Origin of the sequence: Curtobacterium sp. PhB170, assembly GCF_003752345.1 — a bacterium.
Taxonomy (GTDB): domain Bacteria; phylum Actinomycetota; class Actinomycetes; order Actinomycetales; family Microbacteriaceae; genus Curtobacterium.
On sequence record NZ_RJUM01000012.1, the window covers coordinates 265,942 to 323,612 of the forward strand.

At 70.4% G+C, this 57,671-nt stretch carries 47 protein-coding genes and 1 pseudogene (1 of these 48 running past the window's edge); 4 read left to right on the forward strand and 44 right to left on the reverse strand.

From position 1 onward, the window contains the following. Window positions 1–619 precede the first annotated feature (619 nt). From EDF40_RS19665 to EDF40_RS19270, 12 genes and pseudogenes are all read right to left on the reverse strand, one after another. Window positions 620–2,443: pseudogene (locus tag EDF40_RS19665) on the reverse strand (ComEC/Rec2 family competence protein); the annotation flags it as partial. Window positions 2,444–2,446: 3 nt separating this feature from the next. Further along, a complete protein-coding gene (locus EDF40_RS14685) occupies window positions 2,447–3,190 on the reverse strand; it encodes a helix-hairpin-helix domain-containing protein (protein ID WP_260213430.1) in 744 nt (247 codons plus the stop codon). A gap of 188 nt (window positions 3,191–3,378) precedes the next feature. After that, on the reverse strand, window positions 3,379–5,973 hold the full coding sequence (leuS, locus tag EDF40_RS14690) for a leucine--tRNA ligase (protein ID WP_395862669.1): 2,595 nt from the start codon (window positions 5,971–5,973) through the stop codon (window positions 3,379–3,381). Continuing rightward, window positions 5,970–7,658 (reverse strand): thiol reductant ABC exporter subunit CydC, encoded by a 1,689-nt coding sequence (gene cydC / locus EDF40_RS14695; protein WP_123340391.1) that lies wholly within the window; start codon window positions 7,656–7,658, stop codon window positions 5,970–5,972. The genes leuS and cydC overlap by 4 nt, the downstream gene beginning before the upstream one ends. Continuing rightward, window positions 7,655–9,313 (reverse strand): thiol reductant ABC exporter subunit CydD, encoded by a 1,659-nt coding sequence (gene cydD, locus EDF40_RS14700; protein ID WP_123340390.1) that lies wholly within the window; start codon window positions 9,311–9,313, stop codon window positions 7,655–7,657. Before cydD ends, cydC begins: the two co-directional genes overlap by 4 nt. Window positions 9,314–9,323: 10 nt before the next feature. After that, window positions 9,324–10,328, reverse strand: a complete 1,005-nt coding sequence (gene cydB / locus EDF40_RS14705) for a cytochrome d ubiquinol oxidase subunit II (protein WP_123340389.1) — start codon at window positions 10,326–10,328, stop codon at window positions 9,324–9,326. Between the two features lies 1 nt (window position 10,329). Beyond that, window positions 10,330–11,742 carry a cytochrome ubiquinol oxidase subunit I gene (locus EDF40_RS14710; RefSeq protein ID WP_123340388.1) on the reverse strand — a complete coding sequence of 471 codons (1,413 nt, stop codon included), beginning with the start codon at window positions 11,740–11,742 and terminating at the stop codon, window positions 10,330–10,332. 274 nt (window positions 11,743–12,016) lie between these two features. Next, window positions 12,017–12,937 (reverse strand): ABC transporter substrate-binding protein, encoded by a 921-nt coding sequence (locus tag EDF40_RS14715; protein ID WP_123340387.1) that lies wholly within the window; start codon window positions 12,935–12,937, stop codon window positions 12,017–12,019. Next, window positions 12,934–13,662, reverse strand: coding sequence for an ABC transporter permease (locus EDF40_RS14720; protein WP_111085762.1), 729 nt, complete (start codon window positions 13,660–13,662; stop codon window positions 12,934–12,936). Before EDF40_RS14720 ends, EDF40_RS14715 begins: the two co-directional genes overlap by 4 nt. After that, window positions 13,659–14,375, reverse strand: a complete 717-nt coding sequence (locus EDF40_RS14725) for an ABC transporter permease (protein WP_123340386.1) — start codon at window positions 14,373–14,375, stop codon at window positions 13,659–13,661. Before EDF40_RS14725 ends, EDF40_RS14720 begins: the two co-directional genes overlap by 4 nt. Then, on the reverse strand, window positions 14,372–15,295 hold the full coding sequence (locus EDF40_RS14730; RefSeq protein ID WP_123292493.1) for an ABC transporter ATP-binding protein: 924 nt from the start codon (window positions 15,293–15,295) through the stop codon (window positions 14,372–14,374). The genes EDF40_RS14725 and EDF40_RS14730 overlap by 4 nt, the downstream gene beginning before the upstream one ends. Before the next feature lie 215 nt (window positions 15,296–15,510). Continuing rightward, a complete protein-coding gene (locus EDF40_RS19270; RefSeq protein ID WP_248703474.1) occupies window positions 15,511–16,041 on the reverse strand; it encodes a TetR/AcrR family transcriptional regulator in 531 nt (176 codons plus the stop codon). 256 nt (window positions 16,042–16,297) lie between these two features. Between EDF40_RS19270 and EDF40_RS14740 the strand changes: the two genes are divergently transcribed. Beyond that, window positions 16,298–17,362: an App1 family protein gene (locus EDF40_RS14740; protein ID WP_123340385.1), complete on the forward strand. Its 1,065-nt coding sequence runs from the start codon at window positions 16,298–16,300 to the stop codon at window positions 17,360–17,362. 97 nt (window positions 17,363–17,459) lie between these two features. Then, a complete protein-coding gene (locus EDF40_RS14745) occupies window positions 17,460–19,391 on the forward strand; it encodes a glycoside hydrolase family 15 protein (RefSeq protein ID WP_123340384.1) in 1,932 nt (643 codons plus the stop codon). A 186-nt stretch (window positions 19,392–19,577) separates the two neighbouring features. Here EDF40_RS14745 and EDF40_RS14750 read toward each other — a convergent pair whose 3' ends face one another. From EDF40_RS14750 to EDF40_RS14775, 6 genes are all read right to left on the reverse strand, one after another. Beyond that, on the reverse strand, window positions 19,578–20,951 hold the full coding sequence (locus EDF40_RS14750; RefSeq protein ID WP_123340383.1) for a glucose-6-phosphate dehydrogenase: 1,374 nt from the start codon (window positions 20,949–20,951) through the stop codon (window positions 19,578–19,580). A 220-nt stretch (window positions 20,952–21,171) separates the two neighbouring features. Beyond that, window positions 21,172–21,588, reverse strand: a complete 417-nt coding sequence (locus EDF40_RS14755; RefSeq protein WP_111085768.1) for a cytochrome c oxidase subunit 4 — start codon at window positions 21,586–21,588, stop codon at window positions 21,172–21,174. A 4-nt stretch (window positions 21,589–21,592) separates the two neighbouring features. Continuing rightward, window positions 21,593–23,329 (reverse strand): cytochrome c oxidase subunit I, encoded by a 1,737-nt coding sequence (ctaD, locus tag EDF40_RS14760; RefSeq protein ID WP_173168381.1) that lies wholly within the window; start codon window positions 23,327–23,329, stop codon window positions 21,593–21,595. 11 nt (window positions 23,330–23,340) lie between these two features. After that, window positions 23,341–24,243, reverse strand: a complete 903-nt coding sequence (gene coxB / locus EDF40_RS14765) for a cytochrome c oxidase subunit II (protein WP_111085770.1) — start codon at window positions 24,241–24,243, stop codon at window positions 23,341–23,343. A gap of 268 nt (window positions 24,244–24,511) precedes the next feature. Then, window positions 24,512–24,883, reverse strand: coding sequence for an iron-sulfur cluster assembly accessory protein (locus tag EDF40_RS14770; RefSeq protein ID WP_111085771.1), 372 nt, complete (start codon window positions 24,881–24,883; stop codon window positions 24,512–24,514). 58 nt (window positions 24,884–24,941) lie between these two features. Beyond that, a complete protein-coding gene (locus tag EDF40_RS14775) occupies window positions 24,942–26,369 on the reverse strand; it encodes a dipeptidase (protein ID WP_123340382.1) in 1,428 nt (475 codons plus the stop codon). 53 nt (window positions 26,370–26,422) lie between these two features. Here EDF40_RS14775 and EDF40_RS14780 point away from each other — a divergent pair, with 53 nt between their 5' ends. After that, complete coding sequence (locus tag EDF40_RS14780; protein ID WP_260213429.1) at window positions 26,423–26,998, forward strand: DUF3043 domain-containing protein; 576 nt, start codon at window positions 26,423–26,425, stop codon at window positions 26,996–26,998. Window positions 26,999–27,455: 457 nt separating this feature from the next. On the opposite strand, the gene EDF40_RS14790 is transcribed toward EDF40_RS14780, so the two are convergent. The 26 genes from EDF40_RS14790 to EDF40_RS14915 form a co-directional block, all read right to left on the reverse strand. Next, complete coding sequence (locus EDF40_RS14790; RefSeq protein ID WP_123340380.1) at window positions 27,456–28,532, reverse strand: quinone-dependent dihydroorotate dehydrogenase; 1,077 nt, start codon at window positions 28,530–28,532, stop codon at window positions 27,456–27,458. Next, a complete protein-coding gene (nrdR, locus tag EDF40_RS14795; protein ID WP_123340379.1) occupies window positions 28,529–29,017 on the reverse strand; it encodes a transcriptional regulator NrdR in 489 nt (162 codons plus the stop codon). The genes EDF40_RS14790 and nrdR overlap by 4 nt, the downstream gene beginning before the upstream one ends. A 13-nt stretch (window positions 29,018–29,030) precedes the next feature. Further along, on the reverse strand, window positions 29,031–30,338 hold the full coding sequence (gene hisD / locus EDF40_RS14800; RefSeq protein WP_123340378.1) for a histidinol dehydrogenase: 1,308 nt from the start codon (window positions 30,336–30,338) through the stop codon (window positions 29,031–29,033). Window positions 30,339–30,350: 12 nt separating this feature from the next. Next, the gene (locus EDF40_RS14805; protein ID WP_123340377.1) at window positions 30,351–31,226 is read right to left on the reverse strand and encodes a hypothetical protein; all 876 of its coding nucleotides are present in this window, start codon (window positions 31,224–31,226) and stop codon (window positions 30,351–30,353) included. Beyond that, a complete protein-coding gene (locus EDF40_RS14810) occupies window positions 31,223–31,573 on the reverse strand; it encodes a DUF2200 domain-containing protein (RefSeq protein WP_123340542.1) in 351 nt (116 codons plus the stop codon). The genes EDF40_RS14805 and EDF40_RS14810 overlap by 4 nt, the downstream gene beginning before the upstream one ends. Window positions 31,574–31,586: 13 nt before the next feature. Then, window positions 31,587–35,069: a DNA polymerase III subunit alpha gene (gene dnaE / locus EDF40_RS14815; protein ID WP_395862789.1), complete on the reverse strand. Its 3,483-nt coding sequence runs from the start codon at window positions 35,067–35,069 to the stop codon at window positions 31,587–31,589. Between the two features lie 504 nt (window positions 35,070–35,573). After that, on the reverse strand, window positions 35,574–36,503 hold the full coding sequence (locus EDF40_RS14820) for an RluA family pseudouridine synthase (RefSeq protein ID WP_123340375.1): 930 nt from the start codon (window positions 36,501–36,503) through the stop codon (window positions 35,574–35,576). Further along, window positions 36,500–37,210 carry a signal peptidase II gene (gene lspA / locus EDF40_RS14825; protein WP_260213428.1) on the reverse strand — a complete coding sequence of 237 codons (711 nt, stop codon included), beginning with the start codon at window positions 37,208–37,210 and terminating at the stop codon, window positions 36,500–36,502. The genes EDF40_RS14820 and lspA overlap by 4 nt, the downstream gene beginning before the upstream one ends. Before the next feature lie 2 nt (window positions 37,211–37,212). Continuing rightward, entirely contained in the window at window positions 37,213–37,899 is a 687-nt protein-coding gene (locus EDF40_RS14830) for a DivIVA domain-containing protein (protein WP_185003110.1), read from the reverse strand. Between the two features lie 242 nt (window positions 37,900–38,141). After that, window positions 38,142–38,438: a YggT family protein gene (locus EDF40_RS14835; RefSeq protein ID WP_111085780.1), complete on the reverse strand. Its 297-nt coding sequence runs from the start codon at window positions 38,436–38,438 to the stop codon at window positions 38,142–38,144. 71 nt (window positions 38,439–38,509) lie between these two features. Beyond that, entirely contained in the window at window positions 38,510–39,088 is a 579-nt protein-coding gene (locus EDF40_RS14840) for a cell division protein SepF (RefSeq protein WP_123340373.1), read from the reverse strand. Between the two features lie 43 nt (window positions 39,089–39,131). After that, window positions 39,132–39,857 (reverse strand): YggS family pyridoxal phosphate-dependent enzyme, encoded by a 726-nt coding sequence (locus tag EDF40_RS14845; RefSeq protein WP_123340372.1) that lies wholly within the window; start codon window positions 39,855–39,857, stop codon window positions 39,132–39,134. A 7-nt stretch (window positions 39,858–39,864) separates the two neighbouring features. After that, window positions 39,865–41,025: a cell division protein FtsZ gene (gene ftsZ, locus EDF40_RS14850; protein ID WP_111085783.1), complete on the reverse strand. Its 1,161-nt coding sequence runs from the start codon at window positions 41,023–41,025 to the stop codon at window positions 39,865–39,867. A 145-nt stretch (window positions 41,026–41,170) separates the two neighbouring features. Continuing rightward, window positions 41,171–42,532 (reverse strand): FtsQ-type POTRA domain-containing protein, encoded by a 1,362-nt coding sequence (locus EDF40_RS14855; protein WP_123340371.1) that lies wholly within the window; start codon window positions 42,530–42,532, stop codon window positions 41,171–41,173. Then, entirely contained in the window at window positions 42,529–43,932 is a 1,404-nt protein-coding gene (gene murC / locus EDF40_RS14860; protein ID WP_123340370.1) for a UDP-N-acetylmuramate--L-alanine ligase, read from the reverse strand. The genes EDF40_RS14855 and murC overlap by 4 nt, the downstream gene beginning before the upstream one ends. Beyond that, a complete protein-coding gene (gene murG / locus EDF40_RS14865; RefSeq protein ID WP_243650002.1) occupies window positions 43,929–45,068 on the reverse strand; it encodes an undecaprenyldiphospho-muramoylpentapeptide beta-N-acetylglucosaminyltransferase in 1,140 nt (379 codons plus the stop codon). Before murG ends, murC begins: the two co-directional genes overlap by 4 nt. Next, complete coding sequence (gene ftsW / locus EDF40_RS14870; protein ID WP_123340369.1) at window positions 45,065–46,324, reverse strand: putative lipid II flippase FtsW; 1,260 nt, start codon at window positions 46,322–46,324, stop codon at window positions 45,065–45,067. Before ftsW ends, murG begins: the two co-directional genes overlap by 4 nt. After that, window positions 46,293–47,822, reverse strand: coding sequence for a UDP-N-acetylmuramoyl-L-alanine--D-glutamate ligase (gene murD / locus EDF40_RS14875; protein WP_123340368.1), 1,530 nt, complete (start codon window positions 47,820–47,822; stop codon window positions 46,293–46,295). The genes ftsW and murD overlap by 32 nt, the downstream gene beginning before the upstream one ends. Window positions 47,823–47,826: 4 nt before the next feature. Then, window positions 47,827–48,930: a phospho-N-acetylmuramoyl-pentapeptide-transferase gene (mraY, locus tag EDF40_RS14880; RefSeq protein ID WP_111085789.1), complete on the reverse strand. Its 1,104-nt coding sequence runs from the start codon at window positions 48,928–48,930 to the stop codon at window positions 47,827–47,829. Next, window positions 48,927–50,435 (reverse strand): UDP-N-acetylmuramoyl-tripeptide--D-alanyl-D-alanine ligase, encoded by a 1,509-nt coding sequence (murF, locus tag EDF40_RS14885; RefSeq protein WP_123340367.1) that lies wholly within the window; start codon window positions 50,433–50,435, stop codon window positions 48,927–48,929. Before murF ends, mraY begins: the two co-directional genes overlap by 4 nt. Next, window positions 50,432–52,108: a Mur ligase family protein gene (locus EDF40_RS14890; RefSeq protein ID WP_123340366.1), complete on the reverse strand. Its 1,677-nt coding sequence runs from the start codon at window positions 52,106–52,108 to the stop codon at window positions 50,432–50,434. The genes murF and EDF40_RS14890 overlap by 4 nt, the downstream gene beginning before the upstream one ends. Window positions 52,109–52,122: 14 nt before the next feature. Beyond that, window positions 52,123–53,892: a penicillin-binding protein 2 gene (locus EDF40_RS14895; protein ID WP_123340365.1), complete on the reverse strand. Its 1,770-nt coding sequence runs from the start codon at window positions 53,890–53,892 to the stop codon at window positions 52,123–52,125. A gap of 49 nt (window positions 53,893–53,941) precedes the next feature. Then, complete coding sequence (locus EDF40_RS14900) at window positions 53,942–54,649, reverse strand: hypothetical protein (protein ID WP_123340364.1); 708 nt, start codon at window positions 54,647–54,649, stop codon at window positions 53,942–53,944. A gap of 1 nt (window position 54,650) precedes the next feature. Then, window positions 54,651–55,616 carry a 16S rRNA (cytosine(1402)-N(4))-methyltransferase RsmH gene (gene rsmH, locus EDF40_RS14905; protein ID WP_123292832.1) on the reverse strand — a complete coding sequence of 322 codons (966 nt, stop codon included), beginning with the start codon at window positions 55,614–55,616 and terminating at the stop codon, window positions 54,651–54,653. 106 nt (window positions 55,617–55,722) lie between these two features. Beyond that, complete coding sequence (gene mraZ, locus EDF40_RS14910; protein WP_071254530.1) at window positions 55,723–56,154, reverse strand: division/cell wall cluster transcriptional repressor MraZ; 432 nt, start codon at window positions 56,152–56,154, stop codon at window positions 55,723–55,725. A 554-nt stretch (window positions 56,155–56,708) separates the two neighbouring features. After that, window positions 56,709–57,101, reverse strand: coding sequence for a DUF3040 domain-containing protein (locus EDF40_RS14915; protein ID WP_123340363.1), 393 nt, complete (start codon window positions 57,099–57,101; stop codon window positions 56,709–56,711). Between the two features lie 110 nt (window positions 57,102–57,211). Here EDF40_RS14915 and EDF40_RS14920 point away from each other — a divergent pair, with 110 nt between their 5' ends. Further along, window positions 57,212–57,671 carry the start of a polyprenyl synthetase family protein gene (locus EDF40_RS14920; protein ID WP_111085795.1) on the forward strand. The gene runs 659 nt beyond the window's last position, so 460 of the gene's 1,119 nt are visible here — the first part of the coding sequence; it begins with the start codon at window positions 57,212–57,214; its stop codon lies beyond the right edge, outside the window.

Sequence of the window (57,671 nt, forward strand, 5' to 3'; positions counted from 1 at the left end):
GCGGTCCTTCCGGTGGAGCCGACCCGGACGGTGCCGGTGCGACGAGTGCTCCGACGATCCTACGGGCGGCCACCGACGGCGTGTGCTCCGTCCACACCCGCAGGTCGTCGGTGGCCGTCCGACCCACCACGACGGTGCCGAGTTCGTCGGTCCGGTACGCGGCGGTCCCCGACGATGCGAGCATCGACAGCGCCGACCGTGTCGGGTGGCCGTACGTGTTGTCCGCGCCGACGCCGACGAGTCCGACGCGGGCCGCGAGCTGCCGGTACAGCAGGGGGTCCTGGTCGGCCGAACCGTGGTGCGAGACCTTCACGACGTCGACGCGCCCGTCGGGGAGTGCACTGCCGGAGCGGACACGGCGCTGGGCTGTCTCCCCCAGGTCGCCGAGGAACACCCCGGACAGGCAAGTGGGGCAGTCGTCGCCCGGCAGTGGTTCGGTCACGAGCACGATGCTCGCGTCGTTGCCGGCGTCCGGGCTGCCCGCCCGCGGCCACACCACCCGCCAACCGAGCGGCCCGAGCACGCCGGACACCCGGTCGTCGGCCTGCCGGACGTCGACGCCACCGCGCTGCAGGTCCTGCACGACGCGGCTGTCCGACGCACGCCCGACGGGTCCGATGAGCGCCGTGTCGACGATGCCCGCGACCTCGTCGGCCGCCCCGACGTGGTCGCGGTCGAAGTGCGTGAGGACGAGCAGGTCGATCCGGCGGATCCGCAGCAGGTCGAGGCAGGCCCGGAGGCGGTCCGGGTCGTCCCCGGTGTCGATCAGGGCCGTGCTGTCGCCGCCACGGACCAGCACGGCGTCACCCTGTCCGACGTCGCACGCCGCGACCGCCCAGTCATCCGGGACGGTACCGCGCACGACCAACACGGGCACCGCGACGGCGGCGACACCGACCACGACGATGACTCCCGCGACGAGCAGCAGGCGGCTCCGCACCGTCGGAGTGCTCAGCACGGCGACCGCGAGGCACGTGCTGACGACCACGGCGCCGACCACCCCGACGGTCCCACCCGGCCACGGCACCGACGCGTACGGCAGCAGCGCTGCGCCGTGGGCGATGCCACCGACCGCCGACGCGGGGGCCCAGGCGACGGCTGCGAGCACCGCCCCACCCCACGGCCAGACCGGCGCGAGCAGACACGCACCGAGGCCGACGACGGTGACGATCGGTGCCAGGGGCTCGGCCAGCAGGTTCGCCGGCACCGCGTAGGTCGGCAGCGCCGCGGACAGCGGGATCGTCACGGGCCAGCAGGCGACCTGCGCCGCCACCGGCACGGCGATGGCAGCGGCCGCCGGGGTCCACAGCCGTCGGGCGAGGAGCGTGGTGAGCGGTGGCGCGAGCACCACGATGCCGCTCGTGGCGAGCACCGACAGCGCGAACCCGAACGACCGCGCGAACCAGGGGTCGGCCACCAGCATGCCGATCGCGGCCAGGGCGATGAGCGGCACGCCGCGCACGGGGCGGCCGGACAGGTGCACGACCAGCACGACGACCGCCATCACCGTGGCCCGGACGATCGACGGGTCGGGCCGCACGAGCACCATGAACGCGAGCAGGACGGCGACGGCCGACGCTGCCCGGACCCACCGCGGTGCCCCGCAGAGTCGCCCGACCACCACCACCAGGCCGACGATCACCGCGCAGTTCGCCCCGGACACCGCGGTCAGGTGGGTCAGCGCCGAGGTCTCCATCGCCGCCTCGGTCGCTGCGTCGAGGCCGGACCGATCGCCGATCGCCAGGCCGCGCAGGAGCGCAGCCCCGGGCTCCGGCAGGTCCGCCGTCGCACGGACGAAGGCCCGTCGCGCTGTGTCGGTGGCTCCGAGCAGTCCCCCGGGTGGCTCGGTGGCGGGCACCCCCCGGAGGAACAGCACGAACGCGGTCGCGGAACCGGGGACGTCGGCCTCGAGCGTCCCGGAGCCGGTCACCCGCGTTCCCGCGGCCAGCACGCGGTCGTGATCGTCACCCGACGGCACGAGCACACCGTCGCCCGGCGGCACGAGCCGGACCGGTACCCGGAGCGCACGCACCGTGTCGGCACGCTCGAGCGTCGCGAGCACGGATCGGTCATCCGGGCCCAGGTCGCGCGACAGCACTGCGTCGAACGAGACGGTGCCCGCCCCGGAGACGAGGGCCCGGAGCACCTCCGGCGTTCGTCGGGTCTCACCCACGGTGACCGACACCGCGAGCAACGCGGTCAGCGCCGCCGCGACGAGCACCGGGCCGGCACCGGCGGTCACGGTACGGCAGCGACGGCCGGAACGACAACGACCCGCGACGATCGCACTCCCTCCGGCCAGCACGGCCAGCACGGCGGCCACGATCCCGACCACGGGCGCTGCCGCGGGTCCCCCGACGAGCACGGTCGTCACGATCCAGGCGATCGCCACCGGCACCGCCACCCGCAGGTCCGTCGCGCTGGGCCGCAGCTGCACGGGCACGGCTCAGACCCGCACGCGGTCACGCAGCTCAGCGAACCGGACGTCGCCGATGCCGCTGACGTCGAGCAGGTCCTCGACCGCGGTGAACCGGCCGTGTTCGTCGCGCCAGGCGAGGATCCGGCCGGCCAACCCCGGGCCGATGCCGGGCAGGGTCTCGAGCGCAGCCTGATCGGCGCTGTTCAGGTCGACGACGGAGTCGGCGCCGGTTCCCGAGGCACCCGCGGCACCCGTACTGCTGCCCCCGCTGCTGCCCGCCGCGGCCGCACCGCCGTCGACCGGATCGAGCGCCGCCGGCACCTCGTCCTCGCCCATGCGCGGCACGTACAGCCGCTCGCCGTCGGTCAGGACCCGCGCCAGGTTCAGTCGGTCCAGGTCCGCGTCCGCCGTCGCGCCGCCGGCCCGCTCGATCGCGTCGGTGACCCGGCTCGACGGCGGCAGGCGCACCACGCCGTCGCGCTCGACCGCCCCGAGCACGTGCACCACCACACGCGCCGCACCAGAGGCAACCGCTTCCCCACCGGATGCAGGACCAGCGGTCGACGACCCAGCGGTCGGCGCGCCAGCGATGGGCGCACCGGCGGTCGGCGCGCCCACAGTCGGCGCATCACTGACGACGACCCCGCCCGCCCCCGCACCACCGCGCCCCGGCAGCGACCCGACCAGGACCACCACGAGCGCGACCACCACGACGACCCCGGCCAGCACCACCGCGGCCCGCGGCGACAGCACCAGTCGCGACCAGAGCACGCGTCCCGATGCGGGCGCGCCATCCGCTGACCGAGGGTCCGGTGACGAGGGCGACGACATGCCCCGAACGCTACGGAGCCCGGCCGATCGGCCGGGCTCCGGAGTGCTGGTCTGTGCACAGGTGCGTCGGACGCCCACCCTGTGGACGGCCAGACGCCCACCCCGTGAACGGCCGCGCCGCCCGAGGACTACCCCTTGATGGCGATGTTCACGAGCTTCGGCGCCCGCACGATGACCTTCACGATCTCGCGGTCACCGATGTACCGCTGCACGTTCGCCGAGTTGCGCGCGAGTGCCTCGAGCTCGGCGGGATCGATCGACTTCGACACCTCGAACGAGTCGCGGACCTTGCCGTTCACCTGCACGACGGCGGTGAGGGTCTCCTGCACCAGCAGCGTCGGGTCGGCCTTCCGCCAACCGTGCAGCGCGACGGTGGCCTCGTACCCGAGCTGCTCCCACATCTCCTCGCCGGTGTACGGCGCGAACACGGCGAGGCCGAGCGTGACGGTCTCGACGGCTTCGCGCACGGCGGGGTCGGCGGCACCGGGGCCGCTGTCGATCGCCTTGCGGGTCACGTTGACCAGGTCCATGAGCCGCGCGATCACGACGTTGAACTTGAACGACTCCATCAGGCCCGGCGCATCGGCCAGGAACCGGTGCGTCACCTGCCGCAGGGCGCGGTCACCCTCCGCCCAGACGACGTCGGGGGTCGACGTGACGTCGGTCGCCAGGCGGTAGGCGCGGGCCAGGAAGCGTGCCGAGGCGGACGGCGAGACGTCCTCCCAGTTGATGTCGTCCTCGGGCGGGCCGGCGAAACCCATCACCAGGCGGATCGCGTCGACGCCGTTCGCGTCGAGCTCGTCGCCGAGCGAGACACCGCCCTTGGACTTCGACATCTTCGAGCCGCCGGACAGCACCATGCCCTGGTTGAGCAGTGCCGAGAACGGCTCGGTGAAGTCGAGGTAACCGAGGTCGAAGAGCACCTTGGTGACGAAGCGCGCGTACAGCAGGTGCAGGATCGCGTGCTCGATGCCGCCGATGTACTGGTCGACCGGCGCCCACTTGCGAGCGACCGCGGGGTCGAACGCCTGGGAGTCGTCGTTCGCCGCCAGGAAGCGCAGGAAGTACCACGACGAGTCGACGAAGGTGTCCATCGTGTCGGTGTCACGGAGCGCGGGCGTGCCGTCGACGGGGTTCGGGACGTTGACCCAGTCGGTCGCTCCGCCGAGCGGCGAGGTGCCCTTGGGCTTGAGGTCGAGCCCCTCGGTGTCGGGCAGCCGCACCGGCAGCTGGTCGAGCGGCACGGGGTGCTCGCTGCCGTCGGCGCCGTGGATGATCGGGATGGGCGTGCCCCAGAAGCGCTGGCGCGAGATGAGCCAGTCGCGCAGGCGGTAGGTCTTGGCGGCGCGACCGGTCCCGCGCTCCTCGAGCAGGGAGATCGCGGCGGTGATCGCGTGCTGCTTCGACATGCCGTCGAGGGGGCCGGAGTTCATCATCCGACCCTGACCCGTCAGTGCCTCGCCCGTGGTGGCGGGGTTGAGGTCGGGCAGCTCGGTGTCCTCGGTGATCACCGGGATCGCTCCGGTGACCGCGGCGTTGGTGTCGACGACGACCTTCACCGGCAGGTCGAACGCCCGGGCGAAGTCGAGGTCGCGCTGGTCGTGCGCCGGCACGGCCATGACCGCGCCGTGGCCGTAGTCGGCGAGCACGTAGTCGGCGGCCCAGATCGGCAGGCGTTCCCCCGTCAGCGGGTGGATGGCGAAGCGGCCGAGCGGTACACCGGTCTTCGCGCGGTCGGCGTTCTGCCGGTCGATCTCGGAGGTCTTCTGGGTGGCGACCAGGTACGAGTTGAACGCAGCACGGACGTCGTCTGGACCAGACGAGACGAGCGACGCCGCCAGGTCCGAGTCCGGTGCGACGACCAGGAAGGTCACGCCGTGGATCGTGTCGGGGCGCGTCGTGAACACCGTGACGGGCTCGTCACGGCCCTCGATGACGAAGTCGACGTCGGCGCCGACCGACCGGCCGATCCAGTTGCGCTGCTGCGCGATGACCTTGGCGGGCCACCGGCCCTCGAGCTGGTTGAGGTCGTCGAGCAGGCGGTCGGCGTACTCCGTGATCTTGAAGTACCACTGCGTGAGCTTCTTCTTGACGACGACGGCACCGGAACGGTCCGAGGTGCCGTCGGGCAGGACCTGCTCGTTCGCGAGCACGGTTTGGTCCACCGGGTCCCAGTTGACCCAGCTGTCCTTGCGGTACGCCAGGCCCTTCTCGTACATCTTCAGGAACAGCCACTGGTTCCACTTGTAGTACTCGGGGTCCGAGGTGTGGATCTCGGTGCTCCAGTCGAACGACGGCGCGTAGCGCTTGAAGGACGCCTTCTGCTGCGCGATGTTCGCGTAGGTCCAGTCCTTCGGGTCCACCCCGCGCTTGATCGCAGCGTTCTCGGCGGGCAGGCCGAAGGAGTCCCAGCCGATGGGGTGCAGGACGTTGAAGCCCTGCTGGCGCCAGTAGCGCGCCACGAAGTCGCCGAGGGCCCAGTTCTCGGCGTGCCCCATGTGGAGGTCGCCGGACGGGTACGGGAACATCTCGAGGATGTACTTGCGCGGACGCGTGTCGTTCAGGTCGGTGGTGAAGAGCCCGAGCTCTTCCCAGCGGGGCTGCCACTTCTCCTGGATACGACGGAAGTCGTAGGCGTTCGGGTCCTCGGCGTGCTGCTCGGTGGTCACGGACGTCAACGATACAAGCCGGGAGGCCCGTCCAGCGTCCGCCTGTCGGGTCATCCGACGAGCAGGCGGCCGGCGACCATCCGCAGGGTGCGGTCGACCAGGTCCGCCCGGACCGGCACGTGCGACACGATCACGACCGTCCGGCCCGCTGCGCGCGCCGTCGTGACGAGGTCGTGCAGGACGGCGTCGCCGAGGTCCGGGTCGATGTCGGCCGTGGGTTCGTCGAGCACCAGCACCGGGAACGCGTGCAGGAGCGCGCGTGCCAGGGCGAGCCGGTGCGCCTGCCCGCCGGAGACGAGGCCACCGCGCTCCCCCACCGACGCATCGAGCCCGCCGCGACGCCCGACCCACTCGCCGAGACCGACCCTGTCGAGCACGGCGAGCAGCTCGTCGTCGGTCGCGGTCTCGCGGGCGAACAGCAGGTTCTGTCGGACGGACTGGTCGAACACGAACGGGTCCTGCTCGATGAGCCCGATGCGGGCACGGACGGCGTCGGGGTGCATGTCCTTCGCCGAGACCCCGTCGAGCGTGTACGAGCCCTGGTGGTCGACGAACCGGACGAGCGCGTCGACGAGCGTGGACTTCCCCGCGCCGCTCGGCCCTTCGAGCACGACGACCTCGCCGGGGTGCAGGTCGAGCGAGACCCCGTCGACCGCCGGCGTCGTGGCTCCGGGCCACTGCACGGTCAGGTCGCGCACCGCCACGGTGACCGGCCCGGACACCGTCAGTTCGGCCGGGTCGGCGTCCTGCTCGGGTTCGGGCACGATGCCCGCGGGCACCCGTGCCGGGACGACCTGCTCGACCCGCTCGGCGGCGGCGCGCACGCGGCGCAGCGTGAGGACGGCGAGCGGGACGCCACTGACGACCTCGAACAGCGCGAGCGGCACGAACACGGTCAGCGCCCAGAGCGGCCCGTCGAGCGCCCCGGACACCACGGCGGGTGCACCGACGGCCAGGATCCCGATGACCGCGCCGCCGCCGACCAGCCCGACCAGGGCACCGACGAGCGCCTCGACCGTGCCACGGCGGCGCACCGCACGGGTGACGCCGGCGTCGAGACGGGCGATGTGTGCCAGGCGCTCGTCGAGGGCGCCGTAAGCCGCGAACACGTCGAGCGTCCGCACGGTGTCGAGCACGAGGTCCGCGACCCGACCACGGTCCGCCGCGGTCTCACGGTCGGAGCGCTCGGCGATCGACCGCGTCACCACCGACCCGAGCAGCGCCGCGACCGCCAGGCCGAGCAGGAGCACGAGGGCGGCCGGCACCGACACGATCGCCACCGCGACGACGGACAGCACGGCGACGACCCCGGCGGACACCAGCGGCCCGACGACGCGGATGGGCAGGTCCTGCAGCCGGTCGGTGTCGGTGACCAGGCGGGTCATCAGGTCGCCACGGCCGGTGCTGCCGAGCCCCGCCGGTGCGACCGAGGCGAGCCGCCGGTACATCTCGGTGCGCACCACCGCGAGCTGCCGGAAGGACGCGTCGTGCCCGGCGAGCCGGTCGACGTAGCGCAGCGCCGCACGCCCGAGCGCGAACGCCCGCACGCCGACCATCACGAGGGTCAGGTAGAGGATCGGCGGGTGCTCCGCGGCACGGGTGATGAGGTAGCCGCTCGCGGCGAGGAGCGCCACGGCGCAGACCGCACTGAGCGCACCGGCGGCGACCGCCTTCGCCCAACCCGACCCGTGCGGCATCGCGAGCCGCAGGACGGACGCTCCACGGGCCTCCTGGCTCATGCGCGCACCCCCGTCCGGACGGTGACCGACCCACCGGAACCGATGTCGACCCGGACGTCGGCCGCAGCCACGACCGCCGGTCGGTGGCTCGCGACCAAGACGACCGTGCCGTCGGCTGCGAGGCCGCGGATCGCGGCGACGACGTGGGCCTCGGCCTCGGCGTCGAGCGCCGACGTCGGTTCGTCGAGCAGGACCAACGGTGTGCCGACGCGGCGGGCGCGGTACAGCGCCCGCGCGACGGCGACGCGCTGCGCCTGGCCGCCGGACAGTCCGCTGCCGCCGGCGCCGACCGGGAGGCCCGGGTCGACTCCCAGCCCCGCGTCGCGCAACGCGGTCTGGACGTCCACGGCGTCGGGGGTCGCGCTGAGCGCGACGTTCTCGGCGACGGTCCCGCGCACGAGGCGGGGTCGCTGGTCGGCCCAGGTGGTGCGCTCGGCGGTGGTCGTACCGGCGGCGCCCGGGACGACCACGGTGCCGTCGTGCGGCAGGACGCCGCGGAGTGCGGCGATGACGCTCGACTTGCCCGAGCCGCTCGGGCCGGCGAGCACGACGACGGTGCCGGGGTCGGCGTGCAGGTCGAGCGGACCGATCACCACGTCGGGCCGGCGGACGGTCAGACCGTGCACGGCCAACGCCGTCGCAGCCGGCACGGTCGCCGCGGGGTCCGTGTCGTGGTGCGGCGCGGGCTCCGTGTCGTCGTCGAGGACGTCGAGGACCGCTGCCGATGCCTCGACGCCGTCCTGGGCGGCATGGAAGTCCGCACCGACCTGGCGGATGGGGGCGAACGCCTCGGGGGCGAGGACCAGGACGAACATCGCGGCGCCGAGCCCGAGCGAGCCGTCCACCAGCCGGATGCCGATCGACACCGCGACGAGGGCGACGGACAGGCTCGCGGCGAGCTCGAGTGCGAACCCGCTGACGAACGACAGCCGGAGTACCCCGAGCGTGCCGCGACGGTACTCGTCCGTGACCGCGCCGATGCGGCCGACCTGGCGCCGGGCGCGACCGAACACCTTGAGGGTGGCCAGGCCCTCGACCGCCTCGAGGAAGGCGCCGCCGAGCTTGGCGAGGGCGTCGGACTGCTTTCGCTGCAACGACTGGGTCGCGAGTCCGATCAGGATCATGAACACCGGGATCACCGGCAGGGCGAACAGGATGATCAACCCGCTCGTCAGGTCACCGAGGCCGATCGCGACCAGCAGCAGCGGTGTGGCGATCGCGGTGAGTGCGAGCTGCGGCAGGTAGCGACCGAAGTAGGCGTCGAGCGCGTCGAGGCCCGGCCCGAGGGTGGTGGCGAACCCCGCGCTCGACCGGCCCGCCAGCCAGGACGGACCCCGCTCGGCGGCGCGGGCGAGCACCGTGGTGCGCATCTCGCTCTTCACCTTCGCCGCGGCGCGGGCCGCCAGGTCGTCGGTCGCCCAGGCCGCCACGGCACGGAGCACGAACGCGCCGCCCAGCACCGCGAGCGCCTGCCCGAAGGTGCCCGGGACACGGCCGTCCTGGACCGCGTCGATGCCGAGGGTCACGGCGGCGGCGATCCCCCACGCGATCGCGATGGTCGCGACCGTGCGCAGGACGCCGGTGCCGGCGGCCGCGACGATGAAGCCGCGCGCCGTCCGCGACAAGCGCAGGAGTCGCGGGTCGAGCGGCTTCACCGTCGCCTGCCTAGTGCGCGGCCTGGGTGACCTGGGCCCGCGAGACACGCTTGCGGAACACCCAGTACGTCCAGGCCTGGTACGCGAACACGAGGGGCACGAAGATCAGCGCCACCCAGCTCATCACCGTCAGCGTGTACGAGCCGCTCGAGGCGTTGTACACGTTCAGGCTGTTCGCCGGGTCGTTGGTGGCGGGCATGACGTCCGGGAAGATCGCCGTGAACATCGCGAGCACGATCGCGGCGATCGTGACGGCCATGAGCGTGAACGCCCGGCCTTCCTTGCCCCAGGCGTTGCACAGCACGGCCAGGACGAGCGCGAGTGCCGCGACCACCGACAGCACGAGCGAGGCCGGGGTCGCCCGGACGAACGCCATCCAGACCAGGAACGCGGCGCCGACGACGATCGTCAGGATGCCCGCCCGGGTCGCCAGGCGCTTCGCCCGCTCGCGGATCTCGCCCTCGGTCTTCAGCGCCACGAACACGACGCCGTGCGTGAAGAACACCAGCAGCGTCGCCACACCGGTCAGGAGTGCGAACGGGTTGAGCAGGTCGAAGAGCGTGCCCGTGTAGTTGTGCCCCGAGTCCATCGGGATCCCGCGGACGACGTTGCCGAACGCGACGCCCCAGAGGAACGACGGCAGGGCGGACCCGACGATGATCATCAGGTCGAAGCGACGCTTCCACTCGAGGTGCTTGTTCTGGTGCCGGTACTCGAACGAGACACCGCGCAGGATCAGCGCCGCGAGGATGAGGAGCAGCGCCAGGTAGAACCCGGAGAACATCGTGGCGTACCACTCGGGGAACGCCGCGAACAGGCATGCACCGGCGACGATGACCCACGTCTCGTTGAGGTCCCAGACCGGGCCGATCGTGTTGATGAGCACCCGACGGTCGGTGTCGTCCTTGCCCAGGAAGGGCAGGGACATGCCGACACCGAAGTCGAAGCCGTCGAGGACGAAGTAGCCGACGAAGAACACGCCGACGATCGCGAACCAGAGGACAGGCAGATCCATCTCAGTACACCGTCACTTCGTGCTTGACCTCGCCGGTCTCCTCGTCGACCTCTGCCGGAGCGGCAGGGCCCTCTTGCGCGACCTTCTTGATCAGCTTGAACTCGACCACCGCCAGCGAGCCGTAGATCACCGTGAACACGACGAGCGAGATGAGGACCTCGAGCCCGGTCACGTTCGGCGAGACGCCGTCGCTGGTCTTGAGCAACCCGAACACGAGCCACGGCTGGCGACCCATCTCGGTGAAGATCCAGCCGACGATCATCGCGGCCATCGGGAGCGGAACGGTCCAGGTGGCGACGCGCCAGATCCAGCGCTTCGTCGGGAACCGTCCCTTGCGGGTCAGCCAGAGGCCGGCGAGCGACACCATGACCGCACCGATGCCGAGCGCGATCATCCAGCGGAACGACCAGTAGGTGACCCAGATGATCGGCTTGTAGTCGCCGGGCCCGTACACCTGGGTGTACTGCGCCTGCAGGTCGTTGATGCCCTCGACTGTGCCGTTGAAGGTGTGCGTGGACAGGAACGACAGCAGGTAGGGCACCCGGATCGAGAACAGTTCGTGCACGCCGTCGGGGGTGCCGAGCGTGAAGATCGAGAACGAGGCGTCCTTGCCGGTCGCCGTGTTGTAGAGCGCTTCGGCTGCGGCCATCTTCATCGGCTGGGTGTCGACCATGGTCAGACCGAGCTGGTCGCCGGTGAGCACCGTCAGGGCACCCGCAGCCACCATGGTCCACATGCCGAACTTGAGCGCCGGCATCATCGTCTCGAGGTTCTGGTTCCGCGCCAGGTGGTAGGCGGCGACCGAGATGATCACTGCTGCGGCGACCATGAAGCAGGCGAACAACGTGTGCGGGAAGGCGGCGAGGGCGACCTTGTTGCCGAGGACCGCCCAGATGTCGGTGAGCTCCGCGCGCCCCTTGGCCTCGTTCATCGAGAAGCCGACCGGGTGCTGCATGAACGCGTTCGCGGCGATGATGAAGTACGCCGACATGATCGTGCCGGCGCTGACGCACCAGATGCTCGCCAGGTGCAGTCCCTTCGGCAAGCGGTCCCAGCCGAAGATCCAGACGCCGATGAACGCGGCTTCGAAGAAGAAGGCCAGGATCCCCTCGAGCGCGAGGGGGGCGCCGAAGACGTCACCGACGAAGCGCGAGTAGTTCGACCAGTTCATGCCGAACTGGAACTCCTGCACGATGCCCGTCACGACGCCCATCGCGAAGTTGATCAGGAAGATGCGCCCGAAGAACCGGGTCAGCTGCAGGTAGTGCGCGCGACCGGTCCGGTACCAGGCGGTCTGGAACACGGCCACCACGGCAGCCATGCCGATCGTCAGCGGGACGAAGAGGAAGTGGTAGATGGTCGTCAGACCGAACTGCCACCGCGACAGGATGAGCGGGTCGAGGAGGTCGGTCATGCGGCACTTCCCAGTCGGGTCGCCGCGCGCAGTCGGTGCACGTCAGTGTCTTCCTGTGGAACGGATACATCAGATGTCACAGCCGTTGGGACTCTTCAACGGTACCGCGTCACCACCGACTTCGACAACTTGTAGAAATGTTCCGTGCACGAACGTGCAAGGGCGCTGCACGGCACAACCGTGCGGCACCGATGTGCCGATTCCCGCTCTGCGGAACGACGACAGGCGCCGGGCAGTTGCCCGACGCCTGTCGTCTAACGCACGAGGACTGCTGCTACAGCAGGCCCTCGTCGGTCAGGAACTCCTTGGCGATGGTTGACGCCTTCTCCTTGTCCGCCGTGCTCTTGGTGTTGAGCTCGATCAGGGCCTCGGGCGTCAGCTTCTCGTTGACCGAGTCGATCGCGTCCGCGGCCTTGTCGTTCACCTTGTCGGAGACGACGGGGATGACGTTCTGCGGCAGGATCAGGTTCTCCGGGTCCTCGAGCGTGACGAAGTCGTTCGCCTTGATGCTCGGGTCGGCGCTGTAGATGTCGGCGAGCTGGACGGTGCCGTCCTTCAGCGCCTTGACCGTGAGGGCCCCGCCGGAGTCCTCGACCGCCTTGAAGTCGACGTCGACGCCGTAGACCGACTTCAGGCCCTTCGGACCGTACGGACGGGTCTGGAACTCGGAGTTCGCGCCGACGGTGAGCTTCGACGTGACGTCCTTCAGGTCAGCCAGGCTCGTCACGTCGTTGTCCTCGGAGAACTTCTTCGTGACGGTGTAGCTGTCCTGGTCGGTCGCCTCGGCCTCGTCGAGGACCCGGAGGCCCTTCGGCAGCGCCGTCTCGAGGCCGTCGTCGATCTGGTCGGCGGTCTTCGCCGTCGAGTCCTTGTCGAAGTACTGCAGCAGGTTGCCGCTGTACTCGGGCATGACGTCGATCGCGCCCTTCTCGAGCTGCGGGATGTAGACCTCACGCTGCCCGATGTTGAAGTTGCGCTTGACCTCGAAGCCGTTCTTCTCGAGGACCTGGGCGTACAGCTCGGCGATGATCTCGTTCGAGTAGTACTGCTGCGAGCCGACGACGATCGTCTTGGAGTCGGACGACGCGCTGGAGCCGCTGTCGAGCGGGTCGCTCGACGCGCAGCCGGTCAGGGCGGCGGCGACGCCCAGTGCGAGCGCTGCTGCGACGCCCGCACGGATCTTTGCTGTGATCACGATGGATTTCCTTCCGGGATGGGATTGCGGGCTCGCTCGCGCGATCCCTGGCGCTGCCGGGCCGACGGGTCGGCGGTGCCCTTGGGCACCGACGCCCGCTGCAGCACGGCGAACACGATCTCGAACGCGATCGCGAGTGCGATCACGAGGATGGAGGCGCCGAGCATCTCGGCGTAGTCCTGGGTCTTCAGACCGAGGAAGAAGTAGCCGCCGAGGCCGCCGGCACCGACGTACGCGGCGAGCGTCGCCGTGGCCACGACCTGCAGCACGGCTGCGCGGAAGCCGCCGATCAGCAGGGGCAGGCCGAGCGGGACCTCGACCTTCCACAGGATCTGCCAGCCCGTCATGCCCTGGGCCTTGGCGGCGTCGACGGTCACGGGTTCGACCGACTCGATGCCCGAGTACGCACCGGCCAGCACCGAGGGGATGGCGAGCACGACGAGCGCCAGGAGCGGAGCCTGCAGGCCGATGCCGAGCAGGAGTCCGAACAGGGAGAGCACGCCGAGCGTCGGCAGTGCGCGGATCCCGCCGGACACGGCGATCGAGAAGCCCCGTGCGCGGCGCGTGTGGCCGATGGCGTACCCGATCGGCACGGCGATCACCGAGGCGATCACCACGGCGAGCAGCGTGATCCAGATGTGCTCCCAGAGGCGGCCGGGGATCGCGTTGTACCCGGAGTAGTTGGTGGGGTCGAAGACCCAGGCGAAGGCCTGTCCGATGATCACGAGGAGACCTCCGCTGCTTGCAGGACGCGGCGGGCCCGGCGGCGCGACACCGAGGTCGTCCGGGTCCACGGCATGACGATCCGGCCGAGCAGCACCAGGATCCCGTCGAGCAGGAACGCCAGGACGAGGACCATGACGATGCCGGAGATGATCTCCTCGTAGATCCCACGGCCGAGGCCGTCCGTGAACAGCGACCCGAGGCTCTGGATGCCGAGGACGGCGCCGACGGTGGTCAGCGAGATCGTGGACACCGAGACCACCCGCAGCCCGGCGAGCAGCACCGGCCCGGCCAACGGGAGTTCGACGCGGAAGAACCGCTGCGCCGACGAGTACCCCATCGCGGTCGAGGCCGACTTCGTCCCCGAGTCCACCGAGGTGAGCCCGTCGACGGTCGACCGGACCATGAGCGCGAGGCCGTACAGGGTCAGCCCGATCACGACGTTGACCGGGCTCTGCAGCCCGGTGCCGATGATGCCCGGCAGCGCCACGAACAGCGCCAGGGACGGGATCGCGTAGAGCAGACCGGCGAACGTCACGATGCCGCTGCCGACACCCGAGGCGAACCGCGATCCGCCGGGGCGCTGGAGTCGGACGACGAGCCAGCCGATGGGGATGGACAGCAGGAACGCGATGATGATGGGCGGGATGGCGATCGCCAGGTGCGAGACCGTGTCGTCACGGATCGTGTCGAGGTTCGCGAGGACCCACTTCACCGCGTGCCCTCACCCTGCGCCGGAGCACCCGGGGCGTCGAGCGACGCTCCGGCCTGGTTCGATGCCGGGTCGGCCTGCACCGCTGCTGCGGCGTCGACGACGTTGACCGGTCCGGTGAGGACCCCGGCTGCACGCCCGTCGCCGTCCACGACGATGGGGCCCGTGGGGGTGTGCTCGACGCGCAGCGACCGACGCCCGCGGCCGACGCCGATGAAGTTCGCGACGAAGTCGTCCGCCGGCTCGGCCAGGATCTCGGACGGCGTGCCCTGCTGGGCGATCTCGCCGCCCTTCTTCAGGATGACGACCTGGTCGCCGAGCTTGAACGCCTCGTCGATGTCGTGCGTCACGAACACGACGGTCTTGCCGAGTTCACGCTGCAGGCGGATGAGCTCGTCCTGCAGGTCGTTGCGGACCAGCGGGTCGACGGCACCGAAGGGCTCGTCCATGAGCAGGATGTTCGGGTCGACGGCGAGGCCGCGGGCCACACCGACGCGCTGCTGCTGCCCGCCGGACAGCTGGGACGGGTACCGGTCGGCGAACGCCCGGTCGAGTCCCACGGTGTCCATGAGCTCGAGCGCACGCGTGCGGGCGTCGGCCTTCGACACCCCGGTGAGCAGGGGCACGGTCGCGATGTTGTCGACGACCTTGCGGTGCGGCAGCAGACCGGAGTTCTGCATGACGTACCCGATGCTCCGCCGGAGCTTCACGGGGTCGACGCCGGAGACGTCGGATCCGTCGATCTGCACGGAACCCGAGGTGGGGTCGACCATGCGGTTGATCATCCGGAGCAGCGTCGTCTTGCCGCAGCCGCTGGAGCCGACGAAGACGGTGGTGGTCCGGGACGGGATCACGAGGTCGAAGTCGTCGACCGCGGTGGTGCCGTCCGGGTAGGTCTTTCGTACCGAGCGGAACTCGATCATGGGTGCCCTTCTGTTCGGAGGTAGCCCGACTCCGGATGAGAGTACCCGTCGGGTCCGACAGCGGTTCACCCGTTCCGGCACGCGGCGCGTCCCGGACAGGTGCGCACCGCCGTGGACCGGACCGAGCGCACGACGGAACCAGCGCGGACGACGACGCCCGCGCCTCCTGTTCGGAGGCGCGGGCGTCGTCGGTTGGGTGCGGGGTCCCGCGGCGGTCAGCCGGCGGCGACCACCGACTCCATGTGGGCACGGCTCATGGTGCGGTACTCGGCGATGAGCGCCGTGTCGGGGTGCTCGCGGTCGCGGTGCGCCCGCGCCAGCACGGCGTGGCCGGACTCGGCCAGCACCACCCAGGCACGTGCGATGCGCTCGTTGTCGGGCAGCCCGAACCGGTCGCGCATGATCTGCCCGACTGCGGCGCCGAGCGCTCCCATGCGGTCCTCGGCGTCACCGGTGCCGGTGTCCGCGGTGTCGCCGAAGCGGATCGCGCGGAAGCCGGGTTCGGTGCGGTACAGCTCAGCGGTCTCGTCGATCAGCGCGTCGCAGGCCTGCTGCCAGGTCTCCGCGCCGCTCGCGTCGAGCGCCGCGACGAAGCGCGCGGCGAGCCGCTGCGTGCAGCGGATGGCGAGGGCGTCGACCACGGCGATGCGGTCCGGGAAGTAGCGGTAGACGGTGCCGATGGACGCTCCGGCCCGCTCGGCGACCATCGCGGTCGTGAGTCGCTCGAACCCGATCTCGTCGATCACCGCAGCAGCAGCGTCGAGCAGACCCGCGAGGCGCGCCGAACTGCGGGCTTGGACCGGCTCGTTCCTGAGCAGTGATGATCCCCCCGGCAGAGCGTTCGTTACCTCGGTGACGAGCACGTGTTCTCCTCTTGCGCTCCAGCGCGGTTCGTTGGTGTGACGAGGACGATTTTCGCAGAGACCGGCTGGAACATGGCTGCGACTCACCACAGGTGCCGCGGGACGTGGACTTCCGGGTCCTGCATGGGATGATGGGGCGATGCCCGACCCGACGCCCTACGAGCCGTCGTTGGCCGAGCCGCTCCTGCACCGCGCGGCCCGCATCGAGGACGCCGTCCAGGAGTTCCGCGAGCACCGCGCCCGAAGCCGTGGCCTGGTCCCGACCGTCGTCCCCTACACCGGCTACGGCGCTCCCGGATGGGTCCGCATCCTCTGCCGCGTCCTGCTGACCCGCCGTGGCCTCGCCTCAGACGTCTCGTACGCGGGTGTCCGCGGGTGGAAGAGCTTCACGAGCGTCGCGGTCGACCACGCCGAGGTCACCGTCACCGCCGGAGGGGTCTCGCACGTCGTCGAGACCGACCGTGGCGGGGTCGTCGACACCATCGTGCCGATCGACCTCGAGCCGGGATGGCGCACCGTCCGCTTGTCGGCCGGCGGCGGGCGCGACGTCGAGGCCGACGTGTTCGTCGTGCACCCCGACACCCGCTTCGGGCTGCTGTCCGACATCGACGACACCGTCATGGTGACCTCGCTCCCCCGTCCGATGCTGGCGGCGTGGAACTCCTTCGTCCTCACCGAGCACGCCCGCCGCCCCGTGCCGGGCATGTCCGTGCTGTACGAACGCGTGCAGGCACAGCACCCCGGCTCCCCGACGGTGTACCTGTCCACCGGTGCCTGGAACGTCGCGCCGACCCTGCAGCGCTTCCTGACCCGCAACATGTACCCGTCCGGCACGCTCCTGCTCACCGACTGGGGTCCCACGCACGACCGGTTCTTCCGGAGCGGGCAGCTGCACAAGCAGCAGAACCTGCGGCGTCTGGCGAAGGACTTCCCGGACGTGCAGTGGCTGCTCGTCGGCGACGACGGCCAGCACGACGAGTCGCTGTACGGCGAGTTCGCCCGCGAGCACCCGGAGAACGTCGCGGGCGTCGCCATCCGGCAGCTGTCCACGAGCGAGGCGGTCCTGGCCGGCGGACGCTCCCGGGCGCAGGAGCGCTCCCGCGACACCTCGGCGCCGTGGGTCTACGCACCGGACGGTGCCGGGCTCTGGTCCGAACTCGCGCGGGTCGGGCTCGCCGAGGCGGACGCCTCCGACCCGGCCTGAGCGAGGCTTCAGGCACACGGACGGCACGCGGCCGCCAGACGGCCGGCGGCCCGTCCGCGCGGCCACGACGCTCGGCCTCCGGGTGTTCGATCGGGGCATGAGCACCGACACGGACCGGACCGCCGACACCGAGCGAGCACCCGCGCCCCCCGCGACTCCCCCGAACCTGATCGAGGACCACGCCGTCATCGGCGACACCTCGACCGCCGCACTCGTCGGCCGCGACGGCACGATCGACTGGGCGTGCCTGCCGCGCTTCGACAGCGCCGCCACGTTCGCCTCCCTGCTCGGCACCGAGGACCACGGGCACTGGACGCTCCGCCCGAGCGACCCCGCGGCGACGGCGCACCGGAAGTACCACGGCGACACCCTCGTCCTGTCGACGGTGTGGACCACGGCGGACGGTGCCGTCGAGGTGACCGAGTTCATGCCCGTGGGCGCGCACCGGCCGTCCATCGTCCGCCGGGTCCGCGGACTGAGCGGCTCGGTCGCGGTGCAGCAGACCCTGCGGATCCGGTTCGACTACGCCCTCGCGCTGCCGTGGGTGCGCCAGATCGGCGGCGACGAGGACCCGGCACTGCTCGCCACCGCCGGACCCGGGTCGGTCATCGTGCGCGGTCCCCGCTTCCGGGCCTCGGACCACCGGCACACGGCCACCGCGATCATCCACGACGGTGACGTGCTCGACACCGTGCTCACCTGGTACCCCTCGCACCGCGAGCCCCCGGAGCCCGTCGACGTCGACGCCGAACTCCACCGCACCGTGACGTGGTGGACGGACTGGATGGCGACGGCGCGCACCGAGGGTCGCTACGCCGACGCCGCCCGCCGCTCCCTCCTGCTGCTCCGCGCGATGACCCACGGCGAGACCGGCGGCGTGGTGGCCGCCGTGACCACGAGCCTGCCGGAGGACCCGGGCGGGGAACGCAACTGGGACTACCGCTACGTCTGGCTCCGCGACGCCTCCCTCGCCCTCGCCTCGCTCATCGCGCACGGCTACCGCGACGAGGCGGCGCACTGGCGCGGCTGGTTGCTCCGGGCCATCGCGGGCGACCCCGCCGACGTGCAGATCATGTACGGCATCGCCGGGGAGCGCGAACTACCGGAACGGGAGCTCCCGCACCTGCCCGGGTACGCCGGCTCGACGCCCGTCCGGGTCGGCAACGGCGCGTACACGCAGTACCAGGGCGACGTGTTCGGCGAGGTCCTGGCCGCCCTGCACGACGCCCGCGAGCTCGGGGTCGAGGAGAACGCCGACTCGTGGGCCCTGCAGCGCGCCCTGCTCGGCTACGTCGAGGAGCACTGGCAGGAGCCCGACAACGGCATCTGGGAGATGCGCGGCCCGCGACGGCACTTCACGCACTCGCGCGCGATGATCTGGGCCGCGTTCGACCGCGGGGTCGCCGCGGTCGAGGAGTTCGGTCTCGAAGGGCCCGTGGACCGCTGGCGCACGCTGCGCGACCAGGTCCGGGCCGAGATCGAGGAGCACGGCTGGAACGCTGCACGCGGCAGCTACCGGCAGCACTACGACACCGACGAAGTCGACGCGAGCCTGCTCGTCCTGCCGCAGATCGGGTACGTCTCCGCCCACGACGCCCGCATGACCGGCACCGTCGCCGCCATCGAGCAGGACCTGTCCACCGGCGCCGACGGCCTCGTGCTGCGGTACCGGACGTCGTCGGGGTTCGACGGGCTCACCGGCGCGGAGCACCCGTTCCTGGCGTGCTCGTTCTGGCTGGTCGAGCAGTACGCGGCATCGGGCCGGATCGACGACGCCGAGCGCCTCATGGACGTGCTCGTCGGGTACGCCAACGACGTCGGCATGCTCTCCGAGGAGATCGACGTCGCCACCGGACACCACGTCGGCAACACCCCGCAGGTGCTGTCGCACCTGACGCTCGTGTCCGCGTCGGACGCGATCGCGCGGGCGCGGGGCGCGTCGACCGGGCACCGCACGCGGCTGCCCGTGCACGACGGCGGCACCCGCTCGTGGACCGGCGAGGGCGAGCGCGCGGGCACCCCAGCCTGACACCGGCGTACCCGCAGGACGCCTGCACGTCGCCCAGACGCCGCCGGATTCGACGGCGTCTCGGCAACACGACGGCGTCTTGCGATGCCCTGGACGCACGGAACGACGGACGGGAGGCACGGTGCCAGCTGGCACCGTGCCTCCCGTCCGCAGATCCGCCCGTTCAGGGCGCGACGGTCACGTCCGTCAGGACGACGACTCCCAGTCCGCCGGGCCGCGCGAACCGGCGCGGTACTCCTCGAGCGGGACCTCGTCGGCCTTCCAGGCCTTGACGACCGGCTCGACGATCTCCCAGCAGCGCTCGGCCACGTCGCCGCGGATCGAGAGCAGCGGGTCGTCGTGGAAGATGCCGTTCAGGACCTCGCCGTAGGGGGTCAGCTCGCCGTCGCTGAACGACGAGGACAGGGTGACCTGGCCCATCTCGAACGGGTTGCCACCGCCGTTGGCCGACACGGTCAGCTCGATCTCGTCCGGGTTCAGGACGATGCGGAGCGTGTCCGCCTTCGGGCGACCGCTCAGGCCGGAGGGCAGGCGCGTGACCGGCTTGAAGGTGATCAGCACCTCCTTCCGGCTGTTGCCGAGTGCCTTGCCGGACCGCAGCGTGAACGGGACGCCCTTCCAACGGGCCGTGTCGACTTCGACCGAGATCTCGGCGAGCGTCTCGGTGCTCCGCGACTTGTCGACGCCGTCCTCGTCCTGGTACGACGGCAGCTCCTTGCCGTCGATCGTGCCGGCCGTGTAGACGGCGCGGCGCGACGCGATCTTCGGGTCATCGCCCTTGAGCCGCGTCGAACGGAGCACCCGGGCGAGGGACGAGCGGAACTCGACCGCGTCGATGTCCGCCGGGGCGTCCATCGTCACGATGCCGAGGATCTGCAGCAGGTGCGACTGGATCATGTCGACCATCGCGCCGGCCTCGTCGTAGTACTGGGCGCGGTTCTCGAGACCGAGGGTCTCGTCGTAGAAGACGTCGACCTTCTCGATGTTGTCGGCGTTCCAGATCGGCTCGAACAGGCGGTTCGCGAAGCGCAGACCGATGATGTTCAGGACCGTGGTGCGTCCGAGGAAGTGGTCGGTGCGGTGCACACGCTCTTCCGGGACCAACTTCAGCACGGTCTCGTTGAGGGCCTGGGCGCTCGCGACGTCGGTGCCGAACGGCTTCTCGAAGGCGAGGGTGGTGCCGGCGGGGAGCTCGACCTGCTGCAGTGCCTCGCAGATGTCGGAGGCGATCTGCGGGGGCAGGGCGAAGTAGAGGATCGGCTCGGCCTCGGCCGCGTCGAGCAGTGCCGTGAGGTGCTCCGGGTCGGTGGGGTCGCCCTGGATGAACTGGGTCGACGCGAGCGTGGCGTCGACCTCGGGTCCCTTGACGTCCTGCGACGCGAAGGACTTCGTGACGATGTCCTTCCACTGCTCCTCGCTGCGGGCGCTGCGGCCCGTGCCGATGAGCTGGACGGGAACCGCTCGACCGCTCTGCAGGAACGTGCCGAGGCCCGGCAGCAGCAGGCGGGAGGCGAGGTCGCCCGTCGCGCCGAAGATGATGAGGGTGCGCTTGTCGGTCACCTGAGGTGACTCCTTTCGCTGTGGTGGGAGGTCCGCTCCAGTCAAGCCGCGGGCGGGCCCGTTTGTTCCGGATCGGGGGCCGGAGATCGTGGGGCGCTGTGGTGTGCAGCGCCGAGTCGTGCGCTGCGTCGGCAACGCCGGGTCGTGCTGGGCCTGGACGCACTTCGGGCGGCACCGGATGTGGTGCCGCCCGAAGTGTCAGGTGCGTTGCAGCGTCAGGTCAGTGCCCGAAGTTGCCGCGGTAGTACTCGTAGACCCAGCCGACCAGGGTGACCGCCACCAGGGCGAGTCCGATCGGGACGATCCACAGGCCGGCTGCGACACCGAGGAAGCAGACGGCGACCGCTGCGGCCAGCAGGATCGGCCACCACGACCACGGGCTGAAGTGCCCGAGCTCGGCGTCGCCGTCCTCGATGTTGGCGTCGGGGCGGTCCTCGGGCAGCACGCCGCCCTGGGACGCCATGACCTTGCCGAGGTAGAAGGCGATGAACGCGGACATGATGCCGGTCAGGCCGATCGCCACGGTGCCGACCCACTCCGGGTGGCCGTAGTAGAGCAGCGCCCAGATCGTGTACGCGGCGTCCGCGAGGATGAAGAACCCGAAGAGGATCCAGAACAGGTTGGTGTTCGCGCGCATCGGCTTACTTCACCTCGCCCTTCGCGGCGTCGTAGGTCGGGGCATCCGGGGCGTCCTTCGCGGGGCCGACACCGATCGGCACACCTGCCTCGGGGTGGTTCAGGTCGAAGGCCGGGGACTCGGAACGGATCCGCGGGATCGACGTGAAGTTGTGGCGGGGCGGCGGGCAACTGGTGGCCCACTCGAGCGAGCGGCCGTAGCCCCACGGGTCGTTCACGGCGACCTTCGGTGCGTTCCGGGCCGTCACGTAGACGTTGAAGATGAACGGCAGGAACGAGATCGCGAGGATCATCGAGCCGATCGTCGACAGCTGGTTCATCCAGGTGAAGCCGTCGTTCGGCAGGTAGGTCGCGTAGCGACGCGGCATGCCGATGACGCCCAGCCAGTGCTGGATGAGGAACGTGGTGTGGAACCCGATGAACAGGAGCCAGAAGTGGATCTTGCCGAGACGCTCGTTGAGCATCTTGCCCGTCCACTTCGGCCACCAGAAGTAGAAGCCGGAGAACATCGCGAAGACGACGGTGCCGAAGACCACGTAGTGGAAGTGCGCCACGACGAAGTACGAGTCGGACACGTGGAAGTCGAGCGGCGGCGACGCCAGGATCACACCGGTGAGGCCACCGAACGTGAACGTGATGAGGAAGCCGACGGCCCACAGCAGCGGGGTCTCGAAGGTCACCGAGCCGCGCCACATCGTGCCGACCCAGTTGAAGATCTTCACGCCGGTCGGGACCGCGATGAGCATCGTCATGAGCGAGAACCAGGGCAGCAGCACGCCACCGGTGACGTACATGTGGTGCGCCCAGACCGTGACCGACAGGGCCGCGATCGCGATCGTCGCGTAGACGAGGGTCTTGTACCCGAAGATCGGCTTGCGGCTGAAGACCGGGAAGACCTCGGACACGATGCCGAAGAACGGCAGCGCGATGATGTACACCTCGGGGTGCCCGAAGAACCAGAACAGGTGCTGCCAGAGCAGCGCACCGCCGTTGGCCGGGTTGAAGATCTGCGCGTCGAACACCCGGTCGAGCCCGAGGCCGAACAGCGCGGTGGCGAGCACCGGGAAGGCCATCAGGACGAGCAGCGCCGTCACGAGGGTGTTCCACGTGAAGATCGACATGCGGAACATCGTCAGACCCGGGGCACGCATCGTGATGATGGTGGTGATGAAGTTCACCGCGCCGAGGATCGTCGAGAAGCCGGTCATGCCGAGTCCGAAGACCCAGAGTGTGCCGCCGAGCCCTGGTGTGAACGTCGTGTCACTCAGTGGCGCGTAAGCGAACCAGCCGAACGAGGCCGCACCCTGCGGGGTGAGGAAGCCGCCGACCGCGATGAGCGAGCCGAACAGGTAGAGCCAGAACGCGAAGCCGTTGAGTCGCGGGAAGGCGACGTCGGGAGCACCGATCTGGAGCGGCATGATCGCGTTCGCGAAGCCCGAGAAGAGCGGCGTCGCGAACATCAGCAGCATGATCGTGCCGTGCATCGTGAAGAGCTGGTTGTACTGCTCCTTCGTCGCGACCACGTGCAGGCCGGGCTCGAACAGCTGGGCACGGATGACCAGGGCCATCACACCCGCGAGCAGGAAGAAGACGAACGACGCGATCAGGTACATGTACCCGATGGTCTTGTGGTCGGTGGAGGTGATCCACCGGACGATGATGTTGCCCTTCCGGCCCACCTTCGACGCCTGGAAGTCCGGCGAAGCAGTCTGGGTCGGTTGGCCGACGAAAGACGTTGTCATCTGACGAGCCCCTACTTGTTCTCGCTGGACGCCTCGACCGGCGCCTTGTTGTTCGGTTCGTTCGTGTTGGTGTTGTACTCGTCGCCGAGGAGCCCGACCTTGCCCTGGTCCTTCAGGGTGTCGAGGTAGTCCTGGTACTGCGCCGGCGTGACGACCTTCACCTGGAAGAGCATCAGCGAGTGGTACTCACCGCAGAGCTCCGCGCACTTGCCCTGGTACGTCCCGAGCTTCTCCGGGATGAAGTACTCCCAGTTCGTCTTGCCGGGGAGCATGTCCTTCTTGTACAGGAAGTCGATGATCCAGAAGGAGTGGTCGACGTCGCGCGACGAGAGCTCGATCGCGACCTTCTTGCCCTGCGGCAGGTAGAGGGTCGGCAGCTGCGACTCGTCGATGGCGCCCTTGGCGTTCTCTTCTTCCTGGGCCTGGATGCCCTGGTAGTAGACGCTGTCCTCGGGGTTGTCCTTGTTGATGTAGTTGAAGTCCCACGCCCAGCGCTTGCCGTACACGTGCACGGTGGCGTCGGGGTCGTCGAACGGCTTCTCGATCGCGGCCTGGTCCTTCGCGGTGAAGGCGAAGAAGCCCAGCACGAGGATGAGCGGCACGATCGTGTAGAAGATCTCGAGCGGCATGTTGTAGCGCATCTGCACGGGCAGGCCGGTCTGGCCCTTCCGGCGGCGGTACACGATGGCGGCCCAGATGATCAGGCCCCAGACGATGAGACCGACGGCGAGGAGCACCACCCAGCTGGTGGTCCACAGGCCGACGATGCGGCTCGTGTGGTTGGTGACGTCCTTCGTCTCCTCCGTGCCGGGGAGCCATCCGTTCATCTGCTGCTGCGTGCAGCCAGCCAGTGCGATGACCAGACCGACGGCCACCGGGACGGCCGCCCAACGTATACGGCGATTCGAACGCACTGTTACCTCTCGCAAAAGACGTGAGCCCGGAGCCGAACCCGCCGAGCCGCACGAAGGCGACACTTGGCTGGCTCCCAGCTTGATTGGAACACTCCTAGCTTACTCGCAGCTCGGTACCGCTCGCGCACACCCGACACGCTCATCGCCGCGATCCGCACTCCTGACCAACCGTTTTCCCCGGTCACACTGCGACAGCATCCCCCGACGAACGCGAGCGGGGAGCGACCGTGTCGGTCGCTCCCCGCTCGCGTGTCGGATCGGCTGGTGATCAGTGGAAGCTGTCACCGCACGCGCAGCTGCCCTGCGCGTTCGGGTTGTCGATCGTGAAGCCCTGCTTCTGGATGGTGTCCTCGAAGTCGATCGTCGCGCCGTCGAGGTACGGGACGCTCATCTTGTCGACGACGACCTCGACCCCGTCGAACTCGGCGGTGACGTCACCGTCGAGCAGGCGCTCGTCGAAGTACAGCTGGTAGATCAGACCCGAGCATCCCCCGGGCTGGACGGCGAGGCGCAGGCGCAGGTCGTCGCGGCCCTCCTGCTCGAGGAGACTCGCCACCTTGCCGGCCGCGGCGTCGCTCAGGAGGACGCCGTGCGAGGCCGCCTCGGTCACCGGTGCGTCGGTGGTGATGGTGTCGCTCATCGCGCGTCTCCCTCCGGGCGGTGCGGTTCACCGCGCCTGGCGTCGATTGTAAGCACCGTCAGCTGCGCGTCGCGAGCCTGGCGAGCAGGATCGCCTCGGACGCGATGGCCCGGTGCAGGACGCCGAGGTGCTGCGACTCGTTCGGGCTGTGGGCGCGGGTGTCCGGGTCCTCCACCCCGGTGACCAGGATCTGGGCCTCCGGGAACTCTGCCGCGAGGTCCGAGACGAACGGGATCGAGCCGCCGATGCCCTGTTCGACCGCCTCGGCACCCCAGCCCTCGCGCATGGCCGTGCGGGCCTCCTGGACGGCCCAGCCGGCCGTGTCGACGAGGAAGCCGTCGCCGCTGTCCGGCTCGGAGATCTCCATCCGGGCACCGAAGGGCACGTGTGCCCGCAGGTGCCGCTCGACGGCCGCGTACGCCTCCGTGGCGGGCTGGCCGGGTGCGACCCGCACCGAGACGCGGGCGGAGACGGTCGGGAGCAGCGTGTTGGAGGCGTTCGCGACGCTCGGCACGTCCATGCCGGTCACGGTGATCGACGGCTGGAACCACATGCGGGACAGGACCTCGCCGGTGCCGATCGGTCGGACACCCGCCACAAGGGCCGCGTCGACGGCGAGCTCGTCGTCGGTGCGAGCCGGGACGTCGGCCTCGTACGAGGTGAGCCCGTCGACCGCGACGGAGCCGGCGTCGTCGTGCAGCGACGCGAGCAGCTTGACCATCGGGATCATGGCGTCCGGGGCCGCTCCCCCGAACATGCCGCTGTGGCTGGCGTGCTCGAGGGTCGTCAGGGTGAGCTTGAAGGTGACGTTGCCGCGGAGCGACACGGTGATGGACGGTACGTCCACCGACCAGTTGTCGCTGTCGGCGACCACGATGACGTCGGCAGCCAGGCGCTCCTTCTGGTCGGCGAGGAAGGTGCGGAACGACCGGGAGCCGAACTCCTCCTCACCCTCGACGAACAGGACGACACCGAGGTCGAGGTCGTCGCCGAACTGCGCGTGGATCGCCCGGAGCGACGCGATGTGCGTCATCACGCCGGCCTTGTCGTCCGAGGCGCCGCGACCGTACAGCCGGTCACCGCGGAGGGTCGGCTCGAACGGCGGGGTCTGCCACAGGGCGTCGTCGCCCTGCGGCTGCACGTCGTGGTGGGCGTAGAGCATGACGGTCGGCTTGCCGTTCCGGGCCGGGCGGACGGCGAGCACCGCGGGCTGGCCGAGCTCGAGCGGTTCGTCGTCGCTGATCGCTGAACGGATGATCTCCACCTGGTCCTCGGCGAAGACCCCGGTGCTCAGCGCCAGGTCCGCCACGGCACGCGCGCTCGCGAGCACGTGCGACTCGTCGAACGCCGACCACGACACCGACGGGATCCGCACCAGCGCGGACAGATCGGCGATCGTCGTGGGCAGTGCACCCTGCACCTGTTCGCGCAGGGCGTCGAGGAGAGCGGGGTCGGTCGCGGAGCTGGGCTGTGCGGTGTCGGTCATGCCCGGTAATCTAGAGGACGATCCCGCACGCACAACGCCGTTAGGAACGCACCGTGGCGAAGGCAGCCCCCAAGACCAACACGACCGTGAACCCCACCGAGGAAGAACTCCTCGAGCAGGGCAAGGGCCGCCCGACGCCGTCCCGCCGTGAGCGCGAGGCAGCGAACCGCCGCCCCCTCGTCGGCAACACGCCGGTCGACAAGAAGGCCGCCCGCGCGCGTCTCAACTCCGACCGCGAGCGTGCCCGGGTCGGCATGGCCAACGGCGAGGAGCGCTACCTGCCGGCGAAGGACCGCGGTGAGCAGCGTCGCTTCCTCCGCAACTGGATCGACGCGCGCTGGAACGTCGGCGAGATCATGATGCCGGTGCTCGTGCTGTTCCTGATCGTCGGGTTCGCCGCCTCGCAGACCGCGATCGCCTCGTACTCGCTGCTGCTCGTGTGGGCGTTCGTGGCCCTGTTCGTGATCGACTGCGTGGTCCTCTGGCTGTCGATGCGTCGCAAGCTCACCGCCAAGTTCGGCGAGCTGCAGCGCGGCACGTTCCTCTACATCCTGACGCGGGCGTGGCAGCTGCGGTTCCTGCGCCTGCCGAAGCCCCAGGTCAAGCGCGGGGAGTACCCCGCCCTCTGACCCCAGCGTCGCTGTCCCGAAGCGCCGTCCGGCCTCGCCGGGCGGCGCTTCGTCGTCCCGGCGTGCGCGGGCTGCGCGGGCTGCGCTGGCTGCGCGGGCTGCGCTGGCTGCGCGGGCTGCGCGGGCTGCGCGGGCTGCGCGGCGAGGTTCCACGACTCGCCGCGTGCACGCCGCCGAGGTTCCACCAACGGCCCGCACGCGCGCCGAGGTTCCGAAATCTCGGACACTCGGCGGCCGCGTCCGGGCGTGGCCACGCACCGCCGGACGGGAGGCCCGTGGCGGGACCGCACCGGGCCTCCCGTCCCAGGGGTGGTCGGCGAGGTTCCACGACTCGCCGCATGCACGCCGCCGAGGTTCCACAGACGGCCACCGAGGGCCGCGAGATGCCGAGATTTCGGAACCTGGAGGGCACCGGGAACGCCGGCCGGGCCGCGCCCGCGCCCGCGCCCCCGCGCGCTCAGCGCGCGGCGCGGCGCAGCCGCTTGCGGCGCAAGCGGTTGATGCGCGTGGCCCAGCTCGGCCCCTCGTAGAGGAACGCCGTGTAGCCCTGCACCAGGGTGGCCCCGGCGTCGATGCGGTCCTGCACGTCCTGCTCGGTCGTCACGCCGCCGACGGCGATGACGCAGAACTCGGCAGGTACGGCGGCACGGACCCGACGCAGCACCTCGAGCGAGCGCGCGGCGACAGGGGCACCGGAGAGTCCCCCGGCACCCATGGCCTCCACGTCGGCCGGGTCCGCGGTGAGCCCCTCACGGGAGATCGTCGTGTTGTTGGCGATGATGCCCGACAGCCCGAGCGACACCGCGAGGCCGGCGATGGCGTCGACCTGCTCATCGGTCAGGTCCGGCGCGATCTTCACCAGCACGGGCGTGTCGCCTGCGGCGTCGCGGACGGCGGACAGCAGCGGTCGGAGCTGGTCGAGTTCCTGCAGGCCGCGCAGTCCGGGCGTGTTCGGGGAGCTGACGTTGACCGCCAGGTAGTCCGCGAACGGCGCGAGGCGACGCGTCGACTCGAGGTAGTCGTCGATGGCGTCCTCGACGGCGACGACCCGGCTCTTGCCGATGTTCACGCCGATGACCGGGCGGCCCGGGTTGCGTCGGGCACGCTCGAGCCGTCGGGCGGCGGCACCAGCACCGTGGTTGTTGAAGCCCATGCGGTTGATGAGCGCACGGTCCTCGACGAGGCGGAACAGGCGCGGGCGCTCGTTGCCGGGCTGGGGCTTCGCCGTGATCGTGCCGACCTCGACGTGGCCGAAACCGAGCAAGCCGAGGCCGCCGATGCCGCGGGCGTCCTTGTCGAACCCGGCGGCGAGGCCGAAGCGCGACGGGAAGTGGATGCCCATCGTCGTGATGCCGTCAGCAGCTGCCGGGCGGGAGTACCGCTCGACCAGACCGCCGACGAACGGCACGTGCGGCAGCGCCTTGATGACGGCGAACGCCAGGTGGTGGGCCCGCTCGGGGTCCATCTTCGCGAAGACCGACCGGAAGACGACGGTGTACCCGGACCGGACCAGGCCTTCCGCGACGCCGCTCACGCGCCGGCACCCGCCGGCGAGCCGGCGGCCGCAGCACCGTGGTGGTCACGGCGGAGCTGACTGATGGCGTCCTCGAAGTCCTCGAGCGAGTCGAAGGCCTGGTAGACGCTGGCGAACCGCAGGTACGCGACCTCGTCGAGCTCACGGAGCGGCGCGAGGATCGCGAGCCCGATGTCGTTCGCGTCGATCTGGCTCGAGCCGGACGACCGCACGGTCTCCTCGACCCGCTGCGCGAGCACGGCCAGGTCGCCGTCGGTGACCGGGCGCCCCTGGCAGGCCTTGCGCACGCCGGAGACGATCTTGTCGCGGCTGAAGGGTTCGGTGACGCCGTTGCGCTTGACGACGTTGAGCGACGCGGTCTCGGTGGTCGAGAAGCGTCGTCCGCAGTTCGGGCACTGTCGACGGCGGCGGATGGAGGTTCCGTCGTCGCTCGTCCGTGAGTCGACGACGCGGGAGTCCGGGTGGCGGCAGAAAGGGCAGAACATGTCGTCGCCCAGGCTATCGGTTCGTGCGCTCCGTCACGGCGGCGCCGTGCGCGGGGAGCTGCTCCTCGGTCGACAGCGCGACGATGTGCGCGGCGACCTCGTCGAGCGCGGACGCCGAGTACCGGATGACCTGCTGCGGCCGCAGGAACGTCGACGCGGACAGGCCGGAACCGAAGCGCGCCTGGCCACCGGTGGGCAGCACGTGGTTCGACCCGGCCAGGTAGTCCCCCAGGCTGACGGGCGTGCTCGGCCCGACGAACACCGCTCCGGCGGCGTCGATGTCGGCGAGCACCGCGTCGTCGTCCGCCGTCTGGATCTCCAGGTGCTCCGGCCCGTACGCGTTGCTCACGGTCGCGGCGTCGGCGAGCGAGTCCACCAGCACGATCGCGGACTGCGGTCCGTCCAGGGCGGTCTGGAGGCGCGCAGCCGTCCCGAGCACGGCCGTGCGTTCCGGGATGGCGGCTTCGACCGCATCGGCGAACGTCGCCGACGTCGTCACCAGCACACTGCCGGCCTGCTCGTCGTGCTCGGCCTGGCTGATGAGGTCGGCGGCGACGAACCCGGGGTCGGCGGTCTCGTCGGCGATCACGAGGATCTCGGTCGCGCCGGCCTCGGCGTCGATGCCGACGACACCGCGCACCAGGCGCTTCGCGGCGGCGACGTAGTTGTTGCCAGGACCCGTCACCAGGTCGACGGGCTCGAGGTCGATCGCGGGCACGCCGTACGCCAGCGCGCCGATCGCGCCGGCGCCGCCCATCGCGTAGACCTCGTCGATGCCGAGCAGCCCGGCCGCGGCCAGGATCGTCGGGTGGACCGCACCGCCGTGGTCGCGCTGCGGCGGGGACACGAGCGCGATCGACCGGACCCCGGCGACCTGCGCCGGGACGACGTTCATGACGACGCTCGACGGGTAGACGGCCTTGCCACCGGGCACGTAGAGCCCGACGCGGCGCATCGGCTGCCAGCGCTGGTGCACCTCAGCGCCGTCGGCGAGGGTGGTGACGGAGCCGGCCGGCACCTGTGCGGCGCTGGCGGCTCGGACGCGGCGGATGGCTTCGTCGAGCGCTTCCCGCAGTTCGGGGGTCAGCCCGGCGACGGCCGCCGCGATCTCGGCGACCGGCACCCGGACGTTCGCCGGGGCTCCGCCGTCGAAGCGTTCGGCCTGGTCGTGCAGTGCGTCCGCTCCGCGGTGTCGGACGTCCTCGACGAGCTCGCGGGCGGCGTCGACCGCGTGCGAGACGTCGCCCACGGCGCGCGGCATGAGTCGGAGGAGTTCGGCACGGGCGGGCAGACCGCCACGGAGGTCGATTCGCTGCATCATCAGGGGACAAGCCTACCGAGGTGACGTGGGCGTCCGCCGTCCGACGAGTGCGTCGACGACCGGCCGGTGGTGTGCCACGGCCGCGGCGTCCCAGACACCGAGCAGGTGCAGTGTGGCGATGCGGAACACGAGCGCCCGGGTCAGCAGCGACGTCCATTCCGGCTCGTCTGCCTCGGCCGCAGCCCCGTGCGCGGTCCTGCCGAGGGCTGCCAGTCGCCCGACCGGGAAGCCGTGCCAGCAGACGGCGTCGACGGCAGCGATCGCCGGGCCGAACTCCGCCGGACGCCAGTACGGCGGCCAGTCGATGATCGTCGGTGGCTGCGCGTCGGCGAACAGCACGTTGCCGAGCAGGTCACCGTGGACCAGCTGCGACGGTGCTCGGACCGGCCGGAACGCCGCGGCGAGCCGGGCGAGGGTCGGGTCCGCCGGCAGCGGTTCCTCGCCCCACGCCATCCGGTCGGCACGGGCCCACGGGTCGGTGACGACGCCAGGATCCGTGCCGAGGAACGCGGGCCGCTCCAGACCGGCGATCGCCCGGTGGAAGGCACGACCCGCCCGGATCACGTCCTCGACGCGGGACTCGTCGGCCGCGCCGAGCACGAACTCCCACGCCTCCCAGTCCCCCGACCGCCAGCTGCCGTCGCGGGTGACCACGGGGCGGGGTGTCCGGAACTCGGCCGGGTGCTCGGACTCCGTTGCGTGTTCGAGTTCCGCCAGGAGGCCGGCACGCCAGTCGGTCACCGCAGCGCCGTCATGGGGCCGGAAGACGATGCCCTCGGCACGCCAGGTCAGCCCGCGCCCACCCGCGAGCGGCACGGGCGTGGACCCGGCGACCCCGAAGGCACGCAGCACCTCGGCGCCGGGTGCGCTCCCGCCCGCTCCGGTCACGCGGTCCGCAACACCTTCGCCATCGGACGGCCCTTCGCGACCTCGTCGACGAGCTTGTCGAGGTACCGGATCTGCCGCATGAGCGGGTCGTCGATCTCCTCGATCCGCACACCACAGATCACGCCCCTGATGAGCGGCGCGTTCGGGTGCAGCTGCGCGGCGGCGAAGAAGTCCTCGAACGTGGTCTCGTCCGCCAGGTGCCGTGCGAGCGCTGCGTCGTCGAACCCGGTCAGCCACGTGATGACGGCGTCGAGCTCGCCCTTCGTGTGGCCCTTCCGCTCCACCTTCGCCAGGTAGTGCGGGTAGACCGCCGCGAAGGGCGTCCCGAAGATCCGGTGTCCGGCCAAGATCACGCCCCTGCTACACCAGGCAGCGCGGCCCGAGCAGGCTCTTCAGCTCGCCGAACAGGTCGGGTGTCAGGTTCACCGGGAACGGCAACTCGAACGTGCGTGCGACGTCGTCCTTCAGCAGCTTCAGCCGGACCTCGGTCTCGCCCTGGTGCCGTCCGAGCACGGCCGCGAGCTCCGTCACCGTGGACGTGGTGGCCTGCCGCTCCGGCAGCGACAACGTGAGCGGGCCGGAGCCCATCGCGTCGCCGATCGCCGGCTGGAACATGCTCACCGCGTGCAGGGCCTTGCCGTCGTCGCGGACGTTCACACGACCGCGCAGGACCACGATCGAGTCGGCCACGAGCGACGGACCGAACTCCTGGTAGGTCTTGCCGAGGAACATCACGCCGATCTGGCCGCCGAAGTCCTCGATGTCGACGATGCCGTACGGGTTGCCGCTCGTCTTCGCCACCCGGTGCTGCACGCTCGTCAGCAGCCCCGCGACCGTGACGGTCTCGCCCTCGACCGAGTCGTCGGCCGCGATGAGGTCGGCGATGGTGATCGACTGGTGCTTCGCGAGCTCGATCTCGAGCCCCGCGAGCGGGTGGTCCGACACGTAGAGGCCGAGCATGTCGCGCTCGAACGCGAGCTTGTCGCGCTTGGACCACTCCGGACGGTCGGGCACCTGCGACACCGGACCGGTGGCCGGCGACTCCTCGGCGACCTCGGCGAACAGCGAGTCGAAGTCGAAGCCGACGTTGCCGTGGGCCTCGTCACGCTTGACCTTGACGGCGCCTTCGACCGCGCCCTCGTGGATCTCGACCAGGGCGCGGCGGGAGTCGCCGAACTCGTCGAAGGCACCCGCCTTGATGAGCGACTCGACGGTCCGCTTGTTCGCCGACGAGATCGGGATCTTGCGCAGGAAGTCGTGGAACGACTCAAACGCGCCCTTGTCGGTGCGCGCCTTCACGATGTCGTCGACGACGTTGAACCCGACGTTGCGGATCGCACCCATGCCGAACCGGATGTCCTCACCGACAGCGGCGAAGAAGCCGATCGACTCGTTGACGTCCGGCGGCATGACCTTGATGCCCATGCGGCGGCACTCGTTGAGGTACAACGCGAGCTTGTCGCGGGCATCGCCCACCGAGGTGAGCAGCGCCGCCATGTACTCGGCCGGGTAGTGCGCCTTCAGGTAGGCGGTCCAGAACGAGACCACGCCGTACGCGGCGGAGTGCGCCTTGTTGAACGCGTAGTCGGAGAACGGCAGCAGGATGTCCCACAGCATCTTGATCGCCGCGGCCGAGTAGCCGTTGTCCAACATGCCCTTCTCGAAGCCCGCGTACTGCTTGTCGAGCTCGGACTTCTTCTTCTTGCCCATCGCGCGGCGGAGGATGTCCGCCTGGCCGAGGGAGAACCCCGCGACCTTCTGCGCGATGGCCATGACCTGCTCCTGGTAGATGATCAGGCCGTAGGTCCCGCCGAGGATCTCCGCCAGGGGCTCTTCGAGCTCCGGGTGGATCGGCGTGATCGCCTGCTCGCCGTTCTTGCGGAGCGCGTAGTTCGTGTGCGAGTTCGCACCCATCGGGCCCGGACGGTACAGGGCGATGAGCGCGGAGATGTCCTCGAAGTTGTCGGGCTTCATCAGGCGCAGCAGGCCACGCATCGGCCCACCGTCGAGCTGGAAGACACCGAGCGTGTCTCCGCGCTGCAGGAGCGCGTACGCCTCGGGGTCCTCGAGTCCCATGGTCTCGAGGTCGAGCTCGATACCACGGTTGTTCTTGATGTTGTCGAGGGCGTCACTGATGATCGTGAGGTTGCGGAGCCCCAGGAAGTCCATCTTGATCAGACCGAGCGACTCCGCTGCCGGGTAGTCGAACTGCGTGACGACCTGGCCGTCCTGCTCCCGCTTCATGATCGGGATGATGTCGATGAGCGGATCGCTCGACATGATGACGCCGGCCGCGTGCACGCCCCACTGGCGCTTCAGCCCCTCGAGCCCGAGCGCGGTGTCGAAGACGGTCTTCGCCTCGGGATCGTTCTCGACCACGGTGCGGACGTCGACGGCTTCCTTGTAGCGCGGGTGGTCCTTGTCGAAGATCCCGGTGAGCGGGATGTCCTTGCCCATCACGGGCGGCGGCATCGCCTTGGTGAGCTTCTCGCCCATGCCGAACGGGAACCCGAGGACGCGCGAGGAGTCCTTCAGCGCCTGCTTCGCCTTGATCGTGCCGTACGTGACGATCTGCGCGACGCGCTCCGACCCGTACTTCTCGGTGACGTACTTGATCGCCTCACCGCGGCGCCGGTCGTCGAAGTCGACGTCGAAGTCGGGCATCGAGACACGGTCCGGGTTCAGGAACCGCTCGAAGATGAGGCCGTGCCGGATCGGGTCGAGGTCGGTGATGCGCATCGCGTACGCGACCATCGAGCCGGCACCGGAACCACGGCCGGGGCCGACGCGGATGCCGTTGTTCTTCGACCACAGGATGAAGTCGGAGACCACGAGGAAGTACCCCGGGAACCCCATCTGGTTGATGATGCCGACCTCGTAGTCGGCACGCTCCTGCACCTCGGCCGGGATGCCGTCCGGGTACCGGTAGTCCAGCCCCTTCGCGACCTCTTTCTCGAACCAGGAGTGCTCGGTCTCGCCCGCCGGCACCGGGAACTTCGGCATGTAGTTCGCCGACGTGTCGAACTCGACGTTGCACCGCTCGGCGATGAGCAGCGTGTTGTCGCAGGCCTCGGGGTTGTCGCGGAAGACGTGCCGCATCTGCTGCGGGGACTTCAGGTAGAACTCGTCGGCGTCGAACTTGAACCGGTTCGGGTCGTTCAGCGTCGAACCCGACTGCACGCACAGCAGGGCCGCGTGCGACTTGGCGTCGTGCGCGTGCGTGTAGTGCAGGTCGTTCGTGCCGACCAGCGGGATGTCGAGGTCCTTCGCCAGCCGGATCAGGTCACTCATGATCCGACGCTCGATCTCGAGTCCGTGGTCCATGACCTCGGCGAAGTAGTTCTCCTTGCCGAAGATGTCGCGGTAGTCGGCGGCAGCCTTGACGGCTTCGTCGTACTGGCCGAGGCGCAGGCGCGTCTGGACCTCGCCCGACGGGCACCCCGTCGTGGCGATGATGCCCTCGTGGTACTCCTCGAGCAGCTCGATGTCCATGCGCGGCTTGAAGTAGTACCCCTCGAGCGACGCCTTCGACGACAGCCGGAACAGGTTGTGCATGCCCGTCGTGTTCTCGGCGAACATCGTCATGTGCGTGTACGAACCGGCACCGGAGACGTCGTCCCCACCGCCGTCGCCCCACCGCACACGGGTCTTGTCCGTGCGGTGCGTCCGGGGCGTGATGTACGCCTCGGTCCCGATGATCGGCTTGACGCCGCCGGCCTTGGCGGCCTTCCAGAACTCGAAGGCGCCGAACATGTTGCCGTGGTCGGTCACCGCCACGGCCGGCATGCCCTGCGCAGCGGTCTCCTGCACGAGGTCGCCGAGCCTGGCCGCGCCGTCGAGCATCGAGTACTCGCTGTGCACGTGCAGGTGGACGAAGGAGTCGGAATCCGCCACGGAACCTCCGGTCGAACGAGCTGCTTGCGGGACGCGAACAGCCTAACCGCGACCGCGGACAAACCCGCGCGTGTCCGAGCGGTCCGACACCGAGGTCGCACGACACGCCGGGCGCAGTCCGGCGAGGGTGCAGGAACCGTCGCTCGGCGGGGCCGAAGTCAGCAGATCGTGTCCCCACGGCGGTGGAGCCCGCGCGTGTCGGCCGGCGGGCACGGGGCGGGGTTGCCACGGGCCTCCCGGCCGGAGTCTGAACGTGACGGATGCGGCACGCCCATCGATCCCCCGCCGCTCCCCCGCCGAGGTTCCACAACACGCCGCGGGCGCTCCGCCGCGGTTCCACAGACCGACGCACAGCGCGCCGACATGCCGAGATTTCGGAACCTCGGCGAACGACGCGACGGCGCGACGGCGCGACGGCGCGACGGCGCGACCGGCGCGACCGGCTCGCGCGCGTCAGGACGAAGCGGCTCGGATGCGGTCGAGCGCGAGGCGCAGGTCGTCGGGGTACTCCGCCTGGAACGACACCCACTCGCCGCTGCGCGGGTGGTCGAACCCGAGCCGGACGGCGTCGAGCCACTGGCGGGTCAGCCCGAGCTCCTGCGCCAGGACCGGGTCGGCGCCGTACATCGTGTCGCCGACCAGCGGGTGGCGGGTCGCGGCCATGTGCACGCGGATCTGATGCGTGCGCCCGGTCTCGAGGTGCACCTCGAGCAGGGTCGCCGACCGGAACGCCTCGAGGGTCTCGTAGTGGGTGACGCTCGGCTTGCCGTCGGCGGTGACCGCGAACTTCCAGTCGCTCGACGGGTGCCTGCCGATGGGGGCGTCGACGGTGCCGGAGGTCGGATCAGGGTGCCCCTGCGCGAGCGCGTGGTAGACCTTCTCGACCGTGCGCTCCTTGAAGGCGCGCTTGAGGTGGGTGTACGCGAGCTCGGTCTTCGCGACGACCATGAGCCCCGACGTGCCGACGTCGAGGCGGTGCACGATGCCCGCGCGCTCGGCAGCGCCCGAGGTCGCGATGGTGAACCCCGCTGCGGCGAGGCCGCCGGGCACGGTCGGACCGTCCCAACCGGGCGAGGGGTGCGCAGCGACGCCGACGGGCTTGTCGACGACCACGATGTCCTCGTCGTCGTGCACGATCGTCATCCCGGGCACGGCCGCCGGCACGATGCGCGGCGGCTCCTTCGGGGACCACTCGACCTCGAGCCACGAGTCGGCGTGCAGGCGGTCGGACTTGTCGACGGGGACGCCGTCGACCCGGACTCCACCGGCGGCGACGACGTCGGCCGCGAACGACCGGCTGAACCCGAGGAGCTTCGCGATGGAGGCGTCGACACGCTCGCCGGCGAGCCCGTCGGGGACGGGAAGAGAACGCGACTCGGTCACGTGGCGTCGTGCCCCAGCGCGTCGCGCCGGTCGTGCTGTGCCGGACGGGAGGCCCGCTCCGGCTCCGGCAGGTCCGCTGCGGGCGCTGCAGCGTCGGTCGCGGGCGCTGCTGCGTCGGTTGCGGGCACCGAGAACGCGGCCCCGCCGTCGAGCGGCTCCGTCGTGTCCGCCTGCGCAGCGCGCTTGGCGGAGACCGTGCGGGACCCGTCGAGGTTCACCCCGAGGATCACCAGCAGCACGAAGACCACCATGCTGATGCAGATGAACGAGTCGGCGACGTTGTAGATCGCCGGCATCATCCACGGCGTCGAGATGAAGTCGACCACGTGGCCGCGGCCGAAGCCGGGCTCACGGAAGAGTCGGTCGATCAGGTTGCCGAGCGCGCCGCCCAGCAGCATGCCGAGCACGACGGCCCACCACATCGACCGGATCCGGCGCGAGTAGATGATGATCGCGACGACGACCGCCGCCGAGATGATCGAGAACACCCACGTCATGTTCACCGCGAAGGAGAACGCCGCCCCGGGGTTCCGGACGTACAGGAACTGGAGCGCCCCGCCCAGGATCGGGACGGGGGTGCCGTACGGCAGGTTCGCGACGACCAGCGCCTTCGCGACCTGGTCGAACGCCACCACCACGACAGCGGCGAAGGCCAGTGCCGCGATCGCGCGGACACTGACCTTCGCTCGTGATGCTGGTCGCGACAACGTCAGTTGCCGAAGCCCTGCGCCGATGCCGGCGCCGGGGTGAGACCGGACTGCTCGTTCGAGGAGTCGAGCTCGGAGAGCTGCCCCTGGATGTAGCTCTTGAGCTGGGCGCGGTAGTCGCGCTCGAACGTCCGGAGCTCGTCGATCTTGCCCTCGAGCTGGCGCTGCTCCTGCTCGAGCACCTGGACACGCTGACGGTTCGTGTTCTCGGTGTCGGCGATGATCTGGCGCTGCTTGGCCTCGGCCTCGGACACGAGACGCGCTGCCTGGGCGGTGCCCTCGGCGATGAGCGCGTCACGCTTCTCGACACCTTCGCGGACGTGCTCCTCGTGGAGACGACGCGCGAGCGTCAGGAGGTTCGTGGTGCCCTCGGTGTCCTCGTCCGCCGGGACCGTGGTCGCCGGGGCGGCCGCTGCGACCGGAGCGGGCTCCGGAGCCACCTCGACCGGGGCCGGAACGGGCTCCGGTTCGGGCTCTGCCGCGGGAGCGGGCTGCTCGGTCTGCGCCGACTGCGGGGCCGACTCGGCCGCCTGCAGGCGCTGGCGGAGCTCGTCGTTCTCCGCGGTCAGGCGACGCAGCTCGACCACGACCTCGTCGAGGAAGTCGTCGACCTCGTCCTGGTCGTAGCCCTCGCGGAACTTCGTCGGCTGGAACCGCTTGTTGACTACGTCTTCCGGCGTCAAAGCCATTGCCGTCACCTCAATAGAACTGCTGAACGTGTGGAACCACTTGCGTCGCGACCGAACTTACCAGTCGCCACGTGTGGTGCGGATGCCGCGCCGGAGGCGAGCATCGATCCCGACCACCGTACACCGACGACGGGGAGGAACGACGACCGCTGCATCGGCGCGGCGCGTGTTGCGGACCTGGATCGGCCCACGAGCGGGCCCGGATCGAGCCAGGAACGGACCTGGATCGACCCTGGATCGTGTCAGACCGCGACGGCGATGCCGTTGACGACGACCCGGGCGATGATCACGACGAGCATGACGATCGTCCAGCCGAAGTCGAGTGCCACCGGCCCCATGCGGAGCGGCGGCAGGACCCGCCGAACCGCGCGGATCGGCGGATCGGTGATCGTGTAGACGAACTCGGAGACCACGAGCAGTCCCCCGCGCGGCCGCCAGGACCGGTTGAAGTTCTGCACGAGGTCGAGCGCGAACCGCCCCCACATGACGAAGAAGTACAGCAGGAGGGCGAGGGAGATGATCCCTAGGATCACGGACACGATGGGGCTCGCTCGTCTCGGGCGAGTGCCGTCATGCGACGACGCTCACGGGCGGGTGGCCGGGGGACGGCTCAGGACTGGGCGAAGAAGTTCGCCTCGATGTCGGACTCTACCTCAGCCGGCTCACCGCTCACTGCGACGTGTGCGGGCGACAGCAGGAAGACCTTGTTCGTGACGCGCTCGATCTTGCCGTACAGGCCGAGCGACAGGCCGGAGGCGAAGTCGATCATGCGCCGGGCGTCGTTCTCGGTCATCTGCGAGAGGTTGATGATGACGGGGATCCCGTCGCGGAAGCTCTCGGCGATGGACTGGGCGTCCTTGTACTCGCGCGGGTGGACGGTGAGGATCTCGTTCATTTCCTGGACCGGGGTCGCCTTCTGTGCGGTCGTGTGCGAGCGGCGGAGCGGAGTGACCTGGGCGCCGCGCTGGTGGGTGTGCGTCTTCGCGGGAGCGGCGGCCGGGGCCGCTGCCGGAGCTGCGGCGGCCGCGGGAGCGTCCGCCGGGGCGGGGGCATCCTGCGGTGCTGCGGCCGGAGTGGCGGGAGCCTGATGGCGCGCGGGCGCGGCCTGCTGCGGCTGCTCGTCCTCGTAGTCGAGTTCCTCGTCGGCGAGGCCGAGGTAGACCATCGTCTTCTTCAGCGGGTTGGCCATGGTTCCTCCGGAGGTTGGTGCACGTGGATGCCCTGCAACGAGGCTAGGGTGCCGCCGGCCGATTTCCCGTGATTGCGGTGCCGATCCGCAGGTGTGTCGCGCCCTCGAGCACGGCGTCGGCGTAGTCGCCGCTCATGCCGGCCGAGATGTCGGTGGCGCCGGGCTCGAGCGCAACGACCCGGTCCGAGATCGCCCGCAGCCGAGCGAACGCCGCACGGGGCTCCTCGTCCAGCGGCGCGACGGCCATGACCCCGCGCAACCGGATGGTGCCGGTCTCGAGCACGCGTGCGGCCATCGCCTCGACGTCGTCCGGTTGCACGCCGCCGCGACCGGGATCGTCGGTCAGGTTGACCTGCACGAACCCGTCGATGACCGGCGGATCCGGCTCGGCCTCGGTCGGCGCGAAGGCATCCACGACCGACGTGCGGTCGAGGGACTGCACGACGTGCGCGTAGCGACGGACCTGCCGGGCCTTCTTCGACTGCAGCTGCCCGATGAAGTGCCAGGTCAGGTCGAGGTCGGCGAGTTCCGCGGCCTTGGCCTGTGCCTCCTGGTGGCGGTTCTCACCCACGTCGGTGACGCCGAGTGATGCCAGCGCACGGACGAGGGACGCCGGGTGGTACTTCGTGACGACGATCAGCGTGAGGTCGTCGGCCGAGCGCCCTGCGGCGCGCGCCGCGTCGGCGATGCCGCTCCTGACGGACGCGAGACGCGCCTCCAGTCCGTCGTCGTTGGACGAGGCGGACGGGAGGCGCGGATCACCTGCCATGGAGCGGTTACTTCAGGAAGTCGGGGACGTCGAGCTCGTCGTCGTCGTCGAACGCCGGGTCGGCGGCGCGCTGCACCGGCGGCTGGTGTTCCTGCGAGGCCCAGGAGGGGCTCGACGTGCTGGAGTCCTCGATCGCACCGGTCGAGGCGGCGACGGGGGCCGTCGCGCTCGACTCGGGGTCGACGTAGCTCGAGCGACGCTCCTTCTGCTGCTGCGCCGGCTCGCCGCCGTCGAAGCCCGCGGCGATGACGGTCACGCGGACCTCGTCGCCGAGGGTGTCGTCGATGACCGCACCGAAGATGATGTTCGCCTCGGGGTGCACGGCTTCCTGCACCAGACGCGCGGCGTCGTTGATCTCGAAGATGCCGAGGTTCGAGCCACCCTGGATCGAGAGCAGCACGCCGTGCGCTCCGTCGATCGAGGCCTCGAGCAGCGGGGACGCGACGGCGAGCTCGGCGGCCTTGATGGCACGGTCGGCACCGCGCGACGAGCCGATGCCCATGAGCGCGGAACCCGCACCCTGCATGACGGACTTGACGTCGGCGAAGTCGAGGTTGATGAGCCCCGGGGTGGTGATGAGGTCGGTGATGCCCTGCACGCCGGCGAGGAGCACCTGGTCGGCCGTGGCGAAGGCCTCGACCATCGAGATGCCGCGGTCGCTGATCTCGAGCAGGCGGTCGTTCGGGACGACGATGAGCGTGTCGACCTCGTCCTTGAGTCCGGCGACACCGTTCTCGGCCTGCGACTGGCGACGCTTGCCCTCGAAGCTGAACGGCTTCGTGACGACGCCGATGGTGAGGGCGCCGATCGACTTGGCGATGCGGGCGACGACGGGCGCACCACCCGTGCCGGTCCCACCGCCTTCACCCGCAGTGACGAAGACCATGTCGGCACCCGCGAGGGCCTCTTCGATCTCCTCGGCGTGGTCCTCGGCGGCACGACGGCCGACCTCGGGGTCCGCGCCGGCGCCGAGGCCGCGGGTGATCTCGCGGCCGACGTCGAGCTTGACGTCGGCGTCGCTGAGCAGCAGCGCCTGCGCGTCGGTGTTGATCGCGATGAACTCGACCCCACGGAGGCCGAGTTCGATCATCCGGTTGACGGCGTTGACGCCGCCGCCGCCGACACCGACGACCTTGATGACGGCGAGGTAGTTGTGGTTCGTGGTCACGTCAGTCAGGCCTCCGGTTGAACCCTCAACCTCTACTTGAAGTTCAGGGGCAATGCTGGTAGATGTGGTGCTGTCTTCGACGCTACGGGTGGGTTCCGCGCACTGTCGCCCCGCCACGCCGCGTGTCGCCGATCAGGTCGGCAATTCAGTCCTTCGCGCGGATCACGCCGTTGTCGGGCGCCGACACGTCGTACTCGACGACGACGCCCGGGTTCCGCGCCGAGTGGTCCTTCACCAGCGCGGCGAGCAGCGCAGCCTTCGCCTCGGAGTCGTCCGGGCTCCCCCACACCACCGTCGACGTGTCGCGCAACGTCAGGGTCACGTCGTCGGCGGTGGAACCGGCGACCCGCGTGACCTGCGACCGGACGGTCGACGGCAGCGCCAGCACGACCTCGGTCATGGTGCGGAAGCTCGAGGACCCGAGGCGCGCACGGGCGATGTCGGCGAGCGGCATGGTGTCCGGACGCTTCGGCGCCGTCTGGACGACGATGCCGGCCGGGTCGACGAGGTCGAACGAGCTGCCGGACTGCACGGCGACGACGGGCGTGCGCTCGGTCACCGTCACCACGAGGGTGTGCGGCGGGGCCTCTTCGGTCACGTAGCTCTCGATGAGCGGGAAGCCGGCGATGTCCTGCTTGATCTCGTCGAAGTCGAGCCGGGCGAGCGGGGTGCCGATCTGGTCGGACAGGGCCTGTCGCAACGCGGTCTCGTCGACGCGGTCGGTGCCCTTGATCTCGATCGTCTGCAGCGCCATGAGCGGCGAGAACACGGCCACCAGGATCGAGACGCCGAGCACGAGCACGATGCCGGCCGCGGTGATCCCGGCGGCGCGACGGTGGCGGCTGCGCCGGGTGAACCGCCGCACCTCGGCCCGCTCGAGCAGGCGACGGCGACGCTTCGCGATGCGCGCCTCGCGCGCCGTCTCGGCAGCGCGGACGCCGGCACCGATGGGTGCGTCGTCGTGCTGGACCGGCCGGGAGGCACTCCCCGCGTCGAGCACGTCGGTCACGGTCGCGTCGTGGTCGCCTGCACTGCCCGCCGCACCCCCGGACGGTCGTCGCGCCCCGTCTCCTCGGGGCGCGTTGCCCGCGTCGGGGCGCGAGTCGCGGTGGTCCTCGTCCGGTGTGTACTCGCGCAGGCGGCCGGCGACGGCCCCGAAGCCGGCGCCGACGCGGCGGCCGGCCGCGCCCGCGAGGGTGCCGACGCGGTCGCGCGTCGAGTCGGCGGCATCGGTGGTCGGATCCGCGCCCGCGGACGGTCGTCGCGCCCCGACGCTCGGGGGCGCACCGACCGCTGGGGGGCGCGTTCCGGAGAGACCGGTGGCCGGGGCCTCGTCGACCACAGCCGACTCGTCGGGCGTGGGACGGGCCTCCCGGTCGTCGGGTGTGCGCCCGCGGAACGGGAGCCGCGGCATCGAGGGGCCACGACGCTGCCGGGGCGCGTCGGCGCCCTCGACCGGGGTGTCCCTGCGGGCGTCCCCCTCGTCGAACCCCTCGGGTCGCCTCACCGGCCCAACGCTCCCAGCACCTGCGGGATGATCCGGTACACGTCACCGCAGCTGAGCGTCATGATGATGTCGCCGTCGCGGGCGACCGCGGCGGCACGGGCGGCGGCCTCGTCCCAGTCCGGCAGGAACTCCACGCGGGACTGGTCGGCGAAGCGCTCCTGCACCAGGGCACCGGTGACCCCGGGCTCCGGGTCCTCGCGCGCGCCGTAGACGTCGAGGACGACCGTGTGGTCGGCGAGCTCCTCGTAGACCCGCGCGAAGTCACCGGCCATCAGACGGGTGCGCGAGTACAGGTGGGGCTGGTGGATGGCGATGATGCGGCCGTCGCCGACGACGTTGCGGGCGGCCTTGAGCGCCGCGGCGACCTCGGTCGGGTGGTGCGCGTAGTCGTCGTAGACCGACACCCCGCGCTCGACACCGTGCAGTTCGAAGCGGCGCTGGGTGCCGCCGAAGGCCTCGAGTCCGCGGATCGCGTCGGCGGCGCTCACGCCCAGACCGGTCAGGACCGCGAAGGCACCGACGGCGTTGATCGCGTTGTGCCGACCCGGCACGCGGAGGGTCAGGTGGTGTGCCTCGCCACCGGCGCGGAACGCGACCTCGACGCCCGCGGACTCGATGATCCGCTCGATGCGCACGTCGGCGTCGACGGCCTCGCCGAAGGTCACCACCTCGGGAGCGTCGGCACGCGCGCGGATGCCCGCCGTGACGGTCTTCGCGCCGGCGTCGTCGCTCGAGATGACGACGCGCTCGCTCGCCTTCGCGGCGAACTCGACGAACGCCTCGGTGAAGGCCTCCTCGCTGCCGTAGTGGTCGAGGTGGTCGGCGTCGACGTTCGTGATCAGGGCCACGGCGACGTCGTAGAGCAGGAACGAGCCGTCGGACTCGTCGGCCTCGACCACGAACAGGTCGCTCGAGCCGGGCGCCGAGCTCGTGCCGAGCGACTGGATGACGCCGCCGTTGACGAAGCTCGGGTCGAGGCCGAGCTCGACCATCGCGGTGACGATCATGCCGGTCGAGGTGGTCTTGCCGTGCGCGCCGGCGACCGCGACGAGGCGGTGCTGGGCGATGAGGGCGGCGAGGGCCTGGGACCGGTGCAGCACCGGTAGGCCGCGGCGCTGCGCCTCGAGCAGTTCGGGGTTGTCCGGCCAGAGCGCGCTCGTGACGACGATCGTGTCCGCGTCACCGACGTTCGCGGCGTCGTGGCCGATGTGCACCGCGGCGCCGAGGTTGCGCATGATGCCCGTCGTCTCGGTCTCGCGGGAGTCGCTGCCCGTCACGCGGTGGCCGGCGGCGAGGAACATCCGGGCGATGCCGCTCATGCCGGCGCCGCCGATGCCGACGAAGTGCACGGTGCCGAGGTCGTCCGGGATCGGCTGCGTCAGGTCCGGCTTGATGGTCATGGTTCCTCCGTGGTGCTGGCGGCGCCGTTGCCTCGTGCGGTTCCTCGTGCGGCACCTCGTTCGGTGCCTCGTGCTGCGTCCAGGACGAGGTCGGTCATCCGGTCCGCGCCGTCGCGGTGTCCGACGCTGCCTGCCCGGACCGTCATGTCCGCGATGCGGGCCCGGTCCTGCAGGATCGTCAGGAGCTGGAACGTCACCCAGTCGGGGTCGAATTCCCCGTCCGCCACGAGCACTGCTCCCCCGGCGTCGACGACGTCCTTCGCGTTGTGCCGCTGCTCGCCGTTGCCGACAGGGTACGGCACGAGCACGCTCGGCAGCCCGACCGCGGTGAGCTCGCAGACCATGCCGGCGCCGGAGCGCGACACGACGAAGTCGCTCGCCGCGTACGCCAGGTCCATCCGGTCGCAGTAGGCGAGCACGTGGTAGCCGTCGAGGTCGCTCGGGCCGATGTCCGACGCCGCCCCGACCACGTGCAGGACCTGCCAGCCGGCGCCCACGATGGTCGCCGCCGACTTGTTGATCGTGCGGTTGATGCTGCGCGCGCCCGAGGAGCCCCCCGTGACGAGGAGCACCGGGCGAGCCGGGTCGAGCCCGAACTCGGCGAGGGCCTCAGCGCGGCTGGCACGGCGGTCGAGCGACTCGATCTCGCGCCGGAGCGGCATGCCGACGACCCGGCCGTGCCGCAGTCGGGTGTTCGAGAAGGTCAGGCCGACGTGCTCGGTGAGGAACGCGGCGAGGCGGTTCGCCAACCCCGGCTTCGCGTTCTGCTCGTGCACGACGATCGGGGTGCCGGTGCGACGAGCTGCGATGTACGCCGGCGCCGCCGCGTAGCCGCCGACGCCGAGGACGACCTCGACCTCGTGCTCGCGGATGATCTGCTCGGTGCGCTTGACCGCCGCGGCGAAGCGCTGCGGGAAGCGCAGGGCCGCGCCGTTCAGCTTCCGGGGGAACGGCAGGCGCGGGATCGTCAGGAGCTCGTAGCCGCGCATCGGCACCAGGCGGGACTCCAGGCCCTCGGCGGTGCCCAGGACGAGCACCTCGGCGTCCGGCTCGCGCTCGGTCAGCCGGTCGGCGACCGCGAGCAGGGGGTTGACGTGTCCGGCGGTGCCCCCGCCGGCGAAGAGGTACTTGCTCACCGGAGTCGTCCGTTCGTGGTGGTGCTGTCGAGGGGCGCGTTCGTGGTGCGCGGGTCGTTCTTGCCGGGCAGGTCGCGGGCGAACGACAGCACGACGCCGATCGCCACCAGGGTCATGATGAGCGCGGACCCGCCGGCCGAGATCAGGGGTAGTGGGACGCCGAGGACCGGCAGCAGGCCGAGCACCACGGCGATGTTCACGAGCGCCTGGCCGATGATCCACGCCAGGATGCCGCCCGTGACCGTCTTCACGAAGGGGTCGCGGGACTGCCGGATGATCTTGATCATGCCGACGGCGAGCACGACGAACAGCGCGAGGACGACCACGGCGCCGATCAGGCCGAGCTCTTCGCCGATGATCGCGAAGATGTAGTCGTTGTCCGCCTCGGGCAGCCACGACCACTTCGCCTTCGAGTTGCCGAGTCCGACGCCGAACACGCCACCGGACGCCAGCGCCCACATGCCGTGCACGGGCTGCCAGCACAGGTCGGCGTACTGGTTCGAGTCGGTGCAGCCGGACAGCCACGCGCTGATGCGCACCTGACGGGAGGACGAGGCCATCGTGACGAACGGCAGCATGACCGCCATCGCCGCCAGGCCGACGAGCAGGTGGCGGGCGCGGGCCCCGCCGACGTAGAGCGCACCGAGGATCAGGATGAGCATGATCATCGCGGTGCCTTGGTCGCCACCGAGGATCACGAGTCCGAGCGACAGGAGCGAGGCGATCCCGATCGGGATGAACACCTCTTTCCAGTCGTCGAGCTTGTCGCGCTTGACGTACATGATCGCGCCGATGCCGAGCACCAGCCCGAGCTTCACGACCTCGGATGGCTGCGCGGTGAACGAGCCGATGCCGATCCAGTTCCGGTTGCCCTGGACGTCGATGCCGAGCGGTGTGTACACGAGCAGCTGTAGGACGAGGGCGGCACCGAGCAACCGCATCGCCCACTTCCGCCACAGGCGCGTCGGGACACGACTCGCGATGAGCATGAGCGGGACGCCGAGGACCGCGTACAGACCCTGGCGGGACGCTGCACCGAAGAAGTCGTGCGTCGCGGCGTACTGCTCGACGCTCGACGACGACAGGACCATCACGACGCCGAAGACGACCAGGAAGAGCGTGACGCCGAGGATCGTGTAGAAGGTGCTGGACTCGGCGACGAAGACGTTCTTGACGGCGACGAGTGCGCCGTTCGTGCGACGCGGGTTGCCCGTCGCCGGCGTGCTACGACTGTTCGGAAGATCCGTCGTCGCCATCGGCGTTGCCTCCCAGGTGCTCGTGGACCGCCGCCGCGAAACGACGCCCCCGGTCGGCGTAGGAGCCGAACTGGTCGAACGACGCAGCCGCCGGGGCGAGGAGGACCGTGTCGCCCGGCCTCGCGACCGATGCGGCATGCCGGACCGCCTCGGGCATGACCTGATCAGTTTCCGTCGTCTCCACCTGGAGCACCGGCACCCCGGACGCGTGTCGCGCGAATGCCTCCAGGACGGGGGTCCGGTCGGTGCCGATCACGACGACGGCACGGACCTCCGGGCCGAAGCGTGCGACGAGCCCGTCGACGTCGACGCCCTTGAACAGACCGCCGACGATCCACACCACGGTGTCGAACGACGCGAGCGAGGCGGTGGCGGCGTGCGGGTTCGTGGCCTTCGAGTCGTCGACCCACGCGATGCCGGCCGACTCCGCCACGAGCTCCGTGCGGTGGTGGTCGGCGCGGAAGGCCCGGACGGCGGAGCGGATCGCACTCGGCTGGACGGTGCCGGCTCGAGCGAGGGCCGCGGCAGCCAGGACGTTCATCGTCATGTGCGGGCTGGCGAGCCCGGCGACCTCGAGGTCGGCGAGAGTCGACAGCTCGAGCGCGCTGTTCCGACGGTCCTCGTTGAAGGCGCGGTCACACAGGACGTCCTCGACGATGCCGACGTCCCCGGGCGCGGGCACCCCCGGCGTGAAGCCGACGGCACGGCAGCCCTCGACGACGTCGGCGTCCTGCACCATGTCGCGCGTGACGTCGTCGGCGGTGTTGTAGACGCACGCCATCACGGTGCGCTCGTAGACCTTGGCCTTCGCGGCGCGGTACGCCGCGGCGGAGCCGTGCCACTCGAGGTGGTCGTCGGCGATGTTCAGGCAGGCGCTCGCGAGCGGCACGACCGCGCCGTCACCCGAGGTCGCCATGTAGTGCAGCTGGTGGCTGGAGAGCTCGACGACGAGCACGTCGTAGCCGTCCGGGTCGCGGACGACGTCGAGCACCGGCACGCCGATGTTGCCGCAGGCCACGGCACGCAGGCCGCCGGCCTCGTACATCGCGGTGGTGAGCTGCGTCGTGGTGGTCTTGCCGTTCGTGCCCGTGATCGTGATCCACGGCGCCGCGACCGGACCGCGCACGACCTTGTCGCGCACGCGCCAGGCGAGCTCGATGTCGCCCCAGACGGTGCTGTTCCGGGCGGACCACTCGACGGTCGCGTTGTGCGGCGGCAGGCCGGGCGACACGATGACGACGTCCGGTGCCTGCTCCTGCAGCGCGGCCGGCACGGTGTCGAGCGGCGTCTGCACGAAGCGCGCGCCGATGACGTCGAGCAGCTCGACGCTGTCCGACGGCGCGTCGGACGAGTAGACCGTCACCGCACTGCCGAGCTCCACCAGGGTGTCGGCGACCGAGAACCCGGTCGCGCCGAGCCCGAGGACGGCGACGTTCAGGCCCTTCCACCCCTCGGAGTACCAGCTGTCGAGGGACTGGAGGCGGGAGGACGAGGACACCGGGTCAACCAACGCGTGCGATCCATTCGAGGTAGAAGAGGCCGACCCCCGCGGCGACGAAGAGCCCCGCGATGATCCAGAACCGGACGACGACCGTCACCTCGGCCCACCCCTTCAGCTCGAAGTGGTGGTGCAGCGGACTCATCCGGAAGATCCGCTTGCCGTGGGTGATCTTGAAGTACGCCCGCTGCAGGATGACCGAGCCGGTGACGATGAAGAACAGGCCGCCGATCAGGATGAGCAGGAGCTCGGTGCGGCTGAGGATCGCGAGGCCCGCCAGCGCGCCACCGAGGCCGAGCGAACCGGTGTCGCCGAGGAAGATCTGCGCCGGCGAGGTGTTGTACCAGAGGAAGCCGATGAGCCCACCGCAGACCGCGGCCGCGACGACCGCCAGGTCGAGCGGGTTGCTCACGGTGTAGCAGGCGTGCTCCGTGTTCGCGTCGAGACGGGCACCACCGCAGATCTGGTTGGACTGCCAGAAGCCGATGATGACGTACGAGCCGATCGCCAGGATGCTCGAGCCGGTCGCGAGACCGTCGAGGCCGTCCGCGACGTTGACGCCGTTCGACGTCGACACCGTGAGCAGCACGATCCAGGCCAGGAACAGCACGGTGCCGATGACCGTGCCGAGCGCCATGAAGTCGAGCCACGGGATGTCCCGGATCGCGGAGATCATGGTCGACGCCGGGGGCTTGCCGTTCGACGTCGGCACCACGAGGGCGACCGTGGCGAAGATGACGCCGACGATGACCTGGCCGAGGACCTTGGCCCACCCGCCGAGCCCGAGGCTCCGCTGGCGCCGGACCTTGAGGAAGTCGTCGATGAACCCGACGAAGCCCAGCCCCACCATGAGGAACAGCACGAGCAGGCCGGAAAGGGTGATCGAGTCACGTCCGACCAGGTGGCCGACGAAGTACCCGATCACGGCGCCGATGATGAGGACGATGCCGCCCATCGTCGCGGTGCCGCGCTTGGTGTGGTGCGACTGCGGACCGTCGTCACGGATGAACTGCCCCCACCCGAGACGGTGGAAGAGCTTGATGAAGAACGGGGTGAGCAGCAACGTGAACACCAGCGACGTAGCGCCGGCGATGAGGAGCGCGATCATTCGGTGACACCTCCGAGGCGGTCGCCGAGGAATCGCAGTTCGGCCGACTTCGAGGACTTGACCAGGACCACGTCGCCGGGGCGGAGCATGTCCTGGAGTGACCGGACGGCGTCGTCGACGTCCTCGATGAACACCGACTCGCCGTCCCACGATCCCTCGAGGGTGGCGGCCTGGTGGATGGGCATCGCGCCGCGGCCGACGACCACGAGCTGTCCGATGCCGAGACGGACGACGAGCCGACCGATGCGGTCGTGCTCCTCGGTCGAGAACTCGCCGAGCTCGGCCATCTCGCCGAGCACGGCGACGGTCCGCTCCCCCGGACGCACGATCTGCGCCAGGGTCCGCAGCGCCGCTGCGGTCGAGTCCGGCGACGCGTTGTAGGCGTCGTTGATGACGGTGACGCCCGCGGGGCCGCCCTGCAGCAGCTCCATGCGCCAGCGCTCGGCGCGCGTCATCGACGCAAGCGCCGCAGCGCCGTCGGCGAACGGGACGCCCCAGCGGTGGGCGACCGTCAGGGCGGCGGCCGCGTTCATCGCGTGGTGCTCACCCAGGATCGCGAGGCGCACGTCCACGTGATCCGGGCCTCCAGGCTGGGTACCGTCCGTCGGACGGTCGCCTTCCTGATCGACGGGAGGCGCGGTGAGGGTGAAGCGGGTGCCGCTGCGGTCCGTCTCGATGCCGGTGATGCGGTAGTCGGCATCCGCCGACGTGCCGAAGCCGACCACCTGGGCGGCCGTCAGGTCGCGCATCGACGCGACCCGGTCGTCGTCGACGTTGAGCAGTGCGGTCGCGGAGGCGGGCAGGTCGGTGACCATCTCGGACTTCGCGCGCTGCGTCGCCTCGATGCCGCCGAACTCGCCGGCGTGCGCCAGGCCCACCTTGAGCACGACACCGACGTCCGGCTCGGCGATCCGGACGAGCGCCGCGATGTGGCCGACGCCGCTGGCCCCCATCTCGACGACCAGGAACCGGGTGTCGTCCGTGACGCGGAGCATCGAGATCGGTGCCCCGACGTGGTTGTTGAAGGACCCCTCGGGCGCGACGGTCTCGCCGTGCTGCTCGAGGATCGTCCGGAGCATGTTCTTGGTGCTCGTCTTGCCGTTCGAGCCGGTGATGCCGACGACCTTGAGCGGTGCCGGACGCCCCTCGGCGTCGACGCGGTCGGCGGAGGCCATCCGGACCCGGGTGACGACCGCGTGGGCGAGCGCAGCGAGTGCTGCGTAGCCGTCCGCGACGACGATCTGCGGCGCGGTGGTCTCGACGCGCTCGGGCGTGATGACCAACGCGGCACCGGCTTCGGTCGCGGCGGGCACGAAGCGGCGCCCGTCCGTGACCTCGCCGGGCAGGGCGAAGAAGACACTGCCGGGGCGGACCAGGCGGGAGTCGGTCTCGACCGAGCCCTCCACCACCAGGTCGCCGGGCTCGGCGACGTCGGTCGCCTGGGCACCGCCGATCAGCTCGCCGCCGACCGCGGTGGCGATCTCGGCGAGGGTGAGCGCGATCATCGGAGGTCCTCGGCCGGACCGGAGTTCGGCTCCCAACCGGCTTCGCGCAGGGCCTGACGGGCCTCGTCGCGTGCCGAGTAGGGGGTGCGTACACCGGCGATGTCGCGGTAGTCCTGATGGCCCGGGCCGGCCCAGAGGATGGAGTCGCCTTCGCCGAGCAGACCGACGGCCAGGCGGATGGCGGCCTCGGGCGGGCTCACCTCGTGCAGCTCGTGGTCCGGGAACGCCTCGCGCGCAGCGTCGACCAGGGTCTTCCGGATCGACGCGGCGTCCTCGAAGCGGGGGTGGTGGTCGGTGACGACGAGGATGTCGCTGCCGGCCGCCGCGACGCGGGCCATGTCGCCGCGCTTCGTGGTGTCGCGGTCGCCGTCGGCGCCGAACAGCATCAGGACCTTGCCGGACGTGAACTGGCGGACGGCCGCGAGGGTGTTCTCGAACGCGTCGGCGCTGTGGCCGAAGTCGACGTAGACGCTCGGTCCGTGCTCGCCCGAGACACGCTCGGTCCGGCCGGGCAGGTAGCACTCGATGGCGGACACGCGGCGCACGGCGCCGTCGCGGTCACGGTCACGGTCGCTTCGGGCCTCGTGCTCGTCGCGGTCGTCTTCGTCCGGGTAGCGGCGGTGGTTGCTGTCGAGCGCGTGCGCGATGGCACCGAGCTCGAAACCGCCCTCGACCAGCATGACGATCGCCAGTGCGGCGTTCGCGGCCATGTGCCAGCCGATCAGGGGCACACGGGTGGTGAGCTCGCGGCCCTCGGGACCGGTCAGGCGGAACTCGGTGTACGCGGCGTGCGCCTCGACGATGTCGACGTGCCACTCGGCCTCGACGTCCGGGTGCACGGTGATCGTCGTGACCGGGATGCGGGAGTCCTGCACCACGCGGTGGCCCCAGTCGGTGTCCAGCGAGACGACGCCGCGACGGGCGTGCTCGGGCTGGAACAGCGGGAGCTTCGCCTGGTAGTACTCCTCCATGTCGGCGTAGTCGTCGAGGTGGTCGTGCGACAGGTTCGTGAAGGCCGCGACGTCGAAGACGATGCCGTCGACCCGGTGACGGCTGAGGGCCTGCGCACTCACCTCGACGGCGACCGCGCGCACCTCGCTCTCGCGCATCCGGGCGAGGAGCGCGTGCATCTCGCTGGCCTCGGGCGTGGTGAGGCGGCTCGTCACGCTGAGCGTGCCGATGTGGCGCTCGGCGGTCGAGCTCAGGCCGGTGACCAGGCCGAGCTGCTTGAGGATCCCCTCGAGGATGTACGACGTGCTCGTCTTGCCGTTCGTGCCGGTGACGGCGAACAGCTGCGGCAGGTCGGTGGCCTCGTCCGGGTGGGTGCGGTAGACCCAGGCGGACACGTCGCCCAGGGCAGCACGGGGGTCGTCCACGACGAGGACCGGCAGGCCAGCCGCTCGTGCGCTCTCCACGCCCGCGTCGTCGGTCAGGACGGCGACGGCACCGCGCTCGGCGGCCTCGGTGGAGAACTCCGCGCCGTGCCGGTTCGCACCGTGCACGCCGACGAAGACGTCACCCGGCTGCACCTCGGCGGCGCTCAGCGTGACACCGGTCGTCTCGACGGCGTCGAGGGAACCGACGACGTGGAGGCCGAACGCGTTCGCGAGTTCGGCGACCGCCCTCGGGGTCGGGTGTTCGGGCCGGAGGACCGGGGGGATCCGTGCGGACAAGTGTTCCTTCTTCCTCACCACGTGGACGGGTAGAGCTTCGCCTCGGACGCGGAGGGGGCTACTCGGTACTTCTCGAGCACCTGGGACATGAGTGTGCGGAACGCCGGAGCCGCTCCGCTCGACCACTTGTTGGTCTGCGGCTTCGTGAACGTCACCGTGACAACATACTGGGGGTCTTCGGCGGGTGCCATTCCGGCCACCGAGGTGATGCGCTGACCGCCGTAGCCCTTCGAGCCCTCGGCCACCTCGGCGGTACCGGTCTTCGCGGCGATGTTGTAGCCCGAGATCGGCTTCATGCCCACGAGCGTGCCGCCCGTGACCACGCTCTGGAGCATGTCGGTGACCTGGGCCGCAGCGTTGGCGGACACGACGCGCTGCTTCTGCACGTCGGGCGCGTCGATGGTCGTGCCGTCCGACGTGGTGCAGCCCTTGACGAAGTGCAGCGGGATCCGGACACCGTCGTTCGCGATGGTCTGGAACACGCTGGCGACCTGGACCGCGGTCGTCGAGATGCCCTGGCCGAACATCGAGTTGATGTTCGTCTGCTGGTCCCAGTTCGGACTCGAGCCGTAGTCCATCGACGGCTGGCCCGGGTAGTCGATCGCCGACTCCGGTTCGAACAGCCCGAACTTCTGCATGTAGTCGTACCGCTGCTGGGCCGTCAGCCGCGCGCCGAGCTCGGTGATGCCGACGTTCGACGAGTTCTGCAAGATGCCGGTCAGCGTCAGGTTCTCGGTCTCGTGGAACTCGGAGTCGTGGATCGTGCCGCCCCAGGGGAAGGTGCGCGAGTAGGGTACGACCGCCTGGTCGGTGGGACTCGACTTGCCCTGGTCGATCAGGGCCGCGGCGATGGCGGCCTTGATCGTCGATCCGGGCTCGTAGGAGTCGGTGAGCGCACGGGAGCCGAACGCCCCCTTGTCGGTCGTGGCGTCGACGTCGTTCGGGTCGACCGTCGGGTAGTCGGCGACCGCGAGCAGCTCGCCCGTCTTCACGCTCGTGACCGTGGCCGTCGCGGACTCGGCCTGCAGGGTCTTCGCGGCGGACGCGATGGTCTGCTGCGCCATGTACTGCAGGTCGCTGTCGATCGTCGTGACGAGCGTGCCGCCGTCCTTGGCCTGCTTCTTCGTCACGGTGCTGCCGGGCAGCTGGACGCCGTCCTCGCCGCGCTCGTACGTCTCCGAGCCGTTCGTGCCGGCGAGGCACTTGTTGTAGGCGTACTCCAGGCCGGCCTGTGCGCCGTCGGTGCCCATGAAGCCGGTGACGTTGCCCGTGGTCGCACCCGTCGGGTAGACCCGCGACGCCTGCTGCTCCTTGTAGATCCAGGGGATGCCGAGGTCGGTGACGGCCTCGTAGTGCTTCACGTCGAGGCCCTTGACCAGGTACGCGAAGTCCGACTTCGGGTTCGCGGCGATGTTCTTCCGCATGGTCGCGACGTCGCCGCCCGAGGCCTTCGCCAGGGCGGTGAGCGCCGTCGACACGCTGATGTCCTTGACCCGGGTCCCACCGAGCTTGCCCTTGAACTCCTTGACCAGGCGCGGGGCGGTGGTGATGTTGTACCGGGTGACGCTGTCGGCGAGTTCCGTGCCGTTGCGGTCGACGATCGACCCGCGGGTGCCGTAGATCGTCACCGGGATGCTGCGCTTCTGCGTCGACTGCTCGTTGAGGGCCGAGGCCTGCACGACCTGGATGTCGACGAGGCGGACCACGAAGACACCCACGAGGGCGATCACGGCGATCATCACGATGCTGTAGCGCAGTCGGCGGTTGCGGATCGTCTTCGTCACGCGGTGCGGTCCTTCCCGGATGGTGCTGAGGGTGGTTCAGACCCGCAGGTCACCGGGTGGAGGGCGCCTGGAGCTGGTTCGCGTCGGACTCTACGGAGGACTTCGAGGAACCCCCGTCCGACGCGCTGGCGCCGCTCGTCTTCTCAGACGCGGCGGTGCCGGTGGTGCTGCGGGCGGTGCTGTTCCCGGCGGTGTCGTCGGCCTTCGCGTCGGTACCGGCGCTGCCCGTGGTCGAGCCCGTCTCCTTGCTCGTCGACGTGTCGCCCTGCTTCGCAGCGAGGGGGACGTCGTTGAGCAGGGAGTTCGGCACCTGGTTCGAGGTCGCTGCGGTGGCCTGGTCGGCGACCGCCGGGGTGGGCGTGCCGTAGACCCGGCCCGTCTTGGGGTCGAGGTAGACCGGCGTGGAGTTCGCGATCATCCCGAGGGACTGCGCGTTGCGGGCCAGGTTCTGCGGCGAGTCGAGCACCCGGAGTTCCTCGGACAGCGACTGCTGCGTGCGGGACAGGTTCGTCTGCTCGGTGCCGAGCGCGCTCAGCGTGTAGGCCCCCTGGCTGAGCACCATGCTGATGCCGAGCTGGGCGAGCAGCAGGATGCCGAGCGCGACGACCGCCGTGACTGCGTAGCCGATGCGGGGCCGTGCACGGCGCTGGGCCGCGGTCGGCGTGACCTCGACGAGCTCCGGTCGGTTCTGGCGGTCCGGGCGCGGGGCGCGGGACGGGACGACGGCGGGGTCGACGAGTGCGAGGTTCGTGCTCATGTCACTTCCGGATCCGCTCGGCCGCGCGCAGGCGCACGGGTGTTGCTCGGGGGTTGGCGGCGCGCTCGGCCTCGTCGGCCAGCTCGGCGCCCTTGACGATCAGGGAGAAGGTGGGGGCGTGCTCGGGGAGCTCGACCGGCAGCCCGGCGGGGGCGCTCGACTTCGTGCGCGCCACCAGTGCCCGCTTGACGATGCGGTCCTCGAGCGACTGGTACGACTCGACGACGATGCGACCGCCGACCGCGATGGCGTCGAGCGCCGCCGGGATCGCGCGTTCCAGGACGCTGAGTTCGGCGTTCACCTCGATGCGCAGCGCCTGGAACACGCGCTTCGCGGGGTGGCCCTGGCGCTGGATCGCGACCGGTGTCGCGTCGTGGAGCACCTGCACCAGGTCGCCCGACATCTCGAACGGCACGCTCGCGCGGCGGTCGACGATGGCCCGGGCGTAGCGGCCGGCGAGCTTCTCCTCGCCGTAGCGCTGGAAGATGCGGCGCAGTTCGCCCTCGTCGTAGGTGGCCAGGACGTCGGCGGCGGTCTGCCCCTCGGTCCGGTCCATGCGCATGTCGAGCGGGGCGTCCTGGCTGTACGCGAAGCCTCGCTCGGCCCGGTCGAGCTGCAGCGAGCTGACGCCGAGGTCGAACAGCACGCCGTCGACTTGACGGAAGCCCTCGCCCTCGATCGCGTCGACGATGCCGTCGTACACGGTGTGCACCAGGCGGACGCGGTCGCCGAAGCGGGCCAGGCGCTCCCCCGCGATGCCGAGGGCGTCGGTGTCACGGTCGAGACCGATCAGCGTCAGGTCCGGGAACCGCTCGAGCAGCCCCTCGGAGTGTCCGCCCATGCCGAGCGTGGCGTCGACGACGACCTTGCCCGGTCCGTCGAGCGTCGGCGTGAACAGGTCGACGATGCGCTCGAGCATCACCGGCGTGTGCGGGAAGCGTGGTGTCCCGTTGTCGTTGTCGGCCATGTGCAGCCCCTCGTCTTCCGGGCCGCGGGTCCGGATCCCCATCCATGCGACCTGACATCGGGGAAGTGATGTCAGGGCTTCACGGCTGGGAGTCCCGATCCACGGATCAGAAGATCCCCGGGATCACCTCCTCGTCGTTGTCGGCGAACGCCTCTTCGGCTTCGGCGTAGTAGGCCTCCCACGCGGTGGTCGACCAGATCTCGGCACGGTCACCGCTGCCGATGACCGTCAGGTCCCGCTCGAGCCCCGCGTACTCACGGAGGTTCTGCGGGATCGTCACGCGGTTCTGCTTGTCGGGCTGTTCGGCGCTGGCCCCCGAGAGGAACAGGCGCATGTAGTCCCTGGTGCGCTTCGACGTCATCGGTGCGGTCCGGATGCGTTCGTGGAGTTCCTCGAACGTCCGGGCGCTGAAGACCACGACGCAGCGTTCCTGGCCGCGGGTCATCACGAGTCCCCCGGACAGTTCGTCCCGGAACTTGGCGGGGAGGATCACGCGACCCTTCTCGTCGAGCTTCGGGGCATGAGTACCGAGCAGCACGTCGGGCCTCCCCTCCGCTCCACCGGACCGTTGCGAGCCCCACTTTACTCCACTGCCCTCCCCCCGGCCAGAATTCCACTCCCTTTTCGCCCCATGGCACCCCTTTTGGGGCCGTTTCGGCAGCGCTGAGGCCCGGACGGCCGTGGCGGATGCCCGTCGTGCCGGGGATCTGGGCGGGAGCGGCGGGCGTGGAGGAAAGTGGAGGACTTTCGCAGCCAGTGGAGCGCCCTGTGGCGCGGCGAGGTGCGGCGGCGCGTGGCGAGGGTGTGGCGGCGTGTGGCGCGCTGCTGCTCGGCGGTGCTCGGCGCCGTGGCGTCTGCGCCCGATCGCTCCCGCGACGCCCCTGCCACGCTCTCACCACGCCCGAGCCATCGCGCCGAGGTTCCACGACATGCCGCGCGCAGGTCGCCGAGGTTCCACGGAGGGACGCCCGAGCGCGCGAGATGCCGAGATTTCGGAACCTCGACGACGCTCGACGCGGGGCGCCCGCGGGCACGCGAAACGGGGCCGGCCCGATGGCCGGCCCCGTCACGAGGGAGGAGTGTGGAGGGCTGCTACTGCCCCTGGTCGTTCCGCTTGTCCCAGCGGTCGTTCATGCGGTCCATGAAGGACCCGCCGCCGCTCGCCGGACGAGCGGAACCACCGGACGCGGGCGCACCCGGTCGAGCGGGCTTCGCCTTCGGGGCACGCATGCCCGGGCGCAACGCGAAGAGGACACCGGCGAGCATCACGACGAAGCCGAGGATGCCCAGCAGCGGGGCCTTGATCACGAGACCGACGATCACGATCGCGACGCCGGCGAGTGCACCGAGCACTCCGAGCGTGATGGCCGTGTACGTCGGACGACCCTGTCGACGTGTGACACGCGCCACGAAATCGGAATCGTTCTGGTAGAGGCTGCGCTCCATCTCTTCGAGAAGGCGCTGCTCCTGTTCCGAGAGCGGCATCTTGGTTCCCTCTGTTCCTGGGATCGACGCGGGGTTGAACAACCGGGCTGGAAAACACTCGGTTGAGTGGACCAATTCTATGTCCCAACCGCTCCACTAGGGTAGGGACTGTGGCTGAGAGTACGCGATTAGTGGACCTCGTATCGGCGCGTATCGACCGGGCACTCGACGAGCAGCGTGAACGGCTCCTCGCGATCAGCCCCGATCTCGCCCCGTTCGACCTGTACGCCCGAGATCTACTGTCCGGCGGCAAGCGCTTCCGGGCGCTGTTCTGCTACTGGGGGTGGCAGTCGGTGGCGGGCCGATCGGGCTCGTTCGACCCGCTGGCGGAGGGCTCCCGTCAGACCACGGCCGAGGCGATCGTCACGGTCGCCGCAGCGCTCGAGGTCTTCCACGCAGCAGCCCTGGTGCACGACGACATCATGGACCGCTCGGACACCCGCCGTGGGCGTCCCGCAGCACACCGCCGGTTCGAGTCCCTCCACCAGGAGTCCGGCTTCGTCGGCGACCGCGGGCAGTACGGCACGAACTCGGCGCTGCTGCTCGGTGACCTGCTGCTGTCCCTCAGCG

Coding starts and splice junctions, on each gene's coding strand:
- leuS (WP_395862669.1), bottom strand. CDS start 5,973: ATGACCCGACAGGCGGACGCTGGACGGGCCTCCCGGCTTGTATCGTTG.
- cydC (WP_123340391.1), bottom strand. CDS start 7,658: ATGAGCCAGGAGGCCCGTGGAGCGTCCGTCCTGCGGCTCGCGATGCCG.
- cydB (WP_123340389.1), bottom strand. CDS start 10,328: ATGGATCTGCCTGTCCTCTGGTTCGCGATCGTCGGCGTGTTCTTCGTC.
- EDF40_RS14710 (WP_123340388.1), bottom strand. CDS start 11,742: ATGACCGACCTCCTCGACCCGCTCATCCTGTCGCGGTGGCAGTTCGGT.
- EDF40_RS14730 (WP_123292493.1), bottom strand. CDS start 15,295: ATGATCGAGTTCCGCTCGGTACGAAAGACCTACCCGGACGGCACCACC.
- EDF40_RS14740 (WP_123340385.1), top strand. CDS start 16,298: ATGCCCGACCCGACGCCCTACGAGCCGTCGTTGGCCGAGCCGCTCCTG.
- EDF40_RS14745 (WP_123340384.1), top strand. CDS start 17,460: ATGAGCACCGACACGGACCGGACCGCCGACACCGAGCGAGCACCCGCG.
- EDF40_RS14755 (WP_111085768.1), bottom strand. CDS start 21,588: ATGCGCGCGAACACCAACCTGTTCTGGATCCTCTTCGGGTTCTTCATC.
- ctaD (WP_173168381.1), bottom strand. CDS start 23,329: ATGACAACGTCTTTCGTCGGCCAACCGACCCAGACTGCTTCGCCGGAC.
- EDF40_RS14770 (WP_111085771.1), bottom strand. CDS start 24,883: ATGAGCGACACCATCACCACCGACGCACCGGTGACCGAGGCGGCCTCG.
- EDF40_RS14775 (WP_123340382.1), bottom strand. CDS start 26,369: ATGACCGACACCGCACAGCCCAGCTCCGCGACCGACCCCGCTCTCCTC.
- nrdR (WP_123340379.1), bottom strand. CDS start 29,017: ATGTTCTGCCCTTTCTGCCGCCACCCGGACTCCCGCGTCGTCGACTCA.
- hisD (WP_123340378.1), bottom strand. CDS start 30,338: ATGATGCAGCGAATCGACCTCCGTGGCGGTCTGCCCGCCCGTGCCGAA.
- dnaE (WP_395862789.1), bottom strand. CDS start 35,069: ATGCTCGACGGCGCGGCCAGGCTCGGCGACCTCGTGCAGGAGACCGCT.
- EDF40_RS14830 (WP_185003110.1), bottom strand. CDS start 37,899: ATGGCTTTGACGCCGGAAGACGTAGTCAACAAGCGGTTCCAGCCGACG.
- EDF40_RS14840 (WP_123340373.1), bottom strand. CDS start 39,088: ATGGCCAACCCGCTGAAGAAGACGATGGTCTACCTCGGCCTCGCCGAC.
- EDF40_RS14845 (WP_123340372.1), bottom strand. CDS start 39,857: ATGGCAGGTGATCCGCGCCTCCCGTCCGCCTCGTCCAACGACGACGGA.
- murC (WP_123340370.1), bottom strand. CDS start 43,932: ATGACCATCAAGCCGGACCTGACGCAGCCGATCCCGGACGACCTCGGC.
- ftsW (WP_123340369.1), bottom strand. CDS start 46,324: ATGGCGACGACGGATCTTCCGAACAGTCGTAGCACGCCGGCGACGGGC.
- mraY (WP_111085789.1), bottom strand. CDS start 48,930: ATGATCGCGCTCCTCATCGCCGGCGCTACGTCGCTGGTGTTCACGTTG.
- murF (WP_123340367.1), bottom strand. CDS start 50,435: ATGATCGCGCTCACCCTCGCCGAGATCGCCACCGCGGTCGGCGGCGAG.
- EDF40_RS14900 (WP_123340364.1), bottom strand. CDS start 54,649: ATGAGCACGAACCTCGCACTCGTCGACCCCGCCGTCGTCCCGTCCCGC.
- rsmH (WP_123292832.1), bottom strand. CDS start 55,616: ATGGCCGACAACGACAACGGGACACCACGCTTCCCGCACACGCCGGTG.
- EDF40_RS14915 (WP_123340363.1), bottom strand. CDS start 57,101: ATGCCGCTCTCGGAACAGGAGCAGCGCCTTCTCGAAGAGATGGAGCGC.